Raw genomic sequence first — 54,221 nt, forward strand, 5'->3', positions numbered from 1 at the left:
AGATGTGTATAAGAGACAGGCATCGTCGAGCACCGCTTCGTCGGGTTGTTCACCGTCGCCGCCATGAACGCCGACGTCCTGGAGATCCCGACGGTCTCCACCCGGGTGCGCGACGCGCTCACCATGGCCGACAGCGACCCGATCCACCCCGGCCAGCTGCTGCTCGATGTCATCCAAACCGTCCCGCGCTCCGAACTTTTCACGCTGAGCGCCGAGCGGCTGCTGGCGATGGCCAAAGCGGTGGTGGATCTGGGATCCCAACGGCGGGCGCTGTTGTTCCTGCGCGCCGACCGGCTTCAATACTTCGTCTCCTGCCTGGTCTATCTGCCACGCGACCGCTACACCACACAGGTGCGGTTGCAGATCGAGGACATCCTGGTCCGCGAGTTCGGCGGCACGCGACTGGAATTCACCGCCCGGGTCAGCGAATCACCCTGGGCCCTCATGCATTTCATGGTCCGGCTGCCCGAAGAGGCGGCGCCGGTGGACGTCTCGGAGGAGAACAGGGTCCGCATCCAGGGGATGCTGAGCGAGGCGGCGCGAACCTGGACCGACCGGTTGATCGGCGCCGCCGCGGACCGGGCCGTCGAGCACGCCGAGGTCGAGCACTATGCGAACGCGTTCTCCGAGGCCTACAAACAATCCGTCACCCCCGTCGACGCGATCGAGCACATCGGCATAATCAAAGAGCTGCAAGATAATTCGGTCAAGCTCTTGTTCTCCGAACGCGGCGAGGACGGGGCGGCCCAGCTGACCTGGTTCCTGGGTGGGCGCACCGCCTCGCTGAGCCAGCTGCTGCCCATGCTGCAGAGCATGGGCGTCGTGGTCCTCGAGGAGCGGCCCTTCACCGTGACCCGCCCGGACGGGCTGCCGGTGTGGATCTACCAGTTCAAGATCTCGCCGCACCCCACCATCAAGCCGGCGACCACGGCCGCCGAGCGCGACGCGACCGCGCAACGCTTTGCCGACGCGGTCACCGCCATCTGGCAGGGCCGCGTGGAGATCGACCGGTTCAACGAGCTGGTCATGCGCGCGCGGCTGAGTTGGCAGCAGGTCGTGCTGCTGCGCGCCTACGCAAAATACCTGCGACAGGCCGGTTTTCCCTACAGCCAGTCCCACATCGAAGCGGTGCTCAACGAGCACCCCTCGACCGTGCGGTCGCTGGTCACGCTGTTCGAAGCGCTCTTCGATCCCAAGGCTTCTATTTCCGCGGGGTCGCCGACAAGTCGCGACGCGCAGGCCGCCGCCGCGGCGGTCGCCGCCGACATCGACGCGGTCGTGGGTCTGGACACCGACCGCATCCTGCGCGCGTTCGCTTCCCTGGTCCAGGCCACGTTGCGCACCAATTACTTCGTCACGCGCGAGGGTTCGGCGCGTGCGCGAAACGTGTTGGCCCTCAAGCTGGATGCCCAGCTCATCGACGAGCTGCCGCTGCCACGCCCCAAGTACGAGATCTTCGTGTACTCGCCCCGCGTGGAAGGCGTCCACTTGCGCTTCGGCCCGGTGGCGCGCGGCGGCCTGCGCTGGTCCGACCGCCGCGACGACTTCCGCACCGAGATCCTCGGCCTGGTTAAGGCGCAGGCTGTGAAGAACGCGGTCATCGTCCCGGTCGGGGCCAAGGGCGGCTTCGTGGTCAAGCGGCCGCCGCTGGCCACCGGCGATCAGGCGGAGGACCGAGATGCCACCCGCGCCGAAGGTGTGGCCTGCTATCAGCTCTTCATCTCCGGGCTGCTCGACGTCACCGACAACGTCGACCACGCCACCAAAAAGGTCAGCCCGCCGCCCGAGGTGATCCGCCGGGACGGCGACGACGCCTACCTGGTGGTGGCCGCCGACAAGGGCACCGCCACCTTCTCCGACATCGCCAACGACGTCGCGAAGTCCTACGGGTTCTGGCTGGGCGACGCGTTCGCGTCCGGCGGATCGGTGGGCTACGACCACAAGGCGATGGGGATCACCGCCCGGGGGGCGTGGGAGGCCGTCAAACGCCACTTCCGGGAGATGGACGTCGACACCCAGGCCGAGGACTTCACCGTGGTGGGCGTCGGCGACATGAGCGGCGATGTGTTCGGCAACGGCATGCTGCTGTCCAAGCACATCAGGCTGAACGCCGCCTTCGATCACCGGCACATCTTCATCGACCCCGACCCCGACGCCGCGTCGTCGTGGGAGGAACGCCGGCGGATGTTCGACCTGCCGCGGTCCAGCTGGGACGACTACGACAAATCGTTGATCAGTGAGGGCGGCGGGGTGTACAGCCGCGAGCACAAGTCCATCCCGGTCAGCCCGCAGGTGCGCGACGCGCTGGGCATCGACGGCGAGGTCACCGAAATGACCCCGCCGAACCTGATCAAGGCGATCCTGCAGGCGCCGGTCGACCTGCTGTTCAACGGCGGCATCGGCACCTACATCAAGGCCGAATCCGAGTCCGACGCCGACGTGGGCGATCGCGCCAACGACCCGGTGCGGGTCAACGCAAGTCAGGTGCGCGCCAAGGTGATCGGCGAAGGCGGAAACCTGGGGGTGACCGCGCTCGGCCGCGTGGAGTTCGACCTGTCGGGCGGGCGGATCAACACCGACGCGATGGACAACTCCGCCGGCGTGGACTGTTCGGACCACGAGGTCAACATCAAAATCCTGATCGACTCGCTGGTCACCGCCGGCCGGGTCGATCGCGACGAGCGCAAGTCGCTGCTGGAGTCGATGACCGACGAGGTCGCCCAGCTGGTGCTCACCGACAACGAGGATCAGAACGACCTGATCGGCACCAGCCGCGCCAACGCGGCCAGCCTGTTGCCGGTGCACGGCAGGCAGATTCAATACCTGGTCGACGAGCGGGGGCTCAACCGCGAACTGGAAGCGCTGCCGTCGGAAAAGGAGATCGACCGGCGGTGCGAGGCCGGCATCGGTCTCACGTCGCCCGAGCTGTGCACGCTGATGGCGCACGTCAAACTCGGGCTCAAAGAGCAGATGCTGAACACCGAACTGACCGAGCAGGATGTGTTCGCTTCCCGGCTGCCCCAATACTTTCCGACGCCACTGCGCGAACGGTTCACCCCGGAGATCCGCGGTCACCAGTTGCGCCGTGAGATCGTCACCACGATGCTCATCAACGATCTGGTCGACACCGCCGGCATCAGCTACGCGTTCCGGATCACCGAAGATGTCGGCGTCGGCTCGGTCGACGCGGTGCGGACCTACGTCGCCACCGACGCCATCTTCAGCGTCGGGGAGATCTGGCGGCGCATCCGGGCGGCGAATCTGCCTGTCGCGCTGTCGGATCGGCTCACGCTGGACACCCGGCGGCTGATCGACCGCGCCGGCCGCTGGCTGCTCAACTACCGTCCGCAGCCGCTGGCCGTTGGCGCCGAGATCAACCGGTTCGCCGCCAAGGTCAAGGACCTGACCCCCCGGATGTCGGAGTGGCTGCGCGGCGACGACAAGGCGATCGTCGAGAAGGAGGCCGCCGAGTTCTCCTCGCAGGGTGCACCGAAAGACCTGGCGTACATGATCGCCGCCGGCCTGTATCGCTTCAGCCTGCTGGACATCATCGACATCGCCGACATCAACGACATCGACGCCGCCGAGGTGGCCGACACCTATTTCGCCCTGATGGACCGGCTGGGCACCGACGGCCTGCTGACGGCGGTGTCCGAACTGCCCCGCAACGACCGCTGGCATTCCCTGGCGCGCTTGGCGATTCGCGACGACATCTACGCCTCGCTGCGGTCGCTGTGCTTCGACGTGCTCGCCGTAGGGGAGCCCGACGAAAGCGGCGAGGAGAAGATCGCGGAGTGGGAACACCTGTCCGCGTCGCGGGTGGAGCGGGCGCGCCGCACGCTGGTGGAGATCCAGGAAAGCGGGGAAAAGGATCTCGCGACGTTGTCGGTGGCCGCGCGTCAGATCCGGCGCATGACCCGCACGAGCGGAAGAGGATCGTCGAGTTGAGCGTCGGCTTCGTAGCCCCCGTACCGGTCCGCTGGTCGGACATCGACATGTATCAGCACGTCAACCACGCCACAATGGTCACGATCCTCGAGGAGGCGCGCGTCCAATTCCTGCGTGAAGCGTTCGAGGTCGACATCTTGACCATCGGGTTGCTGATCGCCGAAGTCAAGGTGACCTACAAGGGTCAGCTGCGGCTGGTCGATTCGCCGCTGCAGGTGACGATGTGGACCAAGCGGTTGCGGGCGGTCGACTTCACGCTGGGCTACGAGGTGCGCTCGGTGTCCGCGGACCCGGAATCCAAGCCCGCCGTCATCGCCGAGTCGCAACTGGCCGCCGTCCATATCGAGGAGGAGCGGCTGGTGCGGCTCTCCCCACACCATCGGGAGTATTTGCAGCGGTGGATCCGGTAGTTGACCGCGGACTCTGGTTGGGGCCACGCGACCCGGCCACCCAGCGCAGGGACCTGACCGCGTTCGTCGATTACGCGATGCGTCTCGACGACGCCGCGGTGATTCGACTTCGCGCGCGCCCGCCCGGATTGCTGACGGCCTGGGTGGCAACGGGTTTCGACGTTCTGGCCAGCCGGGTGGTTGCCGGCGAGGTGCGGCCCGAGGATCTGTCGGTGGGCGCGGACGCCCTGGCGCGCGGCCTGTCGGCGATGGACGACGCGGGCTTCGTCGATCCGGGATTCGCGATGGACTCCGCGTGGCGGGGTGCCCTGCCGCCGGACTCCGGCTTCACCCACCTCGAGGACATCCCCGCCCGGGTGGTACTCGACCTGGCGCAGCGCGGCGCGCGCCTCGCCAAGGAGCACGGCAGTTCGCACGGCCCGCCCGTCTCGCTACTCGACCAGGAAGTCATCCAGGTGAGCTCCGCCGATGCCAGCGTGGGCCTGCCCATGCGGTGCGTGTTCGCGTTGACCGCAATGGGTTTCCTGCCGCAGTCACCGGATGCCGTCGGGGCGGACGAAATGATCCGGGTGCGGATCCTGCCGACCTGGTTGCGGATCGACGCCCGGTTCGGCTCCGTGTACCGCCGCCGGGGGGACCCGCTGTTGCTGAGCTGAGGGACCGGACTTCTAAATCTCGGTGAGTCAAATGGCGGGCATCCGGGCTTCTTCGTCAGGTGCCGTAGACCATCCACAGCGGCAGAACCGCGTCCAGGTAGTCCATGAACTTCTTCAGGCCGACGCGGTATTGCCCGTAGCCGTAGGGGTCTTCGGCGTACTCGGGGAAGGCGATGCCCAGCCCGAACAGGCCGGGCGCCATGATTCCGTTCATCCGGTTGTACTCCAGCGGGCCCCACTGCGGCGTCTCGGGCAGCTGCCGCCGTTCGAAACCGACGGTGTAGACGACGTGGTCGCACTCGGCGACCTTCTCGTCGAATTCCGGGGCGGAAACCCAGCACCTCTCCAGCTTGTCCGGATGGACCCCGTCGATGTTCTCGCGGGCCCATTCGGCGGCCCGCCCCTTGAGGCCGGTGTCGTCGAACAGGATCCAATCATCCAGGTAGACGGCGTATTTCAGCGGGCTGCGGTAGAAGTTGATCACGCGGTCGACCGGAAGCCGCAGCAGGTGCGGCAGCGCGATCATCGACGAGTGCGAGGACCCGAAGACCGCGACCGTCGCACCTTCGAGAGGCACCTCGGCGAGCCTGTCGGCGTCGAGGGCGACCTCGACCGGTATCTCGTCGAGCGGGTAGTCGAGGCCCTTGGGTACCGCGCCGACGGCGAGGATCACGTTGTCGGAGGTCAATTCCGTGTCCCGCGTTTCGATCCACCACCGCCGTCGCCGCAGGACCAAGGTGGTGGCCGTCGTCTGGAAGACATGCACCCGTTCGCGCAGGTGCTCGGTGACCCACACCAACGGGTCGGCGACCAGGGCGAGCGCACAGGTCTCCTCCGGATCGACTTCGGCCAGGGGGAAGGGCGGTGCCTGCGAGAACCGAAACGCCGCAGCGCCATTCAGGAAACTCATGAAGGTCCCGGCAATGGTGTTGCTGGACACCGACCGCCATTTGCCGCCCAAGTCTCCCGCGGTGAAGGCGGGATCGATCCAGGCGATCTTGTCCGGCGGTACGCCCCGATCGAGCAGCCGTCCCACCGCGGCCATTCCCGCGGGTCCGGCTCCGATGACTGTCCACGCGTAGGTCGCCATGTACTAGGTATAGAGGAGCGACCGCGACATCCGCTCAGGCGATGTCGGCGAACATCAGCGCGGTGCCCGCGGCGGTGACCGTCTGCGTCACGATCTGCGCGTGGGTCAGCCGCACGGCGCTCGGCATCAGGTTTGTCCACCGTCCGGCCGCCCACCGGTACGCCCAGTAGATCGCCACCGCGGCGAACCCCAGGGCCGCGGTCCAGTTCACGACGGTGACCCAGCCCGGTGCGGCCGTCGGCATGTGATGGTGCGGCGCGGGCGCGGCCATGTCCATCGCGTGGCCGCCCGAGTCAGCGGACCCGCCCGACAGGCTGCCGTTCATCGCGCCGTACATCCACGCCATCGCCACCATCATCACCGCGTAGTAGTAGTTCGTCAGCCGGCCATCGACCGCCCGGCGCGGATGCCCGGCGATGCCGAAGAACCAGGCGCCACCGAGCAGGAAACCCAACGTCGCGACGACGGTCGGAAAGGTCATCCCCACACCCCAGGCCATGAAGATCATCACGGCGGACATGGCGAGGTGGAGCACCTGGCTGACGACGCCGGTCCAGCAGCGGCGTTGGGCGACAAGGAAATACGCGTATGCCGCGAAGCTGACGGCGAAGAGCACCGTCACCACCCACCGCAACGTGTTATCCACCAACCCACCTCTCGCCGGTGTGCTCGATCTCGGTCATGCACGACAGTACCCCCATGGGGTATAGGCCCTCGTGAGCGACACCCCGGAAGGCGCGCGAAACAGACTGCTCCGCCGTATCTTTGACCGCTCAGGCCAGCCAGGCCGCGGCGTCCGGTGCGAGTTTGCCATCGACCAGCGGTGCGCTGGCCACGATGAGCTCCCCCGGTGGCAGTGGGATCGGTCGGCGGCCGGCATTCAGTGCGCACACACCGCCGCCACCGCGGCGCCGGAAGGTCAGCGCATCGCGGGGCGCGTCCAGCCATTCGATTTGCTCACCGTCGAATTCGGTGCGCTCCTTGCGCACCCTGATGAGGTGGGCGAAGAACGCAAAGGTCGACTCGGGGTCCGCGACCTGCCTCTCGACGGTCAGTGCCGCCCATTCCTTCGGCATCGGCAGCCAGGTGTCGGGTGAGGACGAGAAGCCGAACGGGGGAGCGTCGCCCGACCACGGCATCGGGACGCGGCACCGGTCGCGGCCGCGCTCGGTGTGCCCGGAGCGTTCCCACGTCGGGTCCTGCAGCACCTCGTCGGGCAACTCCACGTCGGGCAGCCCCAGCTCCTCGCCGTTGTAGATGAACACCGCGCCCGGCAGCGCCAGCATCACCATCGCCATCGCCCGTGCCCGCCGCAGCCCGACCTCGCCGCCGCCGTAGCGGGTGACCTCCCGTCCCACGTCGTGATTGGACAACGTCCAAGTGGGCGTGGCGTTTTCCAGTGCCGTGGCCGCCAGCGAGTTGTCGATCGCGTCGTGGACTTGGGTGGCGTCGAAGTCGATCTTCGTCAGCCGGAAGTTGAAGCCGAGATGCAGTTCGTCGGGGCGTAGGTACTCGGCCCACCGGGCGTTGTCCATCACCCACACCTCGCCGATGGTCACCGCTCCCGGGTAGTCGTCGACGATCGTGCGGATGCCGCGATGGATCTCATGCACGCTCGGATGGTTGAAGCGGGGGTCGTCGTCGCTGTGGCTGAGCACCTTGATGTCGTCCGTCGCGTCGGGCAGGTCGGACGGCTTGGCCATGCCGTGCGCCACGTCGATCCGGAAACCGTCGACGCCGCGTTCCAGCCAGAAGCGCAGCGTCTTCTCGAAGTCGTCGAAGATGTCCGGGTGCTCCCAGTTGAGATCGGGTTGCTCGGCGTCGAACAGATGCAGGTACCACTGGCCGGGATTGCCGTCGGGTTCGACGATCCGCGTCCACGCCGGCCCGCCGAACACCGACGTCCAGTTGTTCGGCGGCAGCTCGCCCTGCGCGCCGCGGCCGTCGCGGAAGAAGTAGCGCTCGCGGGCGTCGGTCCCGGGACCGGCCGCCAGCGCGGCCTGAAACCACGGGTGCGCCGAGCTGCTGTGGTTGGGCACCACATCCATCGTGATCTTGATGCCGCGGGCGTGGGCGGCCGCCACCAGTCGCTCGAACGCCGCCATCCCACCGAACAGCGGGTCGATGTCCCGCGGATCGGCGACGTCGTAGCCGTGGTCGGCCATCGGCGACACGGTGACCGGGTTGAGCCAGATCGCGTCGACGCCCAGCCGTTCCAGATGGTCCAGCCGGGCCGTCACACCGTCCAGGTCGCCGACGCCGTCGCCGGTGCTGTCGGCGAACGACCGTGGGTACACCTGATAGAACACCGCGCTTGACCACCACGGCTTGGAGTCCATTCCACCCCGCTCAGTTTCGTGGGCCGACATCACAAGGCTGCGTTGACCAGCGAGTGGGCAGCCATTTCCAGGTAATCGAGCAACTGGCGTCGGTGCTCGTCGTCGAGGGTTGCGGAGTCGATCGAGCCGACCGCGATGTGCATGCAGCGCAGCCAGGCGTCGCGCTCGATGGGGGTGATCCGGAAGGGCATGTGACGCATTCGCAACCGGGGATGACCCCGCCGGTCGGAGTAGGTGCGCGGGCCGCCCCAGTACTGCTCGAGGAACATCCGCAACCGTTCCTCGGCGCCCGCCAGGTCGTCCTCGGGGTACAGCTGGCGCAGGATCTCGTCCTCGGCGACCAGCGCGTAGAAGCGGGACACGATCGCGTGAAAGGTGTCGGCACCGCCGACGGCGTCATAGAAGGACTGTGGCTCGGAATCCATTGCCTCCATTGTGGTCCATCGCGGCCGCATCGGGCTGAGCCGGGCCGACGGCACTCCCGCTGTTCACCCGGGCGACATGCCGTTCACCTGCAATAGGGGTGCGATTGGCGACGAATCATGGTGGACTATCCGCGGAGGATCTATGGCGCAGGGCAAAAGACGCCGCAGCCACCGCAGTTCCGGTGCCGCGGCAGGGTTAACCGGGCCCCCAACCGCGTCATGCCTGCATAGCGTCGATACGCATCCCCCCAGCCGCCAAGACGGCGCGTCGCTGTGGAGTCGCCGGCGGGTCCTGCTGCTGAATTCCACGTACGAGCCGTTGACCGCCCTGCCGATGCGGCGGGCCATCGTGATGGTGATCTGCGGGAAGGCCGACGTGGTCCACCACGACCCGGCCGGGCCGGTGATCCACTCGGCCACCAGCTCGATCGTGGTGCCCTCGGTGATTCAGTTGCGAACCTATGTGCGCGTCCCCTACCGGGCTCGGGTTCCGATGACCCGGGCCGCTCTGATGCACCGGGACCGGTTCTCGTGCGCCTACTGCGGGGCGAAGGCCGACACCGTCGACCACGTGGTGCCGCGCAGCCGCGGCGGTGACCACTCGTGGGAGAACTGCGTCGCGTGCTGCTCGACGTGCAATCACCGCAAGGGCGACAAGCTGCTCACCGAACTCGGCTGGGCGCTGCGCCGGACGCCGCTGCCCCCCACGGGGCAGCACTGGCGGCTGCTGTCGACGGTCAAGGAGCTCGATCCGGCCTGGGCGCGCTACCTCGGCGAAGGCGCGGCCTAGCGTCGGTGATCGGGCGACATGTCGCGTCCGAGTGTGCCGGCGGATCACCGGGTGGGATACGGTTTCCGTCGTGAGCCTTTTGCAGATTCACCTGTACTTCATCGGGATACCGTTGCTGCTGGTGGCCGTGCTGGCGGTGCTGATCTGGTCCCACAAGGGACCGCATCCGGCCGCCTACAAACTGCCGGACAAGTGGACGCACGCGCCGATCCTGTGGGCGGCCACGGACGAAGACGTCGGTCACGCGCACGGCGGGCACGGCGGGCACGGCGGAGAAGAATTCGCAGTCGGAGGTGGCGCAAGTGGCACGTGGTGACGTAGCGACGATCGAGCCCGGCGAGCTGCCCAACGGGTTCGTCATCACGACCAGCGGGCGGATTTCCGGGGTCACCGAACCCGGCGAGCTGTCGGTCCACTACCCGTTCTCGATCAAGGACCTCGTCGCCATCGACGACGCGCTGAAGTTCGGCTCGCGCGCCTCCAAGGCGCGGTTCGCCATCTACCTCGGCGACCTGGGCAGCGACACCGCCGCCCGGGCCCGCGAGATCCTGGCCCAGGTGCCGACGCCCGACGATGCCGTGCTGCTGGCGGTCTCGCCGGATCAGAAGGTCATCGAGGTGGTCTACGGCTCGCAGGTTCGCGGCCGGGGCGCCGAGTCGTCCGCGCCGCTCGGGGTCGCCGCCGCGTCGTCGGCGTTCGCGCGGGGCGACCTGGTGGACGGTCTGGTCAGCGCGATCCGGGTGATGAGCGCGGGGATCTCCCCGGCCTAGTCGGCGTCGAACTTGCGGGCCCGCAGGGCCCGCTTCACGCCGGCCTGGCCTTCCAGCACCAGCCGCCGCAGCGCCGGCGGCACCTCCGGGTCGGAGAGGAACTTGTCCGCTGCCGCGATACCGGCCTCGCTGATGTTCCAGTGCGGGTAGAGGCCGATCACCACCGTCTGCGCGACTTCGCTGGACCGCCGCGCCCAGACGCCGGGTATCGCCTCGAAGTAGCGGTCGGTGAACGGGTCGAGCAAGTCCCGCTGCCCGGGCGGGGCGAAGCCCGCGATGATGGCACGGGCCGTGATGTTGGCCAGGGTGTCGTCTTCGATCACCGTCGTCCAGGCCTCTTCCTTGACCTGCGCTTGCGGCCGCGCCGTCGCGGCCTGGGCGCCATGCCGCTTGCCGGCGGCGGTGGGGTCGCGTTGCACTTCCGCGTCGATGAAGGGTGTCGCCGGCCCGTCGGCGTCGACCTCGCCCGCGCCGGCGAGCGCCGTCACGATGCGCCACCGCAAATCGGTGTCGATCTCGAGGCCGGGCAGCCCCAGGTCGGCCGGGTCGTGGTCGAGCAGGTCCGCCAGCGCCACGATGTGCCGGGTGGACAGCACCGACGAGCACAGGGTGTTGACGAACGCGAGCTGGTGATCCGAGCCGGGCTGCGCCCCGCGCGCCAGCTCGAGCAGCCGGTCGGCGAACTCCGGCCACCCGTGCTCGCGCGCCCAGCCCGGCTCGGCGTAGGAGGCCAGCGCCGTCTGCGCCTGCAGCAGCAGCCGCTGCGCCACACCGACCTCGCTCTCGGCGTGCACCCCGCCCGAGACCAGGGCCACGAAGTCGCGGGCCCGCAGTTCGGCCTCGCGCGTCATCTCCCACGCCGCCGACCACACCAGCGAGCGCGGCAGCGGCTCGGCGATGTCGGCGATTCGCGTCAGCGCGGTCTGCAGCGACTCGCCGTCCAGCCGCAGCGAGCAGTACGTCAGGTCGTCGTCGTTGACCAACACCAGCTTCCCGCGCGAAACACCAACCAGCGCAGGCACTTCCGTGGTCGGACCTTCGACGTCGAGTTCCTCGCGTCGCACGCGCACCAGCTTGCCGGCGCCGTCGTCGTCATAGATGCCGATCGCCAGCCGGTGCACCCGCGTCTCGCCGGCCCCCGGGGCGGCCCCGCTCTGCGTCACCGCGAATCGGGTGAACCTGCCCTCAGCGCCTGGGGCGTCGACGTCGAAATCCGGTCGCAGCGTGTTCAATCCGGTCGTCTTCAGCCACTGCTGGCCCCAGTCGGACAGATCCCGGCCCGACGCCTTCTCCAGCGCGGCGACCAGGTCGCTGAACGTGGCGTTGCCGAAGGCGTGCGCGCGGAAGTAGTCCCGCAGCCCGGCCAGGAAGTGTTCGAGGCCGACGTAGGCGACGAGCTGCTTGAGCACCGAGGCGCCCTTGGCGTAGGTGATGCCGTCGAAGTTCACCTCGACCGCGGCCAGGTCGGGGATGTCCGCGGCGATCGGATGCGTTGAGGGCAGTTGGTCCTGGCGGTACGCCCACGACTTCTCGACCGTCGCGAAAGTCGTCCAGGCCTCGGTGAATTCGGTGGCCTCGGCCTGGCACAGCACCGACGCGAACGTCGCGAACGACTCGTTGAGCCACAGGTCGTCCCACCAGCTCATCGTGACCAGGTCGCCGAACCACATGTGCGCCATCTCGTGCAGCACGGTCTCGGCGCGCCGCTCGTAAGAGGCCCGGGTGACCTTGCTGCGAAAGACGTAGTCCTCCAGGAACGTCACCGCGCCCGCGTTTTCCATTGCGCCGGCGTTGAATTCGGGGACGAACAGCTGATCGTACTTACCGAACGCGTACGGCAGGCCAAAGTTCTTGTGGTAGAAGCCAAATCCCTGCTTCGTCTGGGTGAACAGCCGCTCGGCGTCCATGTGGCGCGCCAACGATTCCCGGCAGAAGATGCCCAGGGGGATCTCCCCGTGTTCGTCGGTGTAGCTGTCCTTCCACTCGGCGTACGGGCCGGCGATCAGCGCCACCAGGTAGGTGCTCATCCGCGGGGTGGTGGCGAAGGTGTGCACCCTGGCCTCGTCCGAGTCCTCAACGGACTGGGGTGCGCCGTTGGAGATCACCTTCCAGTGCCTGGGCGAGGTCACCCGCACGTCGAACGTGGCCTTGAGGTCGGGTTGGTCGAAGCAGGCGAACATGCGCTTGGCGTCCGCGGTCTCGAACTGCGAGTAGAGGTACGTTTCGTCGTCGACCGGGTCGACGAAGCGGTGCAAGCCCTCGCCGGTGTTGGAGTAGCGGCAGTCCGCGTCGACGACGAGGACGTTGCGTTTCGTCAGGCCGGGCAGCGCGATGCCCGCCGATTCGTCGTAACCGGAGACGTCGAGCTCGTGACCGTTGAGGGTGGCCGCGCGCACGGTCTCGGCGGCGAGGTCGATGTAGGTGTCGGCGCCGGGAAGCGCGTCGAACACCACCGTGGTCGTGGACCGAAACGTGCGTTCGCCGGGCGCGCCGTTCCCGTCGGTGACGTCGAGTTCGATCTGGTAGCTGTCGACGGTGATCAGGGCGGCGCGTTCGACGGCCTGGTCCCGGGTGAGATTAGGAAGGGCCACCCGTCCAACTTACGTGCCCGGCTCCAATCTCGAGCGGTGCGGGAACAGGGGCGCGGCGCCTACGGTTGTGCTGAACGGTGTGTTGACCGACGAGAGGACTTCGCTATGCCTGACAAGGCTGCCGGGAAAGACCAAGCCGACTTCTGGTTCGATCCGCTGTGCCCGTGGTGTTGGATCACCTCGCGCTGGATCCTCGAGGTGGAGAAGGTCCGCGACATCGACGTGCACTTCCACGTCATGAGCCTGGCCATCCTCAACGAGAACCGCGAAGGCCTACCCGACAAGTACCGCGAAATGATGAAGCACGCCTGGGGGCCCGTGCGGGTGGCGATCGCCGCGGAGCAGGCGCACGGCGCCGAAGCGCTGGCCCCGCTGTACACCGCCATGGGCACCCGGATTCACAACGAGGACAACAAGAACCTCGACGAGGTCATCAAGCTGTCGCTGGCCGATGCCGGCCTGCCCGCCGAGCTCGCCGAGGCCGCGCACAGCGAGGCCTACGACGACGCCCTGCGCAAGAGCCACCACGCCGGCATGGACGCCGTCGGTGACGACGTAGGCACGCCGACAATCCACGTCAACGGTGTGGCGTTCTTCGGGCCGGTGCTCTCGAAGATCCCGCGCGGCGAGGAGGCCGGCAAGCTGTGGGACGCGTCGGTGACGTTCGCGTCGTACCCGCACTTCTTCGAGCTGAAGCGAACCCGCACCGAGAAGCCCGAATTCGACTGACGATCAGCCCGTGTAAGGATTGCGGGCATGCGCGTCTACCTCGGCTCTGACCACGCCGGATTCGAGCTCAAGCAGCACATCGTCGCCCACCTCGAAGCGGCCGGGCACGAGCCGATCGATTGCGGCGCCTTCGGCTACGACGCCGAGGACGACTACCCGGCGTTCTGCATCGCCGCCGCCACACGCACGGTGGCCGACCCGGACAGCCTCGGCATCGTGCTGGGCGGGTCGGGCAACGGCGAGCAGATCGCGGCCAACAAGGTGCCGGGCGCGCGCTGCGCGCTGGCCTGGAGCGTGGAGACGGCCACGTTGGCGCGCGAACACAACGACGCCCAGTTGATCGGGATCGGCGGACGCATGCACACCGTCGAGGAGGCGCTGGCCATCGTGGACGCCTTCCTGAGCGCGCAGTGGTCGAAAGCCGAACGCCACCAACGGCGTATCGACATTCTCGCCGAGTACGAACGCACCCACCAGGCGCCACCGGTGCCCGGCGCGCCGGCGTAAGCCATGCCCGAAGGGCATACCCTGCACCGCCTGGCCCGGCTGCACCAGCGCCGGTTCGGCGGTGCGCCCGTTGCGGTGTCGAGCCCGCAGGGTCGTTTCGCCGACTCGGCCGTGGTGGACGGCCGCGTGCTGCGCCGCACCAGCGTGTGGGGGAAGCACCTGTTCCATCACTACGCCGGCGGCCCGATCGTGCACGTGCACCTGGGCCTCTACGGGGCCTTCACCGAATGGCCCCGTGAGGGTGCGCTCGTGCCGGAGCCGGTGGGGCAGGTGCGGATGCGGATGGTCGGCGCCGACTACGGCACGGACCTGCGCGGGCCGACCGTGTGCGAGGTGATCGACGAGGGCCAGGTTTCCGACGTGCTGGCCAAGCTCGGTCCCGACCCGCTGCGCAACGACGCTGATCCGGCCTGGGCGTGGAATCGAATCACCAAGTCGCGCAGACCGATTGGGGCGCTACTGATGGATCAGACCATCGTCGCCGGCGTGGGCAACGTCTACCGCAACGAGCTGCTGTACCGCCACAACATCGACCCCTTCCGGCCGGGCCGCGACATCGGCCAAGCCGAATTCGACGCGGCGTGGACCGACCTGGTCGCGCTGATGAAGGTCGGCTTCCGCCGCGGCAAGATCATCGTGGTGCGGCCCGAGCACGACCACGGGCCGCCGTCGTACCGGGCCGGGCGGCCCCGGACGTACGTCTACCGGCGCGCCGGAGACGCCTGCCGGGTCTGCGGAGACACGATCCGCACCACCGTGCTCGAAGGCCGAAACGTGTTCTGGTGCCCCACCTGCCAGAAATGACGCGGCCCCAAGCCGGGACTAGATGACGCCCAGCGCCGCGTAGACCTCGTTGCTGAGGGCCAGGCTGCGCGGGTCCGCGTTGGCCTTGGTCGCGTCGAAGCGGTTCATCACGTACGCGTAGCCGATCCGGTGTTCGAGATCGACGAAGCCGAAGGAGCCGCCCAAGCCGCCGTGGCCGAATATCCGCGGGTTGGGCCCGTTGACGCACCGCCTGTTGAGCATGTAGCCCAGGCCCCAGCCGTGATCGGCGACCCGCGGCCCCAACACCAGATCGCTTTCCGAGCCGCCCTGGCACTCCCGCACCAGGTCCATGTGCTCGCGGCTGAGGATCTTCTCCTGGGCGAGCGCGTTGTAGAACGTCGCCAACCCCAGGGCCGACACCTGCCCGTTCGTCCCGGGAAACTCGAGTTCGCGCCACAGCCGCAGGTCGTGCGAGCCCAGCTCGTCGTCGGGGGCGAACCCCATCGAGATCGACAGCCCCGCCTTCGGGTGCTCGGCCAGCTCGGCGGGGTAGCCGGGGGCCTGCGCGTCGGCCAGCAGGTCGCGGGCGTGCGGCTTGTTGACCCGGTCGGCGCAGCGGCGTTGGTCGGCCAGCGACAGCCCGATGTGGACGTCGGCGCCGAGCGGCTCGGCGATCTCGGTGCGCAGGTACTGGCCGATGGTCCGGCCGGTGACCCGGCGGAACACCTCGCCGAGGATGAAGCCGAAGGTGGTCATGTGATAGCCCTGGGCCGTGCCCGGCTCCCAGTAGGGTTCGGCGGCGGCCAGCTGCGCGCAGACGAAGTCCCAGTCGGCGACGTCTTCCCAGCGCAGCCGGGTGCGGGGCCCGATCACGCCGGAGCGGTGGCTCATCACCATGGCCAGCGTGATGTCCTGTTTGCCGGCCTGCCCGAACTCGGGCCAGTAGCGGGCCACCGGGGCGTTCAGGTCGAGCTCGCCGCGGTCGGCCAGTTGGTGGACGCAGGTGGCCGACAGGCCCTTGGTGCCGGACAACACCGTGGTCAGCGTGTTCTCCCGCCAGGGCCGGGTGCGGGCCGCGTCAGCCCAGCCGCCCCAGAGGTTGACGACGAGGGTCCCGTCCACCCACACCGCGACGGCAGCCCCGACTTCATCACCCAGCGTGAAATTGCGCTCGAACGCGTCGCGCACTCCAACGAAGGCCGACGCGCATGAGCCATCGATTTTGACGTCGCTCATGGCGCCTTTCTCTGGGAGTTGATCCTCACCCCGAGCGGGCGACGGGAATCGAACCCGCGTAGCTAGTTTGGAAGACTAGGGCTCTACCATTGAGCTACGCCCGCATGTGTTAGTCGAGCGTGACTGTAGCTGTCGACGAAGATCAAATCTAATCGACGCGGTCTTGTGATCGCTCCGTGAGGGCGGGCGAGGCCGCCGCGAAGCCTGTGGCCGGCCCGGCCTCCCGGGGCCTTAGGATCATCGAGGTCAGCGCGGGGTGTAGCGCAGCTTGGTAGCGCATCCGCTTTGGGAGCGGAAGGCCGCAGGTTCAAATCCTGTCACCCCGACCAGCGCGACCCCGCGCCGCACGCATACGGCCCACCGAACGCCAGGAACGACCACCGAGGAGCACGTCCGTGAAGAGCACTGTCGAGCAGCTGAGCCCCACCCGGGTACGCATCAACGTGGAGGTGCCGTTCGCCGAACTCGAGCCCGATTTCCAGCGCGCCTACCGGGAGCTGGCCAAGCAGGTGCGCCTGCCCGGCTTCCGCCCCGGCAAGGCGCCGGCGAAGTTGCTGGAGGCGCGGTTCGGCCGGGAGGCGCTGCTCGACCAGGTCGTCAACGAGGCGCTGCCCGCACGGTACGGGCAGGCGGTCGTGGAGTCGGAAGTGCAGCCCCTCGGCCAGCCCGAGATCGAGGTGACCAAGAAGGAGTACGGGGAGGAGCTGGCGTTCACCGCCGAGGTCGACGTGCGCCCCAAGATCGAGCTCCCGGATTTGAGCTCGCTGAAGATCTCGGTGGACCCGATCGAGGTCAGCGACGAGGACGTCGACGCCGAGCTCGAGTCGCTGCGCGCCCGGTTCGGCACCCTGACCGGCGTCGACCGGCCCGTCGCCACCGGGGACTTCGTCTCGATCGACTTGGCCGCCACCATCGACGGGGAAGAGGTGCCGGGGGCCTCCGCGGAGGGGCTGTCCCACGAGGTCGGCTCGGGCCGGCTCATCGCCGGACTCGACGACGCCCTGGTCGGCCTGTCCGTCGATGAGTCCCGGGAGTTCACCGCGAAGCTGGCGGCCGGCGAACACGCCGGGCAAGACGCTCAGGTGACCGTCACGGTGAAGTCGATCAAGCAACGCGAGCTGCCCGAGCCCGACGACGAGTTCGCCCAACTGGCCAGCGAGTTCGACACCATCGACGAGCTGCGGTCCAACCTGCGCGACCAGGTCGAGCGGCTCAAGCGGGCGCAGCAGGCCGACGAGATCCGCAACGCCGCGCTGGACACTCTCCTCGAGCAGGTCGACGTGCCGCTGCCGGAGGCGATCGTCCAGGCCCAGTACGACAGCACCATTCACGGCGCGCTGCACGGGCTGGACCACGACGACGCCAAGCTCGACGAGGCGCTCGCCGGGCAGGGCAAGACCCGCGAAGAGTTCGAGACCGAGACGCGCAGCGCCGCGGAGTCCGACGTCAAGCGGCAGCTGCTGCTGGACGCGCTGGCCGACGAGCTGCAGGTCCAGGTCGGCCAGGACGACCTGACCGAACGCCTGGTGATGACGTCCCGCCAGTACGGCATCGAGCCGCAGCAGCTGCTGGGTTACCTGCAGGAGAACAACCAGCTGCCGGCGATGTTCGCCGACGTGCGGCGCGGGCTGGCCATCGCCGAGGTGGTGCGGGCGGCGACGGTGACCGACAGCGACGGGAACACCATCGACACCAGCGAGTTCTTCGGCAAGCGTGCCGACGAGGCCGACGAGGCCGACGAGACCGAGGCTTCCGACGACGAGTGACCGTCTTGACGCTGTGAGCGAAAGCGCCCAATTGAGGGGGAGCGTGGCCGCGAAACAGTGGGCCCGGTTGGTTAGGGTCGGTGCATAGAAGAACTGAAAGAAAGCAGGTAACCCAGTCGTGTCTGACATGCGTTCGCCCTCGCAGGGGCTCAACCTCACGGACTCGGTCTATGAGCGCTTGCTCTCCGAGCGCATCATCTTCCTGGGCTCGGAGGTGAACGACGAGGTCGCCAACCGGCTGTGCGCGCAGATCCTGCTGCTCGCCGCGGAGGACGCCGACAAGGACATCTCGCTGTACATCAACTCCCCGGGCGGATCGATCAGCGCCGGCATGGCGATCTACGACACCATGGTGCTGGCGCCCTGCGACATCGCCACCTACGCGATGGGGATGGCCGCCTCGATGGGCGAGTTCCTCCTCGCGGCCGGCACCAAGGGCAAGCGTTACGCGCTGCCGCACGCGCGCATCCTGATGCACCAGCCGCTGGGCGGGGTGACCGGCAGCGCGGCCGACATCGCGATCCAGGCCGAGCAGTTCCACGTCATCAAAAAAGAGATGTTCCGCCTCAACGCCGAATTCACCGGCCAGTCGATCGAGCGCATCGAGGCGGACTCCGACCGCGACCGCTGGTTCACCGCGCAGGAGGCCCTGGAATACGGGTTCGTCGACCACATCATCACCCGCGCCGCAAGCATCACCAATGGAGAAGCCCAGTGAATAACGAAATCCAGCCCCAGGCGCGGTACATCCTGCCGTCGTTCATCGAGCACTCCAGCTTCGGCGTCAAGGAGTCCAACCCGTACAACAAGCTGTTCGAGGAGCGCATCATCTTCCTCGGCGTCCAGGTCGACGACGCCTCGGCGAACGACATCATGGCGCAGCTGCTGGTGTTGGAGTCCCTGGACCCCGACCGCGACATCACCATGTACATCAACTCGCCCGGCGGCGGATTCACCTCGCTGATGGCGATTTACGACACCATGCAGTACGTGCGCGCCGACATCCAGACGGTGTGCCTCGGCCAGGCCGCCTCCGCCGCGGCGGTGTTGCTGGCCGCCGGGACGCCCGGCAAGCGGATGGCGCTGCCCAACGCCCGGGTGCTGATCCACCAGCCGTCCCTGCAGGGCGTGATCCAGGGCCAGTTCTCCGACCTGGAGATCCAGGCCGCCGAGATCGAGCGGATGCGCACCCTGATGGAGACGACGCTGGCCCGCCACACGGGCAAGGACGCCGCGACGATCCGCAAGGACACCGACCGGGACAAGATCCTGACCGCCGAAGAGGCCAAGGACTACGGGATCATCGACACCGTCCTGGAGTACCGGAAGCTGTCCGCGCAGACCGCCTAGCGTTCGCGGTCCCCCGCCGAACGTGCACTCACGGCGGATTTTCGGCCGATTTGCCGCCCCCAGCGCACGCTCGGCGAACCGGGCCCGTCGGCCGGCGCTGATCAGAACCAATACCCGGCCGGCGACGGTAGGGTGATTTGGTGGGGTTTGGGCGGCGCACAGCCTCGGTCGGGTAACGACCGCGACACGCCAAAGACACGCAAAGCGCGTCTTTCGCGAGTCAGGGGCGCCGTCTGGCTATATGTTTCATCGAGACGGACGGCATGAATACCACCAACGCGATTCGGCCTTAACGGTCGCGTCGGGCCCGATCTACCGGGTAGCGTCGGGGGATACATGGCGGGACAGCACGACGAACGGCGAACAGGAAGTAGGCCCTGAGGCACCATGGCGCGCATCGGAGACGGCGGTGACCTGCTGAAGTGCTCCTTCTGCGGGAAGAGCCAGAAGCAAGTCAAGAAGCTCATTGCTGGTCCCGGTGTGTACATCTGCGATGAGTGCATCGATCTCTGCAACGAGATCATCGAAGAGGAGCTCGCCGACGCCGACGACGTCAAGCTCGACGAACTGCCCAAGCCCGTTGAGATCCGGGAGTTCTTGGAGGGCTACGTCATTGGCCAGGACACCGCCAAGCGGACCCTGGCCGTCGCGGTGTACAACCACTACAAGCGCATCCAGGCCGGGGAGAAGGGCCGCGACTCCCGGCACGAGCCGGTCGAGCTGACCAAGTCCAACATCCTGATGCTGGGCCCGACCGGCTGCGGCAAGACCTACCTGGCCCAGACGCTCGCCAAGATGCTCAACGTGCCGTTCGCCATCGCCGACGCCACCGCGCTGACCGAGGCCGGGTACGTCGGTGAGGACGTCGAAAACATTCTGCTCAAGCTCATTCAGGCCGCCGACTACGACGTCAAGCGGGCCGAGACCGGCATCATCTACATCGACGAGGTCGACAAGATCGCCCGCAAGAGTGAAAACCCGTCGATCACCCGTGACGTCTCTGGCGAGGGCGTGCAGCAGGCGCTGCTGAAGATCCTGGAGGGCACGCAGGCGTCGGTTCCCCCGCAGGGCGGCCGCAAGCACCCGCACCAGGAGTTCATCCAGATCGACACCACCAACGTGCTGTTCATCGTCGCGGGGGCGTTCGCCGGCCTGGAGAAGATCATCTACGAGCGCGTCGGGAAGCGCGGCCTGGGCTTCGGCGCCGAGGTGCGCTCGAAGGCCGAGATCGACACCACCGACCACTTCGCCGAGGTCATGCCCGAGGACCTGATCAAGTTCGGCCTGATCCCGGAGTTCATCGGCCGGTTGCCGGTGGTGGCCTCGGTGACCAACCTGGACCGGGAGTCGCTGGTCAAGATCCTCTCGGAGCCCAAGAACGCTCTGGTCAAGCAGTACACCCGGCTGTTCGAGATGGACGGCGTCGAGCTCGAGTTCACCGACGACGCGCTCGAGGCGATCGCCGATCAAGCCATCCATCGCGGCACGGGCGCTCGCGGTCTGCGGGCCATCATGGAAGAGGTCCTGCTGCCGGTGATGTACGACATCCCGAGCCGCGACGACGTCGCCAAGGTCGTGGTGACCAAGGAGACCGTGCAGGACAACGTGCTGCCGACGATCGTGCCGCGCAAGCCGTCGCGCACCGAGCGCCGCGACAAGAGCGCCTGACACTTCGGTCGAGCGCGCATCGGGTACTAGATGCGCATGCCGACCGTCGCTGGCTCCCCCACCCCGATCCCGCGCCGGCTGACGCGCGCGCTGGACCTGCTGAACTTCCTGTTGGCCGACGTTCGCGACGGGCTGGGTCCCTACCTGTCGGTCTACCTGCTGCTGGCCCATCACTGGGACCAGGCTTCGATCGGCTTCGTCATGGCGGTCGGCGGGATCGGGGCGATCGTCGCGCAGGCGCCGGCCGGCGCGCTGGTGGACCGCAGCACGGCCAAGCGGGCGCTGATCATCGGCGGCGCGTTGACCGTCACCGCAGGGTCGTTGGCGATGCCGTTGTTCCCCGGCCTGTACTCGATCTCGGTGTTGCAAGCGATCACCGGGATAGCCGGCTCGGTCTTCGCCCCAGCCCTCGCCGCGATCACCCTGGGCGTCGTCGGTCCCCGCTTCTTCTCGCGGCGGATCGGGCGCAACGAGTCGTTCAACCACGCGGGTAACGCGTCGGCCGCCGCCATCACCGGCGGGCTGGCCTACTTCTTCGGGCCGGTGGTGGTGTTCTGGGTGCTCGCCACCATGGCCGCCGCCAGTGTGCTTGCGACACTGCGGATTCCGCGCGACGCGATCGACCATGACGTCGCCCGGGGCATGGATCACGTGCCCGGGGGTCCGCACGAGACACCGTCGCGTATGGCGGCGCTGCTGCGCAACCCCAGGCTGATGATCTTCGCCGCGACCGTGGTCGCCTTCCACTTCGCCAACGCCGCGATGCTGCCCCTGGTCGGCCAGTTGCTGGCGCTGCACAACAAGGACGTCGGGACCGCGCTGATGTCCGGCTGCATCGTGGCCGCGCAGGTGGTCATGGTGCCGGTGGCGTACCTGGCCGGGGCCAAGGCCGATTCGTGGGGCAGGAAGCCGATCTTCCTGCTCGGCTTCGCCGTCCTCGCCGCGCGAGGGTTTCTCTATACCCTGTCCGGCAATCCGTACTGGCTGGTCGGCGTGCAGCTGCTGGACGGAGTCGGGGCCGGCGTGTTCGGTGCGCTGTTTCCCCTCGTGGTGCAGGACGTGACGCACGGCAGCGGCCGGTTCAACGTCAGCCTCGGCGCAGTGACGGCGGCGACCGGGATAGGCGCCTCGGTGTCCAACCTCGTCGCGGGCCGAATCGTGGTGGCCGCCGGTTACAACGCCGCCTTTGCCTTCCTCGGAGCGCTCGCCGGCGCGGGGTTTTTGCTCTACCTGATTGCGATGCCGGAAACGGCGCCAAGGGAATTGGACGCCGCCGCGCGAAAGTGACCAATACCACAGTTTTGAACCGTCCGCACCACCCTCCCCGCGCTGACTTCGGCTTTAGGGGTAAAACCGCTGCATGCGATGGATTAGAGACGCTCATTCTTCCCTCAGAGAAGTGCCATAATTGGCATTACTAGTGACACTCAAGCTCGAGCGCGCGGGAGTCGCTGCAACGGCGCGTAACCTCAATCTCCAGCGAAAGTGCCTATCCGGTTAACCAATGGAAGGCGGATACGTGGATCCGAACGGCAGCGGAGCCGGCTCTGATTCTCACGGCGGGTCGTCCCAGAACGGAGCGCCTGCCCGTAACGGGTCCGAACGTCAGCGCCTCGAACAGGTAGTCATCCGCTTCGCCGGGGACTCCGGTGACGGCATGCAGCTCACCGGTGACCGGTTCACGTCGGAGGCAGCGCTTTTCGGTAACGACCTGGCGACCCAGCCGAACTACCCGGCCGAGATCCGGGCCCCCGCAGGCACGTTGCCCGGGGTGTCGTCCTTCCAGATCCAGATCGCCGACTACGACATCCTGACCGCCGGTGACCGCCCCGACGTGCTCGTCGCGATGAACCCCGCGGCGCTCAAGGCCAACATCGGCGACCTGCCGCGCGGCGGCATGGTGATCGCGAACTCCGACGAGTTCACCAAGCGCAACCTGACCAAGGTGGGTTACGTCACGAACCCGCTGGAGTCCGACGAGTTGTCCGAATACGTCGTGCATTCCGTCGCGATGACCACCCTCACGCTGGGCGCGGTCGAGGCGATCGGCGCGTCGAAGAAGGACGGCCAGCGGGCCAAGAACATGTTCGCGCTGGGGCTGCTGTCCTGGATGTACGGCCGCCCGATCGAGACCAGCGAGAAGTTCATCCGGGAGAAGTTCGCCCGCAAGCCCGACATCGCCGAGGCGAACGTGCTGGCGCTCAAGGCGGGCTGGAACTATGGCGAGACGACCGAGGCGTTCGGCACCACCTACGAGGTGTCCCGGGCGACCTTGCCGTCCGGTGAATACCGGCAGATCTCCGGCAACACGGCCATGGCCTACGGCATCGTCGCGGCGGGGCAGCTGGCCAACATCCCGGTGGTGCTCGGCAGTTACCCGATCACGCCGGCGTCGGACATCCTGCACGAGCTGTCCAAGCACAAGAACTTCAACGTCATCACCTTCCAGGCCGAGGACGAGATCGGCGGCATCTGCGCCGCGATCGGCGCCTCGTACGGCGGGGCGCTCGGCGTCACCAGCACGTCGGGTCCCGGCATCTCGCTGAAGTCCGAAGCGCTGGGCCTCGCGGTGATGACCGAGCTGCCGCTGCTGGTCATCGACGTTCAGCGCGGCGGCCCGTCGACCGGCCTGCCGACCAAGACCGAGCAGGCCGACCTGCTGCAGGCGCTGTACGGCCGCAACGGCGAGTCGCCGGTGGCGGTGCTGGCGCCGAGTTCGCCGTCCGACTGTTTCGCCATCGCGATCGAGGCGGTGCGCATCGCGGTGTCGTACCACACCCCGGTGATCGTGTTGTCCGACGGCGCGATCGCCAATGGCTCGGAGCCGTGGCGGATTCCGGACGTCGGGACGCTGCAGCCGATCAAGCACACGTTCGCCAAGCCGGACGAGCCCTTCCAGCCCTACAACCGCGACCCCGAGACGCTCGCGCGCCAGTTCGCCGTCCCGGGCACCCCGGGCCTCGAGCACCGGATCGGTGGCCTGGAGGCGGCGAACGGCTCGGGTGCCATCTCCTACGAGCCGGTCAACCACGACCTCATGGTTCGGTTGCGGCAGGCCAAGATTGACGGCATCACGGTGCCCGACCTCGAGGTCGACGACCCCAGCGGGGAAGCCGAGCTGCTGCTGATCGGCTGGGGCAGCTCGTACGGCCCGATCGGCGAAGCCTGCCGGCGCGCGCGGCGCAAGGGCGTCAAGGTCGCGCACGCCCACCTGCGTCACCTCAGCCCGTTCCCGGCCAACCTGGGCGACGTGCTGCGGCGCTACCCGATGGTGGTGTGCCCGGAAATGAATCTGGGCCAGCTGGCGCTGTTGCTTCGGGGCAAGTACCTGGTCGACGTGCAATCGGTCAGCAAGGTCCAGGGTGTGGCGTTCCTCGCCGACGAGATCGGGCGCGTCATCCGCGCCGCGATCGGCGGCACGCTGGCCGAAATCGAGCAGGACAAGACGATGGTCGCCAGAATGGCGGCAGCGACGGTTGGAGCGGGAGCTATCGAATGACCGACCTGGTGGGAAATCTGGCGGGCACCGACCTCGGGTTGACGCCCAGGTTGAAAAAGAACGACGGTGTCCCCGCGACGGATCAGCCGCAGAAGGGCAAGGACTTCACCAGCGACCAGGAGGTCCGCTGGTGCCCGGGTTGCGGCGACTACGTCATCCTCAACACCATCCGCAACTTCCTGCCCGAGCTGGGACTGCGCCGCGAGAACATCGTGTTCGTCAGCGGCATCGGGTGCTCGAGCCGCTTCCCGTACTACCTGGAGACCTACGGGTTTCACTCCATTCACGGCCGCGCGCCGGCCATCGCGACCGGTCTGGCGCTGGCCCGCGAGGACCTGTCGGTGTGGGTGGTCACCGGTGACGGCGACGCGCTGTCGATCGGCGGCAACCATCTGATCCACGCGCTGCGCCGCAACGTCAACATCACGATCCTGCTGTTCAACAACCGGATCTACGGGCTGACCAAGGGCCAGTACTCGCCGACGTCGGAGGTCGGCAAGGTCACCAAGTCGACTCCGATGGGGTCGCTGGACCACCCGTTCAACCCGGTGTCGCTGGCGCTGGGCGCCGAGGCCACGTTCGTCGGCCGCGCCCTGGACTCCGACCGCAACGGGCTGACCGAGGTGTTGCGCGCCGCCGCCGAGCATCGCGGCGCCGCCGTCGTCGAAATCCTGCAGGACTGCCCGATTTTCAACGACGGCTCCTTCGACGTGCTGCGCAAGGAAGGCGCCGAGGAGCGGGTGATCAACATCCGCCACGGCGAGCCGATCACCTTCGGCGCCGACGGCGAGTACTGCGTCGTGAAGTCCGGCTTCGGCCTCGAATTCGCCAAGACCGCCGACGTTTCCGTGGACGAGATCATGGTGCACGACGCGCACACCGACGACTCCGCCTACGCCTTCGCGTTGTCCCGGCTCTCCGATCAGAACCTCGACCACACCGTGCTCGGCATATTCCGGGACGTCAGCCGGCCCACGTACGACGACGCGGCGCGCTCGCAGGTGCAGGCCGCGCGCGCCGCCAAACCGTTCGACGACGCCGCCCTGCAATCGCTGCTGCGTGGGCGCGACACCTGGACCGTCGACTGACGTGGGCGAAAAGAGTTCGCTTGCCGGGGTGGTGCTCGCCGGCGGCGCATCGCAACGGATGGGCCGCGACAAGGCCAGCCTCCCCGTCCCCGCCTCCGCGGGTTCCGACGCGACCACGATGGTCGAGCACGTCGTCGGCGTCCTGCGACAGCGCTGCGACCCCGTCCTGGTGATGGCCGCCCAGGGGCAGCCGCTGCCCGAACTCGAGGCGCGCGTGATGCGCGACGAGCTGCGCGGCCTGGGGCCGCTGCCGGCGACCGGACGCGCATTGCGCGCGGCGGCCGAGGCCGGCGCCCCGCTCGCCTTCGTCTGCGCCGTCGACATGCCTTTCCTGGCAGTCGAACTCATCGACGACCTCACCCGCAGGGCGCAGGAGACCGGCGCGGAGGTGGTGCTGCCGTGGGACGGCCAGGACCACTATCTCGCCGCGGTGTACCGGACCGACCTGGCCGACCGGGTCGACGCCTTGGTGGCGGCGGGGGAGCGCAAGATGCGCGCCCTGGTGGACGCCTCGGACGCGCAGCGCATCGTCACGACGGATTCGCGGTCGTTGACCAACGTCAACACCGACGCCGAGCTGCGCGCCCTCGCGCGGCCCCGCGGCTAAGGGCACCCCGACCCGGCCCGTGCGGGGCCGGATGAAATCCGGGTAAACCCCTGTAACGCGTCGCCCATGCCTGGCGAATGGCAAGCCGCCGTGGCGATTTCGGCTTTGCCAAACGAAATGCCAAGTCTGGTCAATAAATTGGTCTTCAAGCTCGGCGATGCTTGGCGACGGCCCGGGCGCACCGAAATCGCCAGACCGCATGCGTGACGATCGCGGAACCGCCGCCCCGACAGCGTATTTCGCTATTTCACCCGACATGGCGGCAACGCGCCACGACGGGTGTGCGTTATTTGAACAATGCAAGTTAAGCGGTGGCGCAAGGCAATTCGCTCGTATGTTCGTCCCGGGTGTGTGACGTAAACCCGTAACTTGTTGTAGTGTGCGGTGCTTCGCAGCGGCGGAATCGAGTCCGGTACGGCCGCAAGGTTGTAAACGCCTGGGGCAAATACGTGGGCCAGTTCACAAAATGGGCGTGATTCGGCTCACGCTGTGAAAGCTTTTGCATTTGTTGGGTACTCGCCGGAATCGCGTGGCTGACCTGCCAAAAGTGCGAGGCTACCGCGTCGTGATCACCCCGTTACCGAACGGAGATATCCGTTTTCCGAAGATGACGAATGCCGTCGGGTCTCGTACGGTCCCTGTTAGCCCGCAACGGGTTACGGAAGAGTAACTGAAAACAGAATCACGGACCCGCGTGTGAGCGGGGCCGCGGACGGCGAAGTCTTGTCCGTGGCCGGCGGTAGCACTCCGCCGGGCGATTCCAGCCCACCGCTGTCGTGCCAGGACAAGCCGGCACGTCCCGAAGCAGGTATTCCGCACCAATCAAACACCGTCAGCCCACCCGAGTGGGCTTGCTTTGGCGCGCGCGCACCGCGAAAGGAAAGATATTGAAGAACGTCCGTAAGACGCTCGTTCTTGCCGCGGTCACGGGCACCCTCGTGACCATCCCGTCGGCCAGCGCCAGCGCGGAGCCCACGGGTTTCGACCCCAACATGGCGCCCGCCGCGGCGCCGGACGTCCCGCCGCCCCCGGCCCCGGACGCCCCGCCGGCTCCGGACGCGCCTCCGCCGCCCCCGGCGCCGGACGCGCCGCCGCCGGCCCCCGCGGCCTTCGACCCCAACGTGCCGCCGCCTCCGGGCCCGGACGTGCCGCCGCCCCCGCCGGTGAGGGCGTACAGCGTCAACTGGGACGCCATCGCGCAGTGCGAGTCGGGTGGTAACTGGGGGATCAACACCGGGAACGGCTTCTCCGGTGGCCTGCAGTTCACCTCGAGCACCTGGCACGCCAACGGCGGCAGCGGTTCGCCCCAGAACGCGAGCCGTGAGGAGCAGATCCGGGTGGCCGAGAACGTGCTGCACTCGCAGGGCATCGGCGCTTGGCCGGTCTGCGGCCGTCGCGGCTGATCATCGGACAACGCAGTAATAAGTAGTGCCGGACCACGGGCCCGGCACTACTTATTTGTGGGAGGGGTAGCGTCGGGCCCGTGACCGCAACGCCGCGCGAATTCGACATCGTGTTGTACGGGGCGACCGGCTTCGTCGGGAAGTTGACCGCCGAATACTTGGCGCGGTCGGCGCCCGGCACGCGGGTCGCGCTGGCCGGCAGGTCAACCGAGCGGTTGCGCGCGGTCCGGGACACCCTGGGCGAGTCGGCGCAGTCCTGGCCGCTTGTCACCGCCGACGCGTCATCGCCCTCGACGCTCGACGAGATGGCGGCCCGCACCCAGGTCGTCATCACCACGGTCGGGCCCTACACCCGCTACGGGCTGCCGCTGGTGGCCGCCTGCGCCGCCGCGGGCACCGACTACGCCGACCTGACCGGTGAGCCGCCGTTCATCCGCGACAGCATCGACTCCTACCACAAGCAGGCCGCCGATACCGGCGCCCGCATCGTGCACTGTTGCGGATTCGACTCCGTTCCTTCGGATCTCACCGTGTACGCGCTGTATCTCGCGGCCCGCGGCGACGGTGCGGGGGAGCTGGCCCGCACCGACTTCGTCGTGCGCTCCATGTCCGGCGGGCTGTCGGGCGGCACCATCGCGTCGCTGCTGGAAGTGTTGGACACGGCGTCGCGCGATGCCGACGAGCGTCGCCGGCTCTCGGACCCGTACACGCTGAGCACCGATCGCGCCGCCGAACCGGATTTGGGCCGCCAGCCCGACCTGCCCTGGCGTCGAGGCAGTGACATCGCGCCCGAACTGGCCGGGGTGTGGACCGGCGGATTCATGATGGCACCGGTCAACACCCGAATCGTGCGGCGCAGCAACGCATTAATGGACTGGGCCTACGGCAGGCAGTTCCGGTACAGCGAAAGCCTGAGCCTGGGCTCGTCGCCCCTGGCGCCGGTGGGATCCGCCGTCCTGAGCGGCGTGGGCAACGCCGGCATGGAACTGGGCAGCCGTTATTTCCGGCTGCTGCCCCGCAAGCTGCTGGAACGCATCCTGCCTAAGCCGGGTACCGGTCCGAGTGAGGCGGCGCGCGAGCGTGGCTACTACCGGATCGAGACCTACACCACCACGACCACCGGCGCGCGGTACGTCGCACGCATGGAGCAACGCGGCGATCCCGGTTATAAGGCGACCGCGGTGCTGTTGGGGGAGTGCGCCCTTGCGCTCGCGTTCGACCGCGACAAGCTGTCGGCGCTGCGCGGCGTCCTCACGCCCGCGGCCGCGATGGGTGACGCGCTGCTTGACAGGTTCCCCGCCGCCGGTGTGACCTTGCAGGTCGACCGGCTGGGGAAGTGACCCGGCTCACCTGCAGTTTGGGCACTTACATTCAGGTGAGCGGCGCTCCCTAGAATTGACGGGTGACCGCCAGCCGCAGCCCCGCCACCGACCTGCCCAAGTCGTGGGATCCCGCTGCCGCCGAAGACGCGATCTACCAGAAATGGCTCGACGCGGGCTACTTCAAGGCCGACGCGGCCAGCGCCAAGCCCGGCTACTCGATCGTGCTGCCCCCGCCGAACGTCACCGGCAGCCTGCACATGGGTCACGCGCTCGAACACACCATGATGGACGCCCTGACCCGTCGTAAGCGGATGCAGGGATACGAGGTGCTCTGGCAGCCGGGCACCGACCACGCGGGCATCGCGACCCAGAGCGTGGTGGAACGGCAGCTCGCGGTCGACGGGAAGACCAAAGAGGACTTCGGCCGGGAGCTGTTCGTCGACAAGGTGTGGGACTGGAAGCGGGAGTCCGGCGGCGCCATCGGCGGGCAGATGCGCCGGCTGGGCGACGGGGTGGACTGGAGCCGCGACCGGTTCACCATGGACGAGGGCCTGTCGCGGGCGGTGCGAACGATTTTCAAGCGGCTCTACGACGCCGGGTTGATCTATCAGGCCGAGCGGCTGGTCAACTGGTCCCCGGTGCTCGAGACCGCGATCTCCGACCTCGAGGTCAACTACCTCGACGTCGAAGGCGAGCTGGTGTCGTTCCGCTACGGCTCGCTCGACGATTCGCAACCCCACATCGTGGTCGCCACCACCCGGGTCGAGACGATGCTGGGCGACACCGCCATTGCGGTTCATCCCGACGACGAGCGCTACCGCCACCTGGTGGGCACCACCTTGCCGCACCCCTTCGTGGACCGTCAGCTCCTCATCGTCGCCGACGAACACGTCGACCCCGAATTCGGTACTGGCGCGGTCAAAGTCACCCCGGCGCACGACCCCAACGACTTCGAGATCGGGCTGCGGCACCAGCTGCCGATGATCTCGATCATGGATACCAAGGGCCGAATCGTCGACACCGGAACGCAATTCGACGGCATGGACCGCTTCGAGGCCCGGGTGGCGGTGCGCGAGGCGCTGGCCGGGCAGGGCCGCGTCGTGGAGGAGAAACGACCTTACCTGCACAGCGTGGGCCATTCCGAGCGCAGCGGCGAGCCGATCGAACCGCGGCTATCGCTGCAATGGTGGGTGCGGGTGGAATCGCTGGCCAAGGCCGCCGGTGACGCTGTTCGCAACGGGGACACCGTCATTCACCCCGCCAGCCTGGAGCCACGCTGGTTCGCCTGGGTCGACGACATGCATGACTGGTGCATCTCCCGGCAGCTTTGGTGGGGACATCGCATCCCGATCTGGTACGGGCCGGACGGCGAACAGGTGTGCGTCGGGCCCGACGAGACGCCGCCGGAGGGCTGGGAGCAGGACCCGGACGTGCTGGACACCTGGTTCTCGTCGGCCCTGTGGCCGTTCTCCACGTTGGGCTGGCCGGAAAAGACTCCAGAGCTGGAAAAGTTCTATCCCACAAGCGTTTTGGTGACCGGATACGATATCCTGTTTTTCTGGGTCGCCCGGATGATGATGTTCGGCACCTACGTGGGCGGCGACGACACGATCACGCTCGACGGCCGTCGCTCCCCGCAGGTGCCGTTCACCGATGTGTTCCTGCACGGCCTGATCCGCGACGAGTTCGGCCGCAAGATGAGCAAGTCCAAGGGCAACGTCATCGACCCGCTGGACTGGGTCGAAATGTTCGGGGCCGACGCGCTGCGGTTCACGCTGGCCCGCGGCGCCAGCCCCGGCGGTGACCTCGCCGTCAGCGAGGACGCCGTCCGCGCGTCGCGCAGTTTCGTCACCAAGTTGTTCAACGCCACCCGGTTCGCGCTCCTGAACGGTGCGCGTCCGGCGCCGCTGCCCGATCTCGCCGACCTCACGGACGAGGACCGCTGGATCCTGGGACGGCTGGAGGAGGTTCGTGCCGAGGTCGATTCGGCGTTCGACGTCTACGAGTTCAGCCGGGCCTGCGAGGCGCTCTACCACTTCACCTGGGACGAATTCTGTGACTGGTACGTCGAATTGGCGAAGACACAGCTGTCCGAGGGGATCACGCACACCACCGCCGTGCTGGCCGCGGTGCTGGACACGCTGCTGCGGCTGCTGCACCCGGTCATCCCGTTCGTCACCGAGGCGCTGTGGCAGGCGCTGACCGGCGGGGAGTCGCTGGTGATCGCCGACTGGCCGGCGCCGTCCGGCATCGCGCTGGATGCCGTTGCCGCGCAACGCGTCAACGACTTGCAGCGGCTCGTCACCGAGGTCCGCCGGTTCCGCAGCGATCAGGGGCTGGCCGATCGGCAGAAGGTGCCGGCCCAGTTGGCCGGCGGCGGCCACTTGAGCGCACAGGTGATGGCCCTGACCTCGCTGACCGCGCCGGGTCCGGATTTCAATCCCTCTGCGTCCCTTGAGGTTCGGGTTGGCGCCAACACCATGGTCGTCGAAATCGACACCTCGGGCACCATCGACCTGGCCGCCGAACGCCGCCGCCTGGAGAAGGACCTCGCCGCGGCGCAGAAGGAGCTGGCGTCCACCACCGCCAAACTGGCCAACGAGGACTTCCTGGGCAAGGCCCCGCAGAACGTCGTCGACAAGATCCGGGACCGCCAGCGGGTGGCCCGGGAGGAGACCGAGCGCATCAACGCCCGGCTGGCTGCGCTGCAATGACGTCCGAGCAGCCCGACTGGGCACCTGCCACGGGCCTGGCGCCCACCCCGGACGAGATCGCCGCCCTGCTGCAGGTCGAGCACCTGCTGGATCAGCGCTGGCCGGAGACGAAGCTCGAACCGAGCCTGACCCGGATCAGCGCCCTGATGGACTTGCTCGGCTCACCCCAACTGGCCTATCCCTCGATCCACATTGCCGGCACCAACGGAAAGACTTCGGTGGCGCGGATGGTGGACGCGCTGGTGACCGCGCTGCACCAGCGCACCGGGCGGACCACCAGCCCGCACCTGCAATCGGCGGTCGAGCGCATCGCCCTCGACGGACGGCCGGTCACCCCCGCCCAATACGTGGCGACCTACCGGGAGATCGAACCGTTCGTCCAGATCGTCGACGCCCAGTCGCAGGACGCGGGCGGCCCGGCGATGAGCAAGTTCGAGGTGCTGACGGCGATGGCGTTCGCGGCGTTCGCCGACGCGCCCGTCGACGTGGCGGTGGTCGAGGTCGGCATGGGCGGGCGCTGGGACGCCACCAACGTGGTCAACGCGCCGGTGGCGGTCATCACGCCCGTGGGCATCGACCACGTCGAATACCTCGGCGGCGACCTTCCCGGCATCGCCGGCGAAAAGGCCGGCATCATCACCAAAGCGCCCGAGGGCGCACCCGACACCGTCGCGGTCATCGCCCGGCAGGCGCCCGAAGCGATGGAGGTGCTGCTGGCCCAGGCCTTGCGCGCCGACGCCGCGGTGGCCCGCGAGGGATCGGAGTTCGCGGTCCTGGGCCGCCAGATCGCGATCGGCGGCCAGGTGCTCGAACTGCAGGGCCTCGGCGGGGTGTACCCGGACATCTACCTGCCGCTGCACGGGGAACACCAGGCCCACAACGCGGTGGTGGCACTCGCGGCCGTGGAAGCCTTCTTCGGCGCCGGCGCGCAGCGGCAACTCGACGTCGAGGCGGTGCGGGCCGGTTTCGCCGCCGTCACCAGCCCCGGCCGGCTCGAACGCATGCGCAGCGCGCCCACCGTGTTCATCGACGCCGCCCACAATCCGGCCGGCGCGGCCGCGCTGGCGCAGACGCTGGGCGACGAATTCGACTTCCGATACCTGGTCGGCGTCCTCAGCGTGATGGCGGACAAGGACGTGGACGGCATCCTCGCCGCCCTGGAGCCGGCGTTCGACGCCGTGGTGGTGACCCATAACGGGTCCCCGCGGGCGCTCGACGTCGACTCGCTCGCGGTGGCGGCCGCGGCGCGGTTCGGACCCGAGCGGGTCACCACCTCCGAGAACCTGCGCGACGCCATCGACGCCGCCACCGCGCTGGTCGACGACGCGGCGACAGACGGGGCGGCCTCCGACTTCTCCGGCACCGGGGTCGTCATCACCGGCTCGGTCGTCACCGCCGGGGCGGCGCGGACCCTGTTCGGTCGTGATCCGGAATGACCGAGGAAGACCCGGCCCCGCCGGCCGACCCGTGGCGCAGCTTCGGCGCGGTGATGGCCGCCACGCTGCTCCTGGAAGCGATCGTGGTGCTGCTGGCGATCCCCGTGGTGAGCGCGGTCGGCGGCGGGCTGACCTCGGTGTCCCTGGGCTACCTGGTCAGCGTGGCCGGGCTGCTCATCGTGCTGGGCGGGGTGCAGCGCAAACCCTGGGCGATCTGGGTGAACCTGGCCGCTCAGCTGCTCCTGCTCGCCGGCTTCGCGGTGTACCCCGGCGTGGGATTCATCGGGGTGCTGTTCACCGGCCTGTGGGCCTTGATCGCGTACTTCCGGGCCGAGGTGCGGCGCCGGCAGCCGTAGGGCCCGGTCGCCGCCCGGCCGATCGGCGCCCGGTTCTGTACGCTGTCCGCCGTGACCGAACGGACCCTGGTACTGATCAAGCCGGACGGCGTCGAGCGGCAGCTGGTGGGGGAAATCATCAGCCGCATCGAGCAGAAGGGCCTGACCATCGCCGCGCTGGAGCTTCGGCGCGTCGGCGGGGACCTGGCCGCCGCGCATTACGCCGAACACGAAGGCAAGCCGTTCTTCGAATCCCTGCTGGAGTTCATCACCTCGGGACCGGTGGTGGCGGCGATCGTCGAGGGACCGCGCGCGATTGCCGCATTTCGGCAGCTCGCGGGCGGTACCGACCCGGTCGAGAAGGCCACGCCCGGCACCATTCGGGGCGATTTCGGGCTGGAGACCCAGTTCAACCTCGTGCACGGGTCGGACTCGCCGGAGTCCGCAAAGCGCGAAATCGCGCTCTGGTTTCCCGACGCCTAACGACCCAGCTAACGGCGCGCTGACGGCCGGTTTGCTCGGGGGCGGCTTGGCTCGCCGAGTGATGTGGGATACTGACGGAGGGTGAACGTCGCCGGACCGGTGTCGGACACCCGAATGAAGACTTAGACAAGCGCGATCATCGCCACCGGCGTTGGTGCGCGGCATGTCAGGCCATCATTCAGCACGGCGCCGAGTGCGTTCCCCGCGAACCGCTCGGGGCGAGACCATCACAAGTCCGGGGGAAGCCACCCGGACCCATAGCGAAGCCCTCGCGTGGCCGCGTCGCAAGGACGCGCCCGGGGGCTTGAGGAGAATACGTGGTAGACGGTGCACCATCTGCAGAGTCATCCGAAGAGCCGACCGGGCACGACGAACTGCCGGACCGCCTGAGAGTTCATTCGCTGGCACGAACGCTGGGAACCACCAGCCAGCGGGTGCTGGACGCGCTGAGCGCACTCGACGGGCGGGTGCGCAGCGCGCACTCCACCGTCGACCGCGACGACGCCGTCCGGGTGCGCGATCTGCTGGCCGCCCAGCCCGACGGCGGCGCCGAAAGCGCCGCCGACGCCGTGAGCGCTGCAAACGCCGAGGCCGCGGCCGAGGAACCCGAATCCCGGTTGATGCTGGAGACCGCGACCGAGCGGCCGCATTACATGCCGCTGTTCGTCGCCCCGCAGCCGATACCGGAAGGCGAGGACGACGCAAGCGCCGACGAGGGCTCCGATTCGGACTCCGACTCCGACGATTCCGACGCCGACGACGAAGACGACGAGCAGGCCGATCGGCCGGCCAACCGGCGCCGCCGCCGAGGGCGCCGTGGCCGGGGCCGCGGCCGCGGTGAGCAGGGCGGATCCGACAGTCAAGACGGCGGTGAGGACGACGAGCCGCAGCAGCGGGGCCAGAAGGCCGGCCGCGACGATTCCGCCGACGCCGATGCCGAGGACGACGACGACTCCGACGACTCCGATGCCGGTGACGACGGCTCCGCGGAGGGCGGCAACCGCCGTCGCCGCAGGCGCCGGCGTCGCAAGTCGGGTGCGGGCGGCGACGATGGCGACGAATCGCCGTCCCCGGACGACCCGCCGAACACGGTCGTGCACGAGCGGCCGCCCCGCAACGGCAAGAACGGCGGCGACGGCTCGTCGAACGCCGAGATCAAGGGCATCGACGGCTCCACCCGCCTCGAGGCCAAGCGGCAGCGGCGCCGCGACGGCCGCGACGCCGGGCGCCGCCGCCCGCCGGTGCTGACCGAGGCGGAGTTCCTGGCGCGCCGGGAGGCCGTCGAACGGATCATGGTCGTGCGCGACAGGGTCCGCAGCGAGCCGCCGCATCAGGGGGCGCGGTACACCCAGATCGCGGTGCTCGAGGACGGCATCGTCGTCGAGCACTTCGTGACGTCGGCCGCTTCCGCCTCGCTGGTCGGCAACATCTACCTCGGGATCGTGCAGAACGTCCTGCCCTCGATGGAGGCGGCGTTCGTCGACATCGGCCGCGGCCGCAACGGCGTGCTCTACGCCGGCGAGGTCAACTGGGAAGCCGCCGGGCTGGGCGGGTCGGACCGCAAGATCGAACAGGCGCTCAAGCCGGGCGACTACGTCGTGGTCCAGGTCAGCAAGGATCCCGTCGGGCACAAGGGCGCCCGGCTGACCACCCAGGTGTCGCTGGCCGGCCGCTACCTGGTCTACGTGCCCGGCGCGTCGTCGACCGGGATCAGCCGCAAGCTGCCCGACACCGAACGGCAGCGGCTCAAGGAGATCCTGCGCGAGGTGGTCCCGTCCGACGCCGGGGTGATCATCCGCACGGCGTCCGAGGGCGTCAAAGAGGACGACATCCGCAACGACGTCACCCGCCTACAGGAGCGCTGGAAGCAGATCGAGGCCAAGGCGGCGGAGATCACGGGTAAGGCCGCCGGCGCCGCCGTCGCGCTCTACGAAGAGCCCGACGTGCTGGTCAAGGTCATCCGCGACCTGTTCAACGAGGACTTCGCCGGCCTGGTCGTCTCCGGCGACGATGCATGGACCACCATCACCGAATACGTGAATTCCGTTGCGCCCGATCTAGTTTCGAAGCTCAGCAAGTACGAGCCGCCCAGCGGGTCGGAGGGTCAGCCGGGTCCGGACGTGTTCGCGGTGCATCGCATCGACGAGCAACTCGCCAAGGCGATGGAGCGCAAGGTGTGGCTGCCCTCGGGCGGCACGCTGGTGATCGACCGCACCGAGGCCATGACCGTCGTCGACGTCAACACCGGCAAGTTCACCGGCTCCGGCGGCAACCTCGAACAGACCGTCACCAAGAACAACCTGGAGGCGGCCGAGGAGATCGTCCGGCAACTGCGGCTGCGCGACATCGGCGGCATCGTGGTCATCGACTTCATCGACATGGTCCTCGAGTCCAACCGCGACCTGGTGTTGCGACGGCTGACCGAGGCGCTGGCCCGGGACCGCACCCGCCATCAGGTGTCGGAGGTGACGTCGCTGGGACTGGTCCAGCTGACCCGCAAGCGGTTGGGCACCGGGCTGATCGAGGCCTTCTCGACGTCGTGCACGCACTGTGGCGGCCGCGGGATCGTGCTGCACACCGACCCGGTGGACTCGGCGCCGTCGAACGGGCGCAAGTCCGAGGGCGGTGGACGCCGCGGCAGGCGCTCGAAGAAGAACCGGGCCGAGGAGCCGGTGGTGGCCAAGGTGCCCGCGCACGCCCCGGGCGAGCACCCGATGTTCAAGGCCATGGCCGCCGGCGGCCCCGGGCAGACCGGCCGTGCCGACGAGGAATCCGACGAATCCGCCGTGGAAGCCACCGACGAGCTCGACGAGCAGAAGCGGCGCGACCTGGCCGACGTGGAGGACACCGAGGACACCGAGCAGGAGGACTTCGAGGAGTCCGACGACAGCGATGACGACACCGACGAAGACGACGAGCTCGACGACGAGGACGACGAGGCCGACGACGAGGACGAGGACGAGGACATCGACGACGAGGAAGACCTCGGCGATGACGACGACGACCTCGAGATGGACGACGACGACCTGGACGTCGAGGACGACGACTCCGAAGACTCCGACTCCGACGGCGGAGACGGCGGGCCGGCGTTCGGGCGTCCGCGTCGGCGCCGCGCGGCGGGCAGGCCGGCCGGCCCTCCCATCCACGCGGACTGACCTGACCCGGTTTGACCCTGTAGCCGCTGGTCAAGTACCCTAGGACAGTTGTCGCCAGGCCGGTTGGGCTTTGGCCGGTGACGGCGGGACTCCCGGGCAGTCGGCGCGGACCCGCAACCAAGACCCACCACGCGCACCGCCGGTGGCTCGCGCGCGAAGCGCCGGCCAAGCGGCTGAGCAGAGGAAAGAAGGCAGGAGCAACGATGGCGACCTACGCAATCGTCAAGACGGGCGGCAAGCAGTACAAGGTCGCCGTCGGGGACGTGGTCAAGGTCGAGAAGCTCGACTCCGACCCGGGCGCGAACGTGTCGCTGCCCGTCACCCTGGTGGTGGACGGCGCGAAGGTGACCACCGACGCCGCCGCACTGGCCAAGGTCGCGGTGACCGGCGAGGTGCTCGAGCACACCAAGGGCCCGAAGATCCGCATCCACAAGTTCAGGAACAAAACCGGCTACCACAAGCGTCAGGGACACCGTCAGCAGCTGACGGTCCTGAAGGTCACCGGAATCAAGTAGCGGGAGGCGACAAGAATGGCACACAAGAAGGGCGCTTCCAGCTCGCGCAACGGTCGCGATTCCGCAGCCCAGCGGCTGGGCGTGAAGCGATTCGGCGGCCAGATCGTCAAGGCCGGCGAAATCATCGTTCGCCAGCGTGGCACCAAGTTCCACCCCGGCGTGAACGTCGGGCGCGGCGGTGACGACACGCTGTTCGCCAAGGCGGCGGGGGCCGTCGAGTTCGGCGTCAAGCGCGGACGTAAGACCGTCAACATCGTCGCGGCCGGCCAGACCGCCGACTGACCACCGCGAGCGTGCGCTCACCGCTGAGAATCATCCCGAATTCGGCAGTGAGTACACGTCGGGCGGTTGGGAGGACCCTCGATGCCCCGGTTCGTCGATCGCGTCGTCATCCACGCGCGTGCGGGCTCCGGCGGTAACGGCTGCGCGTCGGTCCATCGCGAGAAATTCAAGCCACTGGGTGGTCCCGACGGCGGCAACGGCGGCCGCGGCGGCAGCATCGTGTTCGTCGTGGACCCGCAGGTGCACACCCTGCTGGACTTCCACTTCCACCCGCACGTCACCGCGCCGTCGGGCAAGCAGGGGATGGGCAACAACCGTGACGGCGCGGCCGGTGCGGACCTGGAAGTCAAAGTCCCCGACGGCACCGTCGTGCTGGACGAAAACGGCCGGCTGCTGGCCGATTTGGTCGGCGCGGGCACCCGTTTCGAAGCCGCGGCCGGCGGCCGTGGCGGCCTGGGCAACGCGGCGCTGGCGTCGCGCGCCCGCAAGGCCCCCGGCTTCGCGCTGCTCGGCGAGCAGGGCGAAACGCGGGACCTGACCCTCGAACTCAAGACCGTCGCCGACGCCGGCCTCATCGGTTTCCCCTCGGCCGGCAAATCCTCACTGGTGTCGGCGATCTCGGCCGCCAAACCCAAGGTCGCGGACTACCCGTTCACCACGCTGGTGCCGAACCTGGGCGTGGTGTCGGCGGGTGAGCACACCTTCACCGTCGCCGACGTGCCGGGCCTGATCCCCGGCGCTTCCCAGGGCCGCGGCCTGGGCCTGGATTTCCTTCGCCACATCGAGCGCTGCGCCGTGCTGGTGCACGTCGTCGACTGCGCCACGGCGGAGCCGGGCCGCGACCCGATCTCCGACATCGAGGCGCTGGAAGGCGAACTCGCCGCGTACAAGCCCACCCTGCAAGGGGATACGACGCTGGGCGATCTCGCGGAACGGCCCCGGGCGGTGGTGCTCAACAAGATCGACGTGCCAGAGGCGCGCGAACTCGCCGAGTTCGTCCGCGACGAGATCGCCGAGCGCGGCTGGCCGGTGTACCTGGTATCGACGGTCTCCCGAGAAGGGTTGCAGCCCTTGATATTCGGCTTGTGGCGGATGATCTCGGAGTACAACGCGGCCCGGCCGGCGATCGTGCCGCGGCGCCCGGTCATCCGTCCGGTCCCGGTCGACGACAGCGGCTTTGCCGTAGAGCCGGACGGCGAGGGCGGCTTCCTCGTCACCGGCGCCCGGCCGCAGCGATGGGTCCGCCAGACCAACTTCGACAACGACGAAGCCGTCGGTTATCTCGCCGATCGACTGGCCCGGCTGGGCGTCGAGGAGGAGTTGCTGCGCCTCGGCGCGCAACCCGGCTGCGCCGTGACGATCGGGGACATGACGTTCGACTGGGAGCCGCAAACGCCTGCGGGACAACACGTTGCGATGTCCGGCAGGGGCACGGACGTTCGGCTGGAACGCAGCGAACGCACCGGCGCCGCCGAGCGCAAGGCGGCCCGGCGGCAGCGCCGAGAGCGCGGCGACGACCCCGGTGAGCGGTCGTGAGTGCGCATCGCGAAGCCGTCCGGACCGCGCGCAGCCTGGTCGTCAAGGTCGGGACCAACGCACTGACGACGGCGGCCGGTGTGTTCGACGCCGGGAGGCTGGCCGGGCTCGCCGACGCCATCGAGTCGCGGATGAAGGCGGGCACCGACGTCGTCATCGTGTCGTCGGGCGCCATCGCCGCCGGTATCGAGCCGCTCGGATTGACCCGGCGCCCCAAGGATTTGGCGACCAAGCAGGCCGCGGCCAGCGTCGGGCAGGTCGCGCTGGTGAACGCGTGGAGCGCGGCGTTCGCCCGCTACGGCCGTACGGTGGGGCAGGTGTTGCTGACCGCGCACGACATCTCGATGCGGGCCCAGCACACCAACGCCCAGCGCACTCTGGACCGGTTGCGCGCCCTGCGCGCGGTCGCGATCGTCAACGAAAACGACACGGTGGCCACCAACGAGATCCGGTTCGGCGACAACGATCGGCTTTCGGCGCTGGTGGCTCACCTCGTCGGCGCCGACGCCCTGGTGCTGCTCTCCGACATCGACGGCCTGTACGACTCCGATCCGCGAAAAACCAAGGGCGCGAGATTCATTGCGGAAGTGTCCGGCGCGGCGGACCTGTCCGGTGTCGTCGCGGGCCCGGGCAGCGACCTGGGCACCGGCGGGATGGTGTCGAAGATGTCGTCGGCCTTGCTGGCCGCCGACGCCGGGGTGCCGGTCCTGCTGGCCGCCGCGGACGACGCCGCGACCGCCCTCACCGACGCCTCGGTCGGCACGGTGTTCGCCGCACGACCCGCGCGGATGTCGGCCCGGCGCTTCTGGGTCCGCTACGCCGCCGAGGCCGCCGGGGTGCTGACCCTCGACGAGGGCGCCGTGCGCGCGGTGGTGACCCAGCGCCGCTCGCTGCTGGCCGCCGGGATCACCGCGGTGGCGGGCCGGTTCTACGCCGGCGACGTCGTCGAACTGCGCGGACCGGACGCGGCCATGATGGCCCGGGGCGTGGTGGCCTACGACGCCGCCGAACTGGCGACCATGATCGGCCGGTCGACCTCCGAGCTGCCGGGCGAGCTGCGCCGGCCCGCCGTGCACGCCGACGACCTGGTGGCGGTCTGAGCCGGGTCAGGTGAACGGGTTGCTGTTGTCCTGCCACGCCGCCGATTCCGGGCGCGGCCCGAACCGGCGCGCGTAATCCTCGTGCATCCGCGCCTGTTTCTTGTTCTTGAGCACGTCGACCATGTTCGGGTCGAGCCCGTGCTGGGCGAGCCGGTGCCGACGCCACACCTTGTTCAACGCCAGCGTGATCAGCAGGGCCCAGATGTACAGCGGCGCCGTCATCTCGGTGTGCACATACAGCGAAGCGGGCAGCAACCAAAAGGGTGCGAGGACGAACAGCGGCGGGATGGCCCACCGGATCATGTGCCGGCGCACTGCTCCCTTGCCGGCGAGATCGTTGGCGACCCAGTCGCGCATCGAGCTGGGCAGGCAGCGCCCGTACGAGTAGCCGATGTATTGCCACACGTTGGGTTTGGTGGTGGTCATGGTTCCCATTTTGTCCTCGTCCTGTCGCGGGCGCATCAGCGCACGGGCTTGAGATAGAGCGCACCCCAGACGATCTCGGCCAACGTCGCGGCCAGTTCCGGGTCGTATTCGGGTGGCTTCACCGGGAGCTCCTGCTGGCAGGCCCGCTCGACCATCCAGGTCAGCGCGCCGGCCGTGGTGGTCGCCGGCAGCTCCGGCCGGATCGAGCCATCGGCCTGGCCCTCCTCGATGACCCGGGCCATCCGCCCGGTGACCGCGGTCAGCAGGTTGCGGTAGGTCGCCGCGACCAGCGGGTCGTATCCGGCCATCTCGTTGAGCGCGACCAGCACCGGCTGGTGCCGGCGGTAGCTGGCGATGATGCCGTCCATCGCGGCGCGGACGTCACTGGGATCGTGGCGCCCGGCCACCGCCCACCAGCGCTCCGCGCTGTCGGCGAGGTCGGCGAAAACCTGGTTGGCCAGGCGACGCAGCAGGTGGCCCTTGTCCTCGAAGTAGATGTAGAAGCTCGCGCGGGAAATGCCGGCCGCGCTCGACAGCCGGTCAACGCTGAGCTCGGTGAAGCTGGCGCCCTCGCGCATCAGCCGCTCGGTGGCGTCCAGCAACCGGCGCTCGATCTGCTCGCGCCGCTGCTGGCGTTCCTGTTCGCGGTTGGCCTGCGGCTTGCGGGTGACCGATGGCATTCTCCCAGCATAGACCGTGATTCGACAACTTGACTAGACATCATGTCTAGGAATAGTGTCACAGGCGGATTTGTGACCGGCGTCATACGCGACGGAGGACCATCATGACCGTGCTGACCGGAAAGTCGGGCACCGAGCAGCCCGGCCGCCCCTACGACCCCATCGACCTGTCCTCCCGCGCGTTCTGGGCGACGACCGCGGCCGAGCGGGAACGGTCGTTCGCCGTGCTGCGCGCCGAGCGGCCGGTGAGCTGGCACCCGCCGGTCGAAGACGCCCTGATGCCCGATCCCGCGGACCCCGGCTATTGGGCCATCACCCGGCGCGCCGACATCGTCGCGGTCAGCCGCAACAACGAGGTGTTCCTGTCCGGGCGGGGCGTGATGTTCGAGAACATCCCGGTGGAGCTGCTCGAAGCGTCCCAGTCGTTCCTGGCGATGGACCCGCCGCGGCACACCAAGCTGCGCAAGCTGGTCAGCGCCGCGTTCACCCCGCGCCAGGTGCGCCGCATCGAGGACTCGATCCGGGCCAACGCCCGCACCATCGTGGAAGAGCTGCGGGCCGCCGGCAGCGGGGCGGACTTCGTCGACCACTGCGCCAAGGAGCTGCCCATCCGCACGTTGTCGGACATGGTCGGGATCCCCGAATCCGAGCGTGAGCACATGGCGGCCGCCACCGACGCCATGGTGTCCTGGGCCGACCCGGCCTACCTCGACGGCCGCCACCCGATGGAGGTGTTGTTCGAGAACCAGACCTACGTGCACCAGGTGGCCGGGGAGCTGGCGGCCCAGCGCCGCGAGCATCCCGGCGACGACCTGATCAGCGGCCTGGTGAACGCCGAGGTCGACGGCGAGCGGTTGACCGACGCCGAGGTGGCCGCCTTCTTCGTGCTGCTTTCCGTGGCGGCCAACGACACCACCCGGCAAACGACCAGCCACGCAATGAAGGCGCTCACCGACTTCGGTGATCAGCGGGCGTGGTTGCTGGAGGATTTCGACAACCGGATCGGCACGGCGGTCGAGGAGTTCGTCCGGTGGGCCTCCCCGGTGATGACCTTCCGCCGCACGGCCGCAACGGATTTCGAGTTGGGCGGCCAGCAGATAGCGGCGGGGGAGAAGGTGGTGATGTTCTACCCGTCGGGCAACTGGGACACCGAGACGTTCGATCATCCGGAACGGTTGGACTTGGGCCGCAGCCCCAACCCGCACGTCGGCTTCGGCGGCGGCGGCGTGCACTTCTGCCTCGGGGCGCACGTCGCCCGGGCGCAGCTGCGGGCGATCTTCGGCGAGCTGCTGCGGCAGCTGCCGGGCATCGAGGCCGGCGATCCGACCTACGTGGCGGGCAATTTCGTGCACGCCGTCCGCAGCATGCCCTGCACGTTCTAACGCGTTGCCAGCGGCGACAATTCGTCGGCCAACAGGGTCAGTAGCTCGGAACAACCGCCGTCGACCTTGACCGTCGCCAGCTCATCGCCGCGGGTTTCGCCGCGGTTGACGATCGCGATCGGCGTGCCCAGCGCGGCGGCGTGCCGCGCGAATCGGTAGCCGGAGAAGACCGTCAGCGACGAGCCGGCGACCAGCAGGGCATCGGCCTCATCGACCAGTGAATATGCTTGAGCAACAACGTCTTTGGCGACGTTTTCGCCGAAGTAGACGATGTCCGGCTTGAGCATGCCGCCGCAGCGCGGGCAGTCGAGGTAGCGAAACGACGCGGTGTCGCCGACGACGGCGTCGGCGTCGGGGGCCACCGCCAGGCCGCCGACCGCTTCGGCCCGCTCGATGAAGCCCGGGTTGAGCGCTTCGAGCCGGTCGGCCAGCGCCGCGCGGCTCATGGTGTAGCCGCAGCTCAGGCAGACCACCCGCGCATAGGTGCCGTGCAGGTTGACCACGTTGCGGCTGCCCGCCTTGGTGTGCAGCAGGTCGACGTTCTGGGTGATCACCCCCGTCACCACACCGGCGCGCTCGAGTCGCGCCAGCGCGCGGTGCCCGGCGTTGGGCTGGGTGTCGTCCATGTGCCGCCAGCCGACGTGGTTGCGCGCCCAATAGCGCTGGCGGAACACCGGATCCGACGTGAATTGGCGGATGGTCATCGGATTGCTCGGCGGTGAATCGGGCCCGCGGTAGTCGGGAATCCCGGAATCGGTGGACAGGCCCGCGCCCGTCAGCACCGCGATCCGGCGGCCGGCGAGCAGCGCGACCAGTTCCGGAGCTTCGGCGCGGCGGCTGGTCACCCCATCCAGGGTACGGACCCTAGCCCAGGCACTCCGCGGCCGTGGTGAGCTCCGCGGACATGTTCTGCTCCATCATCTTGCACGCCGCCTCGGCCAATTCGGCGTCGATGCCGGCGACGGCGTCGGTCGGGATCACGACGGGAAAATGGCGCACGTAGGCGTCGAGCGCGGTGTAGAGGATGCACTGCTCGGTGACCTGCCCGGCGATGATCAGCCGCTTGGTCTCCAGCCGGTTGAGCAGGTACGCCAGCGCGGTCGCGTAGAAGGCGCTGTGGCGCACCTTGGTCATCACCCGGAGGTCGCCGGCGGGAACGATGGGCTTGACCAGATCGGGTCGCGCGCCATCCAGCGCGGCGCTGACGATGTCGGAGAACTGGGCGACAAAGTCGCCGTAGTTGTCGTTGACGTAGATCAGGTCGACCTCGTCGGATTCGCGTGCGCGGCGGATCAAATCGGCCAAGGGGTCGATGATCTTGGCCACATTGGGTATTAGGTCCTCAGCATCGGGATGCTCATAGGTGTTCATCATGTCGACCACCACCACGGCCGTATCGCTCATGATGGAGGGGATACCCGGCGGCCACGGGTTGACACCGGTCAGGCGACAATGGAAGGGCGATGGACTTCTACAACGCTTACAGCCAGGGCTTTGTCCGGGTCGCCGCCTGCACCCATCACACCACGATCGGCGATCCGGCGGCCAACGCCGAGTCGGTCTTACGGCTGGCGCAAGAGTGCCACGAGGACGGCGTCGCGGTGGCGGTGTTCCCGGAGCTGACGCTGTCGGGGTACTCCATCGAGGACATCGTGATGCAAGACCTGTTGCTCGACGACGTCAAAGCCGCCGTCGAGACCATCGTCGCGTCCTCCAGCGATCTGCTGCCGGTGCTGGTCGTAGGGGCCCCGCTGCGCTATCGCCACCGCATCTACAACACCGCGGTGATCATCCACCGCGGCACGGTCCTCGGGGTGGTGCCGAAGTCGTACCTGCCCACGTACCGGGAGTTCTACGAGCGCCGCCAGATCGCGGCCGGAGACGACGAGCGCGGCACCATCCGGATCTGCGACGCCGAGGTTCCGTTCGGCCCGGACCTGTTGTTCGCCGCGTCGGACATCGCCGACTTCGTGCTGCACGTCGAAATCTGCGAGGACATGTTCGTACCGATCCCGCCCAGCGCGGAGGCGGCGTTGGCGGGCGCGACGGTGCTGGCGAACCTGTCCGGCAGCCCCATCACGATCGGCCGGGCCGAGGACCGCTGCCTGTTGGCCCGCTCGGCATCGGCGCGGTGCCTGGCCGCCTACGTGTACGCGGCCGCGGGCGAGGGCGAATCGACCACCGACCTGGCGTGGGACGGGCAAACCATGGTGTGGGAGAACGGCGAACTGCTGGCCTCCTCCGAGCGCTTCCCCAAGGGGGAGCGACGCAGCGTGGCCGACGTCGACCTCGACCTGCTGCGCTCGGAACGGCTGCGCATGGGAACGTTCGACGACAACCGGCGTCACCACCGCGGGCCGGCCGAATCGTTCCGGCGCATCGCTTTTCGGCTGGACCCGCCGGGCGGCGACATCGGACTGCGTCGTGACGTCGAGCGGTTCCCGTTCGTTCCCGCCAACCGCGAACGGCTGGAACAGGATTGCTACGAGGCCTACAACATTCAGGTCTCCGGGCTCGAGCAGCGGCTGCGGGCCCTGGACTATCCGAAGATCGTCATCGGGATCTCGGGCGGCCTGGACTCGACGCACGCGCTGATCGTCGCGGCCCGCGCGATGGACCGGGAAGAGCGGCCGCGCAGCGACATCCTGGCGTTCACGCTGCCCGGCTTCGCGACCGGAGATCGGACCAAGCGCAACGCGATCGAGCTGTGCCGCGCCTTGGGTGTGACGTTCGAGGAAATCGACATCACCGAGACCGCGAAGCTGATGTTCGCCGAGATCGGCCACCCGTTCGGGCGCGGCGAGAAGGTCTACGACGTCACCTTCGAAAACGTCCAGGCCGGCCTGCGCACCGACTACCTGTTCCGGCTGGCCAACCAGCGCGGCGGCATCGTGCTCGGCACCGGTGACCTCTCCGAGCTGGGGCTGGGCTGGTCGACGTACGGGGTGGGCGACCAGATGTCGCACTACAACGTCAATGGCGGCGTCCCCAAGACGCTGATCCAGCACCTGATTCGCTGGGTCATCTCGTCCGGTCAGTTCGAAACCGACGTCACCGACGTGCTGCAGTCGGTGCTGGACACCGAGATCTCCCCGGAGCTCGTCCCGAGCGGCGAAGAGGAAGAGTTGCAGAGCAGCGAGGACAAGGTCGGTCCCTATGCGCTGCAAGACTTTTCACTCTTCCACGTGCTGCGCTTCGGCTTCCGGCCCTCGAAGATCGCGTTCCTGGCCTGGCACGCGTGGAGCGACCCCGACCGTGGCAACTGGCCGCCGGGATTTCCCGAGGAAAAGCGACCGACCTACTCGCTGAAGGAGATTCGGCACTGGCTGGGCGTTTTCGTGCAGCGGTTCTACTCGTTCAGTCAGTTCAAGCGCTCGGCGCTGCCCAACGGCCCGAAGGTGTCGCACGGCGGCGCGTTGTCGCCGCGCGGCGATTGGCGTGCCCCGTCGGACATGTCCGCCCGCATCTGGCTCGACGAGATCGAGCGGCAGATCCCCGAGGAATAGCGCGTTGCGGGCCCGCCCGGCAGCGCCGGACGGGCCCCCGGGCGTCCGCTCACGCCCGCGCGCGGCGCCAGCCCTGGTACTGCAGCTCGGCGAACACCAGCGTGTAGGCGCCGGCCGCCAGGTTCAAGGCGACGCCCGCCGAGGTCAGTGGGAAGACGTCGGTGAGCACCAGCACGACGGCGGCCACCGTGTACGCCACGTTGGCGATGATGACGGCCATGCCGGCGCGCAGGACCGACGGCCGCGCGGCGAGCGCGAACACGACCACGCCGTAACCGATCAGGAACGCGCCCATGGCGTACTCGAACCCCTTCGTCGTGCCCGAGAGCTCGGCGAGCCGGCCGGCCAGCGGGATACCGGCCAGACCGACCAGTCCGCTGATGGCGGCGTCGGCACGCATGGCAAGGCGAAGCAGGCCGTCGCGGGTGCCGGTGCGGTCAATCGTGGTGGCGGACATGATGTTCCTTTCGTCGATGGCTTGAACGCCTCCGACGCTGCCCGCTGACCACTGCCAGATCGACGCCAGACGCTGCCAACTACTGCCAACCGCAGCTCAGGCCAGTGATTCGAGCGCCGCGTCGATGGCGTCGGCATCCGGCGCGCAGTCCCCGGCGCCGGCGACCAGCGTCGCCAGCGCGCCCGCGGCGCTGGCCCGCCGCAACGCTTGCAGCCGCTCGGCGGGCGTGCCCGGGTTGGGCGGCCAGCTTCCGGCCAGCACACCGGCGAACACGTCCCCGGCCCCGGTGGTGTCCACCGCCGTCACCGCGGGCGCGGGCACCACGAACTCGCCGTCGGCGCCCGCGTACCGGGCGCCGCGCGCGCCCAGCGTGGTGACCAGGTGAGCGGGTCGCCAGGGCCACTTGCGGGCCTCGGCCTCGTTGGCGATCACCACATCGGCCAGGGCGGCAAGGTCGGACAGCGAGCCCCGGTCCTGGCCGGCCGGTGAGGCGTTGACGATGACGACCGCCCCCGCCGCGCGAGCCTGCCGCGCCGCCTCAACCGCCGCCGCCACCGGAATTTCCAACTGCGTCAATAAGACGTCGCAGCCGGCGATGGCCGTTCGTGCGGCGGCGCCGTCCAGCGACAGTCGCCCATTGGCGCCCGGCGCGACCACGATGGTGTTCTCGGCGTCGGCGTCGACGACGACGATCGCCGTGCCGCTCGAACCGGGCGCCTCGGCCGTGGCGTCCAATCCCACGCCGTTGTCCCGCAGGTGCGCGCGTAACCGCTCGGCGGCCGGGTCGTCGCCGACGGCCCCCACGAACTGCACCCGCGCGCCCGCCCGGGCCGCCGCCACCGCCTGATTGCCACCCTTGCCGCCCGGTGCGTAGGCCAACTCCGACGCCAGCACCGTCTCGCCGGGGCGCGGAAGCGCTTCGACGCGCAGCGACACGTCCATGTTCACGCTGCCGACCACGCAGACTCGTGGCATCAGCGGTTGCCCGGGCCAAAACGTTTGCGGTGACGCCGTTTTGGGGCGTGCGTCAGCATCCGCAATCCTCGCCCCGCCACGCCTCGACACCCTCCCGGACCGCGACGCCGGCGATCGCGAGCCCCACCACCGGGTCCAGCCACCAGCCACCCGGCCACACGGCGATCACGGCCAGCGTCAGCAACACCGCGGCGGACTGCGCGGCGCACAGATAGTTCTGGGTGCCCTCCCCGGCGGTGGCCCGCGAGTCCAGGCGCCTGGCGAGCGCGCGCTTGGCCCAGCCCAGCAGCGGCATCAGCACGAGCGCAACGGCGGTCAACACCATCCCGATCACCGTCGTCTCGGGGCGGGCCCCGGAAAGCAGGTTGCGGACCGATTCGAACGCGATGTAGGGCGCGATGAGCCAGAACGAAATGGCCACCCCGCGCTGCGCCCGCCGCTCGGAGGTCTCCGACAGCGTGCGTGAGCCCGAGAACCGCCAGACGACGATCACACTGGCCAGCCCCTCGACCGCGCTGCCGAGCGCCCAGCCGATCAGGGAGACGGACCCGGCGGTGAACCCTTGCCACAGGCCCAGGGCGCCCTCCGCGCACATCCAGAGCAGGCTCACCCACGCCAGCCGGCGCGCCCAGCGCGCCGTCCGAACCCATCCGGCGTCCCGGCGTCGGGTGGTTGCCACGTCGGCCGCCGCGGAGCCGCAACCCTGGGCGCACCCGTCGCTCATAGCGCCAAGGATAAGTGCCCGCTGCCCGGTGAGTTAAGTGCCGTTCTTCCCGTCGAACGCTTTGCCGCAATCCCCCATATCTTGCAACGCGCGCGCTAATGTGCTGCGTGAGCGATGCTGCGTGTCCGAGGAAGGGCGAAGTTTCAGTGACATCGAGCGAGCTGCAAGACGCTGAGCCGGCTTCGCAAACCGCACCGGCCCCCACCCGGGCGGAAACGGCTGGGACGCAGGAAGACGAGGCTCGCAAGCACCATAAGTTTCGCCGTCGCCGGCTTTTCCGCATCGGCATTCAATCCAAGCTCCTGCTGACGCTGCTGCTCTGCAGCATCCTGTCGATCGGGGTGATCGGCTTCATCGGGGCGTCGTCGGGGCGCAACGCCTTGCGCCAGGTCGAATCCGAGCGACTCATCGAGTTGCGCGAGTCGCAGACGCGGCAGGTGCAGTCGCTGTTCCGGGAGGTGACGAATTCGCTGATCGTCTATAGCGGCGGGTTCTCCATCGTCGAGGGCGCGGCGGCGTTCACCGAGGGTTTCGCGCAGTTGTCCAACGCGACGATCACACCGGCCCAGCAGCAGGCGCTCGTCACGTACTACGACGAAAACATGATCCAACCGATCAGGCGGATCACCGGCGACGAGCTCGATCGCAACGCGATCTTCCCGAGTTCCAATGCGCAGAAGTATCTTCAGGCGCACTACACCGCGCCGTACCCGTTGGTCTCGGAGGCGCGAAAGGTCGACGACGCCGGCGACGGCAGCGCCTGGTCGGCGGCCAACGCCCGCTACGGCTTCTACATGCGCAACATCGTCACGCATTTCGAGTTCCCGGACGCGCTGTTGCTGGATATGCAGGGCAACGTCGTGTACTCGGTGAACAAGGGCCCGGACCTCGGCACCAACATCCTCACCGGCCCCTACCGGGAATCGAATCTGCGGGACGCATATCAAAAAGCGCTGCGCTCCAACGACATCAACTTCGTCTGGATCACCGACTTCCAGCAATACCAGCCACAGCTGGACGCCCCAACGGCGTGGGCGGTGTCCCCGGTCGGGATGAACGGCAAGATCGACGGCGTCATGGCCCTGCCGCTGCCGATCTCGAAGATCAACCGGATCATGACCGCCGACAAGCGTTGGGAGGCCGCCGGCATGGGGCCGGCAACGGAGACCTACCTCGCCGGCCCCGACGGCCTGATGCGTTCCGACTCAAGGCTTTTCCTGGAGGACCCGGCCGAGTACCGGCGCGAGGCCGTGGCGGCGGGCACCCCGCCCGACGTCGTGGACGAAGCGATCCGCCTGGGCGGGACCACGCTGGTGCAGCCGGTCCAAACCGCGGGTCTTCGTGCGGCCCAACGCGGGCAGTCCGGGGTCATCAGCGCCACCGACTACCAGGGCAACCGGGAACTGGAGGCCTACGCACCGCTGACGGTGCCGAACTCCGATCTGCACTGGTCGATCCTGGCGACGCGGGACAACTCGGACGCGTTCGCGCGCCTGGGCAGGTTCAGCAGGACGCTGGTGCTGGCGGTGGCGATCATGATCTTCGCCATCTGCGTCGCGTCCATGGTGTTGGCCCAGCTCATGCTGCGGCCGATCCGCCGCCTGCAGGCCGGCACCCAGAAGATCACCTCCGGGGATTACGAGGTCAGCATCCCGGTGACCACGCGGGACGAAATCGGGGACCTGACTGGGGCTTTCAACGAGATGAGCCGCAATCTCGCCATCAAGGAGGAATTGCTCAACGAACAGCGCCGGGAGAACGATCGCCTGTTGCTTGCGCTGATGCCCGAGCCCGTCGTCCAGCGGTATCGCGAAGGCCAGGAGACCATCGCGCAGGAACACCAGGACGTGGCGATCATCTTCGCCGAAATCGTCGGGCTCGACGAGATCTCCGGGGATGTGCCGGGAGACGAATTGGTCGGCATCGTCGACGAACTGTTCCGGCAGTTCGATTCGGCGGCCGAATCCCTTGGCGTCGAGCGGATCCGCACCTTCCACAACGGCTACCTCGCCAGCTGCGGGGTGGTGACGCCGCGGCTGGACAGCATCCACCGCAGCGTCGACTTCGCCGTGGAGATGCGCCAGATCATCGAGCGGTTCAACAGCCAAACGGGTCACGAGTTGCGCCTTCGGGTGGGCATCAACACCGGTAACGTCATCAGCGGACTGGTCGGCCGATCCGGACTGGTCTACGACATGTGGGGCGCCGCGGTGAGCCTGGCCTATCAGATGCAGAGTGGCTCAAGCCAATCTGGCATCTACGTCACGTCGCAGGTGTACGAGGCGATGCGTGACGTGCGGCAGTTCGCGCCGGCCGGCACCATATCGGTCGGTGGAACCGACCAGCCGATCTACCGGCTGTCGGAGCGATAATGAACCTCTTCGGCTCATCGTGGTTCTACTGGGCCATCGGCGTCGCGATCGGATTTCCGGTCGCGTTGATCCTGCTGACCGAGTTGCACCGCACGCTGGTCCGCCGCCACAGCCACCTCGCCAGGCAGGTGAGCCTGCTGCGCAACTACCTGCTGCCGCTCGGCGCGCTGTTGCTGCTGCTCGTCAAGGCTTCGCAGGTGCCGGCCGGCCAGGGCTCGGTGCGGATCCTGACCACGGTGTTCGGCCTGCTGGTGCTGGTGCTGGTGCTGTCGGCGCTGAACGCGACCGTGTTCGAGGGTGCGCCCGACGACAGTTGGCGCAAGCGACTGCCGGCCATCTTCCTCGACGTCGCCCGTTTCGGGGTCATCGGTGTGGGGCTGACGCTGATGCTGTCGGTCATCTGGGGTGTCCGGATCGCCGGTTTGTTCACCGCGCTGGGCGTCACGTCGGTGGTCATCGGCCTGATGCTGCAGAACTCCGTCGGGCAGATCGTGTCCGGCTTGTTCATGCTGTTCGAGCAGCCGTTCCGCATCGACGACTGGTTGGACACCGGCACGGTGCGCGGGCGCGTCGTCGAAGTCAACTGGCGGGCCGTGCACATCGACACCGGCAACGGCATCCGCATCATGCCCAACTCGATGCTGGCCAGCACCTCGTTCACCAACCTCAGTCGGCCCTCGCGCGCGTACGACTGCGCGATCACAACGAAGTTCGCGCCCGGCGATTCGCCGGACAAGGTGTGCGCGATGTTGACCCGGGTCGCCGGCGCGCTACCGGCCCGCAGACCCGAAGTGCCGCCGAGCACCGTGGCCCTCGGCAGCGCCCAATACCGCACGACGATCCGGCTGGTGTCGCCCGCCGACGCCGAGGCGACCGAGGCCACCTTCCTGCGCTGGGTCTGGTACGCCGCGCGCCGGGCGCGCCTGCGCCTGGACGGCACCGAGGACAACTTCTCCACCAAGCGACGGGTGGAGAAGGCGTTGCGCACGGTGGTGGCGCCGGCGTTGCGGCTGAGCCACATCGATCAGCAGTCGCTGGTGCCGTACGCGAAACTCGTCCGCTACGGTGCCGACGAGATCCTCGAGTACGCCGGGCAGGTGTCGTCGGGAATGACCTTTCTGGTGGCCGGCCGGGTGCGGCTGACCGCGAGGACCGAAGACGGGTCGATGGTTCCGGTCACCATCCTGGACGAGGGGTCGTTCCTCGGCCTGACCGCGCTGACCCGCCAGCCCAACCTCGCCGGCGCTTACGCGCTGGACGAGGTGACCGCCCTGCAGATCGATCGGGAGCACCTGGAGCATCTGGTGATGCGAAAACCGTTGCTGCTTCAAGACTTAGGCCGGCTGATCGACGAGCGGCAAGCCAAGGTGCGTCAGGTCAGTGGGCGTGAGCGGCTCGGGCCGGCCCGCCCCGAGGCGCAGGATTCCGCCAAGCCGCTGCGCTGAGGAGAACGCGGGTGCCGCGTCCGGCCCCGGCGTTACGCGCCGAGCGCATGCCGTAAATACCCGGGCCGCCGCACCTGGCCGGTTGTGGCCCGATACCCTGGTTCAATGAGTCTGCAAGCACCATCGCTGCCTGACTTGCGCCGGGAGGTCCACAACGCCGCGCGGCGTGCCCGGGTCGCCTCCCGCGTCCTCGCGTTGTTGCCGACGGTCGCCAAGGACCAGGCGCTGCGGTCCGCGGCCGACGCGATTGCCGCCCACACCGACTTGATCCTGTCGGCCAACGCCGAGGATCTCAGCGCCGCCGAAGCCGCGGGCACACCGACCGCGATGCTCGACCGGTTGGCGCTGGACGCCAAGCGGGTCGAGGGAATCGCCGCCGGGCTGCGGCAGGTCGCCGGTCTGCCCGACCCGGTCGGGGAGGTGCTGCGCGGCTACACCTTGCCCAACGGTTTGCATCTGCGGCAGCAGCGCGTGCCGCTCGGCGTCGTGGGCATGATCTACGAAGGCCGGCCCAACGTCACCGTCGACGCCTTCGGCCTGGCGCTCAAGTCCGGAAACGCGGTGTTGTTGCGCGGGAGTTCGTCGGCGGCCCGGTCGAACCAGGCGCTGGTCCAGGTGCTGCGCGCCTCGCTGGTCAGCGAGGACCTGCCCGCCGATGCGGTGCAATTGCTTTCGGCCGAGGACCGCGCCACGGTGACACACTTGATCCAGGCCCGCGGTTTGGTCGACGTGGTGATCCCGCGTGGGGGAGCGAGCCTGATCAACGCGGTGGTCCGCGACGCGCAGGTGCCCACCATCGAGACCGGGGTCGGCAACTGCCACGTGTACGTGCACGAAGGGGCCGATCTGGAGCTCGCGGAGCGAATCCTGCTGAATTCCAAGACCCGTCGGCCCAGCGTCTGCAACGCCGCCGAGACGCTGTTGGTCGACGCCGCGATCGCCAAGAAGGCGCTGCCTCAGCTGCTCAGCGCCCTGCAGGACGCCGGAGTGACCGTGCACGGCGGGATTTCGGCGGACGCCGCGGAGGACGACCTGCGCCGCGAGTATCTGTCGATGGACATCGCGGTCGCGGTGGTCGACGGCATCGACGCCGCGATCGCCCACATCAACGAGTACGGCACCGGGCACACCGAGGCCATCGTCACCAGCAATATGGCTGCGGCGCAACGGTTTAGCGACGGTGTGGACGCCGCCGCGGTGATGATCAACGCGTCGACGGCGTTCACCGACGGCGAGCAGTTCGGTTTCGGCGCCGAAATCGGCATCTCCACCCAGAAATTGCATGCGCGCGGTCCGATGGGGCTGCCGGAGCTGACCTCGACCAAGTGGATCGCGTGGGGTGACGGGCAAGTCCGCCCCGCCTGACTTCCGTGTTTTAGGAGAACTGAGATAGTGAGCGTGCCCGCCCGGCCCAAGCCGTTGTTCGCCGACATCGACGACGTATCGCGGCGGTTGGCCGAGACCGGTTATCTGCCGGACACCGCCACCGCGACCGCGGTGTTCCTGGCCGACCGGCTGGGCAAGCCGTTGCTGGTGGAGGGCCCGGCCGGCGTCGGCAAGACGGAGCTGGCCCGCGCCGTCGCCCAGGCCACCGACTCCGGACTGGTCCGCCTGCAGTGCTACGAGGGGGTCGACGAGGCGCGCGCGTTGTACGAGTGGAACCACGCCAAGCAGATCCTGCGCATCCAGGCCGGCTCCGGGGACTGGGACCAGACCAAGGACTGTCTCTTATACACATC

The 54,221-nt window shown here is 68.5% G+C and carries 46 protein-coding genes, 2 tRNA genes and 1 pseudogene; 35 read left to right on the plus strand and 14 right to left on the minus strand.

What is annotated here, in order from left to right:
- Positions 1–21: 21 nt before the first annotated feature.
- The 3 genes and pseudogenes from WU80_RS08910 to WU80_RS08920 form a co-directional block, all read left to right on the plus strand.
- Positions 22–3,948: pseudogene (locus WU80_RS08910) on the plus strand (NAD-glutamate dehydrogenase); the annotation flags it as partial.
- Complete coding sequence (locus tag WU80_RS08915; protein ID WP_055400158.1) at positions 3,945–4,358, plus strand: thioesterase family protein; 414 nt, start codon at positions 3,945–3,947, stop codon at positions 4,356–4,358. The pseudogene WU80_RS08910 and the gene WU80_RS08915, both read left to right, overlap by 4 nt.
- Positions 4,346–5,014 (plus strand): hypothetical protein, encoded by a 669-nt coding sequence (locus WU80_RS08920; protein ID WP_055400156.1) that lies wholly within the window; start codon positions 4,346–4,348, stop codon positions 5,012–5,014. The genes WU80_RS08915 and WU80_RS08920 overlap by 13 nt, the downstream gene beginning before the upstream one ends.
- Positions 5,015–5,069: 55 nt before the next feature.
- Here the strand turns inward: WU80_RS08920 and WU80_RS08925 are convergent, their stop codons facing one another.
- From WU80_RS08925 to WU80_RS08940, 4 genes are all read right to left on the minus strand, one after another.
- Positions 5,070–6,104, minus strand: a complete 1,035-nt coding sequence (locus WU80_RS08925; RefSeq protein WP_055400154.1) for an FAD/NAD(P)-binding protein — start codon at positions 6,102–6,104, stop codon at positions 5,070–5,072.
- 34 nt (positions 6,105–6,138) lie between these two features.
- Positions 6,139–6,750: a DUF5134 domain-containing protein gene (locus tag WU80_RS08930; RefSeq protein WP_055405748.1), complete on the minus strand. Its 612-nt coding sequence runs from the start codon at positions 6,748–6,750 to the stop codon at positions 6,139–6,141.
- 127 nt (positions 6,751–6,877) lie between these two features.
- Positions 6,878–8,473, minus strand: a complete 1,596-nt coding sequence (locus WU80_RS08935) for a glycoside hydrolase family 13 protein (protein ID WP_156349434.1) — start codon at positions 8,471–8,473, stop codon at positions 6,878–6,880.
- Entirely contained in the window at positions 8,473–8,868 is a 396-nt protein-coding gene (locus tag WU80_RS08940; RefSeq protein WP_055400194.1) for a globin, read from the minus strand. Before WU80_RS08940 ends, WU80_RS08935 begins: the two co-directional genes overlap by 1 nt.
- 142 nt (positions 8,869–9,010) lie before the next feature.
- On the opposite strand from WU80_RS08940, the gene WU80_RS08945 reads away from it, so the two are divergent.
- From WU80_RS08945 to WU80_RS08955, 3 genes are all read left to right on the plus strand, one after another.
- A complete protein-coding gene (locus WU80_RS08945; RefSeq protein WP_055400147.1) occupies positions 9,011–9,658 on the plus strand; it encodes an HNH endonuclease in 648 nt (215 codons plus the stop codon).
- Between the two features lie 79 nt (positions 9,659–9,737).
- On the plus strand, positions 9,738–9,974 hold the full coding sequence (locus WU80_RS08950) for a hypothetical protein (RefSeq protein ID WP_055400192.1): 237 nt from the start codon (positions 9,738–9,740) through the stop codon (positions 9,972–9,974).
- On the plus strand, positions 9,961–10,428 hold the full coding sequence (locus tag WU80_RS08955; RefSeq protein WP_055400146.1) for a DUF5130 domain-containing protein: 468 nt from the start codon (positions 9,961–9,963) through the stop codon (positions 10,426–10,428). Before WU80_RS08950 ends, WU80_RS08955 begins: the two co-directional genes overlap by 14 nt.
- Here WU80_RS08955 and pepN read toward each other — a convergent pair.
- Positions 10,425–13,019 carry an aminopeptidase N gene (gene pepN / locus WU80_RS08960; RefSeq protein WP_055400144.1) on the minus strand — a complete coding sequence of 865 codons (2,595 nt, stop codon included), beginning with the start codon at positions 13,017–13,019 and terminating at the stop codon, positions 10,425–10,427. The genes WU80_RS08955 and pepN overlap by 4 nt on opposite strands.
- 105 nt (positions 13,020–13,124) lie before the next feature.
- On the opposite strand from pepN, the gene WU80_RS08965 reads away from it, so the two are divergent.
- From WU80_RS08965 to WU80_RS08975, 3 genes are read left to right on the plus strand one after another with little or no spacing between them, the layout of a single operon-like run.
- Entirely contained in the window at positions 13,125–13,748 is a 624-nt protein-coding gene (locus tag WU80_RS08965) for a DsbA family protein (protein WP_055400142.1), read from the plus strand.
- Between the two features lie 27 nt (positions 13,749–13,775).
- Positions 13,776–14,255 carry a ribose-5-phosphate isomerase gene (locus tag WU80_RS08970; RefSeq protein WP_055400140.1) on the plus strand — a complete coding sequence of 160 codons (480 nt, stop codon included), beginning with the start codon at positions 13,776–13,778 and terminating at the stop codon, positions 14,253–14,255.
- Between the two features lie 3 nt (positions 14,256–14,258).
- On the plus strand, positions 14,259–15,059 hold the full coding sequence (locus tag WU80_RS08975; protein ID WP_055400138.1) for an Fpg/Nei family DNA glycosylase: 801 nt from the start codon (positions 14,259–14,261) through the stop codon (positions 15,057–15,059).
- Between the two features lie 18 nt (positions 15,060–15,077).
- Here WU80_RS08975 and WU80_RS08980 read toward each other — a convergent pair whose 3' ends face one another.
- Positions 15,078–16,256, minus strand: coding sequence for a serine hydrolase domain-containing protein (locus tag WU80_RS08980; protein WP_055400136.1), 1,179 nt, complete (start codon positions 16,254–16,256; stop codon positions 15,078–15,080).
- A gap of 33 nt (positions 16,257–16,289) precedes the next feature.
- A tRNA-Gly gene (locus WU80_RS08985) sits at positions 16,290–16,360 on the minus strand.
- 148 nt (positions 16,361–16,508) lie between these two features.
- On the opposite strand from WU80_RS08985, the gene WU80_RS08990 reads away from it, so the two are divergent.
- From WU80_RS08990 to proB, 20 genes are all read left to right on the plus strand, one after another.
- Positions 16,509–16,585 (plus strand) — tRNA-Pro (locus WU80_RS08990).
- Between the two features lie 66 nt (positions 16,586–16,651).
- The gene (tig, locus tag WU80_RS08995) at positions 16,652–18,022 is read left to right on the plus strand and encodes a trigger factor (RefSeq protein WP_055400134.1); all 1,371 of its coding nucleotides are present in this window, start codon (positions 16,652–16,654) and stop codon (positions 18,020–18,022) included.
- A 127-nt stretch (positions 18,023–18,149) separates the two neighbouring features.
- Positions 18,150–18,740 carry an ATP-dependent CLP protease proteolytic subunit ClpP1 gene (gene clpP1, locus WU80_RS09000; protein ID WP_055400132.1) on the plus strand — a complete coding sequence of 197 codons (591 nt, stop codon included), beginning with the start codon at positions 18,150–18,152 and terminating at the stop codon, positions 18,738–18,740.
- Complete coding sequence (clpP2, locus tag WU80_RS09005; protein WP_055400130.1) at positions 18,737–19,372, plus strand: ATP-dependent CLP protease proteolytic subunit ClpP2; 636 nt, start codon at positions 18,737–18,739, stop codon at positions 19,370–19,372. Before clpP1 ends, clpP2 begins: the two co-directional genes overlap by 4 nt.
- 387 nt (positions 19,373–19,759) lie before the next feature.
- Positions 19,760–21,040 carry an ATP-dependent Clp protease ATP-binding subunit ClpX gene (clpX, locus tag WU80_RS09010; protein WP_055400128.1) on the plus strand — a complete coding sequence of 427 codons (1,281 nt, stop codon included), beginning with the start codon at positions 19,760–19,762 and terminating at the stop codon, positions 21,038–21,040.
- Between the two features lie 36 nt (positions 21,041–21,076).
- Complete coding sequence (locus tag WU80_RS09015; RefSeq protein ID WP_156349432.1) at positions 21,077–22,327, plus strand: MFS transporter; 1,251 nt, start codon at positions 21,077–21,079, stop codon at positions 22,325–22,327.
- Between the two features lie 232 nt (positions 22,328–22,559).
- Positions 22,560–24,539, plus strand: a complete 1,980-nt coding sequence (locus tag WU80_RS09020; RefSeq protein ID WP_156349431.1) for a 2-oxoacid:acceptor oxidoreductase subunit alpha — start codon at positions 22,560–22,562, stop codon at positions 24,537–24,539.
- On the plus strand, positions 24,536–25,627 hold the full coding sequence (locus WU80_RS09025) for a 2-oxoacid:ferredoxin oxidoreductase subunit beta (protein WP_055400122.1): 1,092 nt from the start codon (positions 24,536–24,538) through the stop codon (positions 25,625–25,627). Before WU80_RS09020 ends, WU80_RS09025 begins: the two co-directional genes overlap by 4 nt.
- Before the next feature lies 1 nt (position 25,628).
- Positions 25,629–26,234, plus strand: coding sequence for a molybdenum cofactor guanylyltransferase (gene mobA, locus WU80_RS09030; protein ID WP_082459726.1), 606 nt, complete (start codon positions 25,629–25,631; stop codon positions 26,232–26,234).
- Positions 26,235–27,121: 887 nt separating this feature from the next.
- A complete protein-coding gene (locus WU80_RS09035) occupies positions 27,122–27,637 on the plus strand; it encodes a transglycosylase family protein (RefSeq protein ID WP_055405749.1) in 516 nt (171 codons plus the stop codon).
- Between the two features lie 80 nt (positions 27,638–27,717).
- Entirely contained in the window at positions 27,718–28,977 is a 1,260-nt protein-coding gene (locus WU80_RS09040) for a trans-acting enoyl reductase family protein (protein WP_055400120.1), read from the plus strand.
- Positions 28,978–29,039: 62 nt separating this feature from the next.
- Positions 29,040–31,673: a valine--tRNA ligase gene (locus tag WU80_RS09045; protein WP_055400118.1), complete on the plus strand. Its 2,634-nt coding sequence runs from the start codon at positions 29,040–29,042 to the stop codon at positions 31,671–31,673.
- The gene (locus WU80_RS09050; protein ID WP_055400116.1) at positions 31,670–33,109 is read left to right on the plus strand and encodes a folylpolyglutamate synthase/dihydrofolate synthase family protein; all 1,440 of its coding nucleotides are present in this window, start codon (positions 31,670–31,672) and stop codon (positions 33,107–33,109) included. The genes WU80_RS09045 and WU80_RS09050 overlap by 4 nt, the downstream gene beginning before the upstream one ends.
- Positions 33,106–33,465: a DUF4233 domain-containing protein gene (locus WU80_RS09055; RefSeq protein ID WP_055400114.1), complete on the plus strand. Its 360-nt coding sequence runs from the start codon at positions 33,106–33,108 to the stop codon at positions 33,463–33,465. The genes WU80_RS09050 and WU80_RS09055 overlap by 4 nt, the downstream gene beginning before the upstream one ends.
- A gap of 51 nt (positions 33,466–33,516) precedes the next feature.
- Entirely contained in the window at positions 33,517–33,927 is a 411-nt protein-coding gene (gene ndk, locus WU80_RS09060) for a nucleoside-diphosphate kinase (RefSeq protein WP_055400112.1), read from the plus strand.
- Between the two features lie 317 nt (positions 33,928–34,244).
- Positions 34,245–37,082: an Rne/Rng family ribonuclease gene (locus WU80_RS09065; protein ID WP_082459725.1), complete on the plus strand. Its 2,838-nt coding sequence runs from the start codon at positions 34,245–34,247 to the stop codon at positions 37,080–37,082.
- Between the two features lie 203 nt (positions 37,083–37,285).
- Positions 37,286–37,597, plus strand: coding sequence for a 50S ribosomal protein L21 (gene rplU, locus WU80_RS09070; RefSeq protein ID WP_007169506.1), 312 nt, complete (start codon positions 37,286–37,288; stop codon positions 37,595–37,597).
- A gap of 15 nt (positions 37,598–37,612) precedes the next feature.
- The gene (gene rpmA, locus WU80_RS09075; protein ID WP_055400110.1) at positions 37,613–37,879 is read left to right on the plus strand and encodes a 50S ribosomal protein L27; all 267 of its coding nucleotides are present in this window, start codon (positions 37,613–37,615) and stop codon (positions 37,877–37,879) included.
- A gap of 81 nt (positions 37,880–37,960) precedes the next feature.
- Positions 37,961–39,415, plus strand: coding sequence for a GTPase ObgE (gene obgE, locus WU80_RS09080; protein ID WP_055400108.1), 1,455 nt, complete (start codon positions 37,961–37,963; stop codon positions 39,413–39,415).
- Positions 39,412–40,515, plus strand: a complete 1,104-nt coding sequence (gene proB / locus WU80_RS09085) for a glutamate 5-kinase (RefSeq protein ID WP_055400107.1) — start codon at positions 39,412–39,414, stop codon at positions 40,513–40,515. Before obgE ends, proB begins: the two co-directional genes overlap by 4 nt.
- Positions 40,516–40,521: 6 nt before the next feature.
- Here proB and WU80_RS09090 read toward each other — a convergent pair whose 3' ends face one another.
- Together WU80_RS09090 and WU80_RS09095 are read right to left on the minus strand one after the other, a co-directional pair.
- Positions 40,522–40,941, minus strand: coding sequence for a DUF5313 domain-containing protein (locus WU80_RS09090; RefSeq protein ID WP_055400184.1), 420 nt, complete (start codon positions 40,939–40,941; stop codon positions 40,522–40,524).
- 35 nt (positions 40,942–40,976) lie between these two features.
- Positions 40,977–41,621, minus strand: coding sequence for a TetR/AcrR family transcriptional regulator (locus WU80_RS09095; protein WP_055400105.1), 645 nt, complete (start codon positions 41,619–41,621; stop codon positions 40,977–40,979).
- 104 nt (positions 41,622–41,725) lie between these two features.
- On the opposite strand from WU80_RS09095, the gene WU80_RS09100 reads away from it, so the two are divergent.
- Positions 41,726–43,003, plus strand: coding sequence for a cytochrome P450 (locus WU80_RS09100; protein ID WP_055400103.1), 1,278 nt, complete (start codon positions 41,726–41,728; stop codon positions 43,001–43,003).
- Here the strand turns inward: WU80_RS09100 and WU80_RS09105 are convergent.
- A complete protein-coding gene (locus WU80_RS09105; protein ID WP_055400101.1) occupies positions 43,000–43,848 on the minus strand; it encodes an NAD-dependent deacetylase in 849 nt (282 codons plus the stop codon). The two genes, WU80_RS09100 and WU80_RS09105, sit on opposite strands and share 4 nt — an antisense overlap.
- Positions 43,849–43,867: 19 nt before the next feature.
- Positions 43,868–44,407: a cysteine hydrolase family protein gene (locus tag WU80_RS09110; protein WP_055400099.1), complete on the minus strand. Its 540-nt coding sequence runs from the start codon at positions 44,405–44,407 to the stop codon at positions 43,868–43,870.
- 59 nt (positions 44,408–44,466) lie between these two features.
- On the opposite strand from WU80_RS09110, the gene WU80_RS09115 reads away from it, so the two are divergent.
- Positions 44,467–46,509, plus strand: a complete 2,043-nt coding sequence (locus WU80_RS09115) for an NAD(+) synthase (RefSeq protein WP_055400097.1) — start codon at positions 44,467–44,469, stop codon at positions 46,507–46,509.
- A gap of 49 nt (positions 46,510–46,558) precedes the next feature.
- Here WU80_RS09115 and WU80_RS09120 read toward each other — a convergent pair whose 3' ends face one another.
- From WU80_RS09120 to WU80_RS09130, 3 genes are all read right to left on the minus strand, one after another.
- Positions 46,559–46,966, minus strand: coding sequence for a hypothetical protein (locus WU80_RS09120; RefSeq protein WP_055400095.1), 408 nt, complete (start codon positions 46,964–46,966; stop codon positions 46,559–46,561).
- 96 nt (positions 46,967–47,062) lie between these two features.
- Positions 47,063–47,941, minus strand: a complete 879-nt coding sequence (locus tag WU80_RS09125) for a ribokinase (protein ID WP_055400093.1) — start codon at positions 47,939–47,941, stop codon at positions 47,063–47,065.
- A 52-nt stretch (positions 47,942–47,993) separates the two neighbouring features.
- Positions 47,994–48,665, minus strand: coding sequence for a cation transporter (locus WU80_RS09130; protein ID WP_055400091.1), 672 nt, complete (start codon positions 48,663–48,665; stop codon positions 47,994–47,996).
- A gap of 146 nt (positions 48,666–48,811) precedes the next feature.
- Here WU80_RS09130 and WU80_RS09135 point away from each other — a divergent pair, with 146 nt between their 5' ends.
- The 4 genes from WU80_RS09135 to WU80_RS09150 form a co-directional block, all read left to right on the plus strand.
- Positions 48,812–51,037, plus strand: a complete 2,226-nt coding sequence (locus WU80_RS09135; protein ID WP_055400088.1) for an adenylate/guanylate cyclase domain-containing protein — start codon at positions 48,812–48,814, stop codon at positions 51,035–51,037.
- A complete protein-coding gene (locus WU80_RS09140) occupies positions 51,037–52,482 on the plus strand; it encodes a mechanosensitive ion channel domain-containing protein (protein WP_055400086.1) in 1,446 nt (481 codons plus the stop codon). The genes WU80_RS09135 and WU80_RS09140 overlap by 1 nt, the downstream gene beginning before the upstream one ends.
- Before the next feature lie 105 nt (positions 52,483–52,587).
- The gene (locus WU80_RS09145) at positions 52,588–53,847 is read left to right on the plus strand and encodes a glutamate-5-semialdehyde dehydrogenase (protein ID WP_055400084.1); all 1,260 of its coding nucleotides are present in this window, start codon (positions 52,588–52,590) and stop codon (positions 53,845–53,847) included.
- 27 nt (positions 53,848–53,874) lie between these two features.
- The coding region (locus WU80_RS09150) for a MoxR family ATPase (RefSeq protein ID WP_156371782.1) at positions 53,875–54,221 on the plus strand (347 nt) is incomplete at its 3' end.

Origin of the sequence: Mycobacterium sp. UM_11 (assembly GCF_001414075.1) — a bacterium.
GTDB lineage: Bacteria > Actinomycetota > Actinomycetes > Mycobacteriales > Mycobacteriaceae > Mycobacterium.

What these genes read in the sequence shown, in the direction of transcription:
- WU80_RS08925 (WP_055400154.1), bottom strand. Translation starts at nt 6,104, where the DNA reads ATGGCGACCTACGCGTGGACAGTCATCGGAGCCGGACCCGCGGGAATG.
- WU80_RS08935 (WP_156349434.1), bottom strand. Translation starts at nt 8,473, where the DNA reads ATGTCGGCCCACGAAACTGAGCGGGGTGGAATGGACTCCAAGCCGTGG.
- WU80_RS08940 (WP_055400194.1), bottom strand. Translation starts at nt 8,868, where the DNA reads ATGGATTCCGAGCCACAGTCCTTCTATGACGCCGTCGGCGGTGCCGAC.
- WU80_RS08945 (WP_055400147.1), top strand. Translation starts at nt 9,011, where the DNA reads ATGGCGCAGGGCAAAAGACGCCGCAGCCACCGCAGTTCCGGTGCCGCG.
- WU80_RS08965 (WP_055400142.1), top strand. Translation starts at nt 13,125, where the DNA reads ATGCCTGACAAGGCTGCCGGGAAAGACCAAGCCGACTTCTGGTTCGAT.
- WU80_RS08970 (WP_055400140.1), top strand. Translation starts at nt 13,776, where the DNA reads ATGCGCGTCTACCTCGGCTCTGACCACGCCGGATTCGAGCTCAAGCAG.
- WU80_RS08975 (WP_055400138.1), top strand. Translation starts at nt 14,259, where the DNA reads ATGCCCGAAGGGCATACCCTGCACCGCCTGGCCCGGCTGCACCAGCGC.
- WU80_RS08980 (WP_055400136.1), bottom strand. Translation starts at nt 16,256, where the DNA reads ATGAGCGACGTCAAAATCGATGGCTCATGCGCGTCGGCCTTCGTTGGA.
- clpP1 (WP_055400132.1), top strand. Translation starts at nt 18,150, where the DNA reads ATGCGTTCGCCCTCGCAGGGGCTCAACCTCACGGACTCGGTCTATGAG.
- clpX (WP_055400128.1), top strand. Translation starts at nt 19,760, where the DNA reads ATGGCGCGCATCGGAGACGGCGGTGACCTGCTGAAGTGCTCCTTCTGC.
- WU80_RS09015 (WP_156349432.1), top strand. Translation starts at nt 21,077, where the DNA reads ATGCCGACCGTCGCTGGCTCCCCCACCCCGATCCCGCGCCGGCTGACG.
- WU80_RS09025 (WP_055400122.1), top strand. Translation starts at nt 24,536, where the DNA reads ATGACCGACCTGGTGGGAAATCTGGCGGGCACCGACCTCGGGTTGACG.
- WU80_RS09050 (WP_055400116.1), top strand. Translation starts at nt 31,670, where the DNA reads ATGACGTCCGAGCAGCCCGACTGGGCACCTGCCACGGGCCTGGCGCCC.
- WU80_RS09055 (WP_055400114.1), top strand. Translation starts at nt 33,106, where the DNA reads ATGACCGAGGAAGACCCGGCCCCGCCGGCCGACCCGTGGCGCAGCTTC.
- rplU (WP_007169506.1), top strand. Translation starts at nt 37,286, where the DNA reads ATGGCGACCTACGCAATCGTCAAGACGGGCGGCAAGCAGTACAAGGTC.
- rpmA (WP_055400110.1), top strand. Translation starts at nt 37,613, where the DNA reads ATGGCACACAAGAAGGGCGCTTCCAGCTCGCGCAACGGTCGCGATTCC.
- obgE (WP_055400108.1), top strand. Translation starts at nt 37,961, where the DNA reads ATGCCCCGGTTCGTCGATCGCGTCGTCATCCACGCGCGTGCGGGCTCC.
- WU80_RS09090 (WP_055400184.1), bottom strand. Translation starts at nt 40,941, where the DNA reads ATGACCACCACCAAACCCAACGTGTGGCAATACATCGGCTACTCGTAC.
- WU80_RS09095 (WP_055400105.1), bottom strand. Translation starts at nt 41,621, where the DNA reads ATGCCATCGGTCACCCGCAAGCCGCAGGCCAACCGCGAACAGGAACGC.
- WU80_RS09100 (WP_055400103.1), top strand. Translation starts at nt 41,726, where the DNA reads ATGACCGTGCTGACCGGAAAGTCGGGCACCGAGCAGCCCGGCCGCCCC.
- WU80_RS09110 (WP_055400099.1), bottom strand. Translation starts at nt 44,407, where the DNA reads ATGAGCGATACGGCCGTGGTGGTGGTCGACATGATGAACACCTATGAG.
- WU80_RS09115 (WP_055400097.1), top strand. Translation starts at nt 44,467, where the DNA reads ATGGACTTCTACAACGCTTACAGCCAGGGCTTTGTCCGGGTCGCCGCC.
- WU80_RS09120 (WP_055400095.1), bottom strand. Translation starts at nt 46,966, where the DNA reads ATGTCCGCCACCACGATTGACCGCACCGGCACCCGCGACGGCCTGCTT.
- WU80_RS09125 (WP_055400093.1), bottom strand. Translation starts at nt 47,941, where the DNA reads ATGCCACGAGTCTGCGTGGTCGGCAGCGTGAACATGGACGTGTCGCTG.
- WU80_RS09130 (WP_055400091.1), bottom strand. Translation starts at nt 48,665, where the DNA reads ATGAGCGACGGGTGCGCCCAGGGTTGCGGCTCCGCGGCGGCCGACGTG.
- WU80_RS09140 (WP_055400086.1), top strand. Translation starts at nt 51,037, where the DNA reads ATGAACCTCTTCGGCTCATCGTGGTTCTACTGGGCCATCGGCGTCGCG.
- WU80_RS09145 (WP_055400084.1), top strand. Translation starts at nt 52,588, where the DNA reads ATGAGTCTGCAAGCACCATCGCTGCCTGACTTGCGCCGGGAGGTCCAC.